General features: G+C 74.8%; 41 protein-coding genes and 2 pseudogenes (1 of these 43 only partly in view). 10 read left to right on the top strand and 33 right to left on the bottom strand.

Annotated elements, in window-relative coordinates:
- The 17 genes and pseudogenes from ACFV1L_RS19690 to ACFV1L_RS19610 all read right to left on the bottom strand — a co-directional run.
- Nucleotides 1-305 (bottom strand): annotated as a pseudogene (locus ACFV1L_RS19690) (hypothetical protein); the annotation flags it as partial.
- A gap of 125 nt (nt 306-430) precedes the next feature.
- A pseudogene (locus tag ACFV1L_RS19685) lies at nt 431-1033 on the bottom strand (ACP S-malonyltransferase); the annotation flags it as partial.
- Between the two features lie 165 nt (nt 1034-1198).
- Entirely contained in the window at nt 1199-1675 is a 477-nt protein-coding gene (locus ACFV1L_RS19680) for a 3-hydroxyacyl-ACP dehydratase FabZ family protein (protein ID WP_380367455.1), read from the bottom strand.
- Complete coding sequence (locus tag ACFV1L_RS19675; protein ID WP_380367453.1) at nt 1672-2073, bottom strand: hypothetical protein; 402 nt, start codon at nt 2071-2073, stop codon at nt 1672-1674. The genes ACFV1L_RS19680 and ACFV1L_RS19675 overlap by 4 nt, the downstream gene beginning before the upstream one ends.
- A 4-nt stretch (nt 2074-2077) precedes the next feature.
- A complete protein-coding gene (locus ACFV1L_RS19670; protein WP_380367451.1) occupies nt 2078-2788 on the bottom strand; it encodes an SDR family oxidoreductase in 711 nt (236 codons plus the stop codon).
- Nucleotides 2785-3480, bottom strand: coding sequence for an HAD family hydrolase (locus ACFV1L_RS19665; RefSeq protein WP_380367449.1), 696 nt, complete (start codon nt 3478-3480; stop codon nt 2785-2787). The genes ACFV1L_RS19670 and ACFV1L_RS19665 overlap by 4 nt, the downstream gene beginning before the upstream one ends.
- Nucleotides 3477-4451: an AfsA-related hotdog domain-containing protein gene (locus ACFV1L_RS19660; protein ID WP_380367447.1), complete on the bottom strand. Its 975-nt coding sequence runs from the start codon at nt 4449-4451 to the stop codon at nt 3477-3479. Before ACFV1L_RS19660 ends, ACFV1L_RS19665 begins: the two co-directional genes overlap by 4 nt.
- The gene (locus ACFV1L_RS19655) at nt 4448-5551 is read right to left on the bottom strand and encodes a beta-ketoacyl synthase N-terminal-like domain-containing protein (RefSeq protein ID WP_380367446.1); all 1104 of its coding nucleotides are present in this window, start codon (nt 5549-5551) and stop codon (nt 4448-4450) included. The genes ACFV1L_RS19660 and ACFV1L_RS19655 overlap by 4 nt, the downstream gene beginning before the upstream one ends.
- Nucleotides 5548-6780 (bottom strand): beta-ketoacyl-[acyl-carrier-protein] synthase family protein, encoded by a 1233-nt coding sequence (locus ACFV1L_RS19650; protein ID WP_380367463.1) that lies wholly within the window; start codon nt 6778-6780, stop codon nt 5548-5550. The genes ACFV1L_RS19655 and ACFV1L_RS19650 overlap by 4 nt, the downstream gene beginning before the upstream one ends.
- A 17-nt stretch (nt 6781-6797) precedes the next feature.
- On the bottom strand, nt 6798-7076 hold the full coding sequence (locus tag ACFV1L_RS19645) for an acyl carrier protein (protein WP_380367444.1): 279 nt from the start codon (nt 7074-7076) through the stop codon (nt 6798-6800).
- Nucleotides 7077-7217: 141 nt separating this feature from the next.
- Nucleotides 7218-8396: an FAD-dependent oxidoreductase gene (locus tag ACFV1L_RS19640; RefSeq protein ID WP_380367442.1), complete on the bottom strand. Its 1179-nt coding sequence runs from the start codon at nt 8394-8396 to the stop codon at nt 7218-7220.
- On the bottom strand, nt 8393-9427 hold the full coding sequence (locus tag ACFV1L_RS19635) for a ketoacyl-ACP synthase III family protein (RefSeq protein ID WP_380367440.1): 1035 nt from the start codon (nt 9425-9427) through the stop codon (nt 8393-8395). The genes ACFV1L_RS19640 and ACFV1L_RS19635 overlap by 4 nt, the downstream gene beginning before the upstream one ends.
- Nucleotides 9427-10863 carry an MFS transporter gene (locus ACFV1L_RS19630; RefSeq protein WP_380367438.1) on the bottom strand — a complete coding sequence of 479 codons (1437 nt, stop codon included), beginning with the start codon at nt 10861-10863 and terminating at the stop codon, nt 9427-9429. The genes ACFV1L_RS19635 and ACFV1L_RS19630 overlap by 1 nt, the downstream gene beginning before the upstream one ends.
- 14 nt (nt 10864-10877) lie before the next feature.
- Nucleotides 10878-12098, bottom strand: a complete 1221-nt coding sequence (locus tag ACFV1L_RS19625) for a serine hydrolase domain-containing protein (RefSeq protein WP_380367437.1) — start codon at nt 12096-12098, stop codon at nt 10878-10880.
- A 190-nt stretch (nt 12099-12288) separates the two neighbouring features.
- Entirely contained in the window at nt 12289-12753 is a 465-nt protein-coding gene (locus ACFV1L_RS19620; protein WP_380367435.1) for an acyl-CoA thioesterase, read from the bottom strand.
- A 198-nt stretch (nt 12754-12951) separates the two neighbouring features.
- Nucleotides 12952-13683 carry an HAD family hydrolase gene (locus tag ACFV1L_RS19615; protein ID WP_380367433.1) on the bottom strand — a complete coding sequence of 244 codons (732 nt, stop codon included), beginning with the start codon at nt 13681-13683 and terminating at the stop codon, nt 12952-12954.
- A 180-nt stretch (nt 13684-13863) separates the two neighbouring features.
- Nucleotides 13864-14553 carry a ScbR family autoregulator-binding transcription factor gene (locus ACFV1L_RS19610; RefSeq protein WP_380367431.1) on the bottom strand — a complete coding sequence of 230 codons (690 nt, stop codon included), beginning with the start codon at nt 14551-14553 and terminating at the stop codon, nt 13864-13866.
- 160 nt (nt 14554-14713) lie between these two features.
- On the opposite strand from ACFV1L_RS19610, the gene ACFV1L_RS19605 reads away from it, so the two are divergent.
- Nucleotides 14714-15742, top strand: a complete 1029-nt coding sequence (locus ACFV1L_RS19605) for a ScbA/BarX family gamma-butyrolactone biosynthesis protein (protein ID WP_380367429.1) — start codon at nt 14714-14716, stop codon at nt 15740-15742.
- A complete protein-coding gene (locus ACFV1L_RS19600) occupies nt 15739-16869 on the top strand; it encodes an acyl-CoA dehydrogenase family protein (RefSeq protein ID WP_380367427.1) in 1131 nt (376 codons plus the stop codon). Before ACFV1L_RS19605 ends, ACFV1L_RS19600 begins: the two co-directional genes overlap by 4 nt.
- A gap of 17 nt (nt 16870-16886) precedes the next feature.
- Here ACFV1L_RS19600 and ACFV1L_RS19595 read toward each other — a convergent pair whose 3' ends face one another.
- A complete protein-coding gene (locus ACFV1L_RS19595) occupies nt 16887-17834 on the bottom strand; it encodes a GlxA family transcriptional regulator (protein ID WP_380367425.1) in 948 nt (315 codons plus the stop codon).
- Between the two features lie 115 nt (nt 17835-17949).
- Here ACFV1L_RS19595 and ACFV1L_RS19590 point away from each other — a divergent pair, with 115 nt between their 5' ends.
- The 3 genes from ACFV1L_RS19590 (at nt 17950) to ACFV1L_RS19580 (ending at nt 20640) form a co-directional block, all read left to right on the top strand.
- Nucleotides 17950-18984 carry a saccharopine dehydrogenase NADP-binding domain-containing protein gene (locus ACFV1L_RS19590; RefSeq protein ID WP_380367423.1) on the top strand — a complete coding sequence of 345 codons (1035 nt, stop codon included), beginning with the start codon at nt 17950-17952 and terminating at the stop codon, nt 18982-18984.
- Between the two features lie 166 nt (nt 18985-19150).
- Nucleotides 19151-19699: a TetR family transcriptional regulator gene (locus tag ACFV1L_RS19585; RefSeq protein WP_380367421.1), complete on the top strand. Its 549-nt coding sequence runs from the start codon at nt 19151-19153 to the stop codon at nt 19697-19699.
- Nucleotides 19700-19803: 104 nt separating this feature from the next.
- Nucleotides 19804-20640 carry a patatin-like phospholipase family protein gene (locus tag ACFV1L_RS19580; protein WP_380367420.1) on the top strand — a complete coding sequence of 279 codons (837 nt, stop codon included), beginning with the start codon at nt 19804-19806 and terminating at the stop codon, nt 20638-20640.
- Between the two features lie 26 nt (nt 20641-20666).
- Here the strand turns inward: ACFV1L_RS19580 and ACFV1L_RS19575 are convergent, their stop codons facing one another.
- The 3 genes from ACFV1L_RS19575 to ACFV1L_RS19565 all read right to left on the bottom strand — a co-directional run bounded on the left by ACFV1L_RS19575 (nt 20667) and on the right by ACFV1L_RS19565 (nt 23787).
- Nucleotides 20667-22145: an alpha/beta hydrolase gene (locus ACFV1L_RS19575; protein ID WP_380367418.1), complete on the bottom strand. Its 1479-nt coding sequence runs from the start codon at nt 22143-22145 to the stop codon at nt 20667-20669.
- A 182-nt stretch (nt 22146-22327) separates the two neighbouring features.
- A complete protein-coding gene (locus ACFV1L_RS19570) occupies nt 22328-22747 on the bottom strand; it encodes a VOC family protein (protein ID WP_380367416.1) in 420 nt (139 codons plus the stop codon).
- 284 nt (nt 22748-23031) lie between these two features.
- Nucleotides 23032-23787 carry an SDR family NAD(P)-dependent oxidoreductase gene (locus ACFV1L_RS19565; RefSeq protein WP_380367414.1) on the bottom strand — a complete coding sequence of 252 codons (756 nt, stop codon included), beginning with the start codon at nt 23785-23787 and terminating at the stop codon, nt 23032-23034.
- Nucleotides 23788-24041: 254 nt separating this feature from the next.
- On the opposite strand from ACFV1L_RS19565, the gene ACFV1L_RS19560 reads away from it, so the two are divergent.
- Together ACFV1L_RS19560 and ACFV1L_RS19555 are read left to right on the top strand one after the other, a co-directional pair.
- The gene (locus ACFV1L_RS19560) at nt 24042-25196 is read left to right on the top strand and encodes a hypothetical protein (protein WP_380367413.1); all 1155 of its coding nucleotides are present in this window, start codon (nt 24042-24044) and stop codon (nt 25194-25196) included.
- 303 nt (nt 25197-25499) lie between these two features.
- Nucleotides 25500-25799: a hypothetical protein gene (locus tag ACFV1L_RS19555; protein WP_380367411.1), complete on the top strand. Its 300-nt coding sequence runs from the start codon at nt 25500-25502 to the stop codon at nt 25797-25799.
- Between the two features lie 54 nt (nt 25800-25853).
- On the opposite strand, the gene ACFV1L_RS19550 is transcribed toward ACFV1L_RS19555, so the two are convergent.
- Together ACFV1L_RS19550 and ACFV1L_RS19545 are read right to left on the bottom strand one after the other, a co-directional pair.
- Nucleotides 25854-27161 carry a TIM44-like domain-containing protein gene (locus ACFV1L_RS19550; protein WP_380367409.1) on the bottom strand — a complete coding sequence of 436 codons (1308 nt, stop codon included), beginning with the start codon at nt 27159-27161 and terminating at the stop codon, nt 25854-25856.
- A 166-nt stretch (nt 27162-27327) separates the two neighbouring features.
- Nucleotides 27328-27678: a DoxX family protein gene (locus tag ACFV1L_RS19545; protein WP_380367407.1), complete on the bottom strand. Its 351-nt coding sequence runs from the start codon at nt 27676-27678 to the stop codon at nt 27328-27330.
- A 97-nt stretch (nt 27679-27775) separates the two neighbouring features.
- Here ACFV1L_RS19545 and ACFV1L_RS19540 point away from each other — a divergent pair, with 97 nt between their 5' ends.
- The gene (locus ACFV1L_RS19540) at nt 27776-28138 is read left to right on the top strand and encodes a winged helix-turn-helix transcriptional regulator (RefSeq protein WP_380367405.1); all 363 of its coding nucleotides are present in this window, start codon (nt 27776-27778) and stop codon (nt 28136-28138) included.
- 124 nt (nt 28139-28262) lie between these two features.
- Nucleotides 28263-29156, top strand: coding sequence for a hypothetical protein (locus tag ACFV1L_RS19535; protein WP_380367403.1), 894 nt, complete (start codon nt 28263-28265; stop codon nt 29154-29156).
- A gap of 211 nt (nt 29157-29367) precedes the next feature.
- Here ACFV1L_RS19535 and ACFV1L_RS19530 read toward each other — a convergent pair whose 3' ends face one another.
- From ACFV1L_RS19530 to ACFV1L_RS19520, 3 genes are all read right to left on the bottom strand, one after another.
- A complete protein-coding gene (locus ACFV1L_RS19530; RefSeq protein WP_380367401.1) occupies nt 29368-30801 on the bottom strand; it encodes an MFS transporter in 1434 nt (477 codons plus the stop codon).
- Nucleotides 30798-31256: a MarR family winged helix-turn-helix transcriptional regulator gene (locus ACFV1L_RS19525; RefSeq protein ID WP_380367399.1), complete on the bottom strand. Its 459-nt coding sequence runs from the start codon at nt 31254-31256 to the stop codon at nt 30798-30800. The genes ACFV1L_RS19530 and ACFV1L_RS19525 overlap by 4 nt, the downstream gene beginning before the upstream one ends.
- A 64-nt stretch (nt 31257-31320) precedes the next feature.
- The gene (locus ACFV1L_RS19520) at nt 31321-32310 is read right to left on the bottom strand and encodes an alpha/beta hydrolase (RefSeq protein ID WP_380367397.1); all 990 of its coding nucleotides are present in this window, start codon (nt 32308-32310) and stop codon (nt 31321-31323) included.
- 128 nt (nt 32311-32438) lie between these two features.
- Here ACFV1L_RS19520 and ACFV1L_RS19515 point away from each other — a divergent pair, with 128 nt between their 5' ends.
- A complete protein-coding gene (locus ACFV1L_RS19515) occupies nt 32439-33047 on the top strand; it encodes a helix-turn-helix domain-containing protein (RefSeq protein ID WP_380367395.1) in 609 nt (202 codons plus the stop codon).
- Between the two features lie 55 nt (nt 33048-33102).
- Here the strand turns inward: ACFV1L_RS19515 and ACFV1L_RS19510 are convergent, their stop codons facing one another.
- The 7 genes from ACFV1L_RS19510 to ACFV1L_RS19480 all read right to left on the bottom strand — a co-directional run.
- A complete protein-coding gene (locus ACFV1L_RS19510; RefSeq protein ID WP_380367393.1) occupies nt 33103-34185 on the bottom strand; it encodes an aldose epimerase family protein in 1083 nt (360 codons plus the stop codon).
- Between the two features lie 122 nt (nt 34186-34307).
- On the bottom strand, nt 34308-35813 hold the full coding sequence (gene araA / locus ACFV1L_RS19505; protein WP_380367391.1) for an L-arabinose isomerase: 1506 nt from the start codon (nt 35811-35813) through the stop codon (nt 34308-34310).
- Between the two features lie 13 nt (nt 35814-35826).
- Nucleotides 35827-36498, bottom strand: a complete 672-nt coding sequence (locus ACFV1L_RS19500) for an L-ribulose-5-phosphate 4-epimerase (RefSeq protein WP_380367389.1) — start codon at nt 36496-36498, stop codon at nt 35827-35829.
- 5 nt (nt 36499-36503) lie between these two features.
- On the bottom strand, nt 36504-38207 hold the full coding sequence (locus ACFV1L_RS19495; RefSeq protein WP_380367461.1) for a ribulokinase: 1704 nt from the start codon (nt 38205-38207) through the stop codon (nt 36504-36506).
- A 291-nt stretch (nt 38208-38498) separates the two neighbouring features.
- Nucleotides 38499-39470 carry a galactofuranose ABC transporter, permease protein YjfF gene (gene yjfF / locus ACFV1L_RS19490; RefSeq protein WP_380367388.1) on the bottom strand — a complete coding sequence of 324 codons (972 nt, stop codon included), beginning with the start codon at nt 39468-39470 and terminating at the stop codon, nt 38499-38501.
- A complete protein-coding gene (locus ACFV1L_RS19485; RefSeq protein ID WP_380367386.1) occupies nt 39467-40549 on the bottom strand; it encodes an ABC transporter permease in 1083 nt (360 codons plus the stop codon). Before ACFV1L_RS19485 ends, yjfF begins: the two co-directional genes overlap by 4 nt.
- Nucleotides 40546-40715, bottom strand: partial view of a sugar ABC transporter ATP-binding protein gene (locus ACFV1L_RS19480; protein WP_380367384.1) — the final stretch only. The gene runs 1354 nt beyond the window's last position; 170 of the gene's 1524 nt are visible here — the last part of the coding sequence; the start codon falls outside the window, past its right edge; its stop codon occupies nt 40546-40548. The genes ACFV1L_RS19485 and ACFV1L_RS19480 overlap by 4 nt, the downstream gene beginning before the upstream one ends.

Genomic DNA, 40715 nt, shown 5'->3' with positions numbered 1-40715 from the left:
ATCCGCTCGCGCGCCGTCAGCTTGCCCTTGGCGTGCTGCGCCTCGGTGGCCTTCTCACTCGGGCCCCGGCGGACCTGCTCCCGCAGCTCGTGCAGCTCCTGGACGCCACTGCGCACGGTGGCCGTCACGCCGCCACCCGCTCGGGCGCGGCGAGCTCCTGGAGGTCCGCCGGGGTCCGCACGGCGAGGGTGCGGGCGTCCGGGTCGGTGCGCTGGAGCAGGCGGGTCAGCGGGCCGGCCGGGGCCAGCTCGATGTGCAGCGCGCCCGGGGCGAGGCGGGCGACGGCCTGCGCGCACAGGTCCCACCGGACCGGGGCGATGATCTGGGTGATCAGCCGGCTGCGCAGCTCGTCGGGGCCGGTGACCGGCGCACCGTCGGCGTTGCCCAGCAGCGTCGCGGCGGACGGGACGAACCGGGCCTGCCGGGCGGCGCGGGCGAACGCCTCCACGGCGGGCGCCATCGCCGAGGTGTGGAACGCGCCGGCCACGGCCAGCGGGGCGACCCGGGTGCCCGGGGCGGGCACCGCGGCCAGCGCCTCGACCCGCTCCAGCGGCCCGGCGGCCACGAACTGGTGGCTGCCGTTCCAGTTGGCCACGGTGAGGCCGGCGGCGGTGATGGCGGCGGCGATCTCACCGTCCGTCGCCCCCGCCCGCTTGGTCGGCATCACGGCCGCCATGCCGGTCGGGGCGACGGCGCACGCCGCGGACATCGCCGCGCCGCGGACCCGGGCCAGCCGGACGGCCTCCCCCGGGCTGAGGTACCCGGCGGCGGACGCGGCGGCCAGCTCGCCCACCGAGTGCCCGGCGAACAGCACCTCGCCGGCCGCCAGTGGGAGCCGCTCGCACAGCAGCCGGTACGACAGCAGGGAGGCCGCGACGATCAGCGGCTGCGCGTAGGCCGTGTCGGCCAGCAGCTCGGCGTCCCGGCCGGCCGCGGCCAGGTCGAAGCCGGCCGCCCGCGACCAGTCGGCGACCAGGGCCTGCGCCCCGGGGACGCCCTCCAGCCAGGGGTCGAGCATCCCGGGGTGTTGCACTCCCTGTCCGGGAGCGGTCACCACGTAGCGGTACACGATCGGTTCTCCTTCACGAGCGGACGGACGGGCGGAACGGACGGACGGGTGGTGCGGTCGAACGGGCGTGCGCAGTACGGCGGGTGGGGCCCCGGGCCGGACGGGCCGGTCGGCCGTCGGGCCCGGGGCTCAGGCGGCGCCGGCGCCCGCGGCGGCGTCGAGCGAGCCGGCCGGGCGGATCAGGGTGATGGCGCGGTCGACCTCCAGGACGACCCGGCCGTCGCCCGCCGCCCGGGAGCGGCCGGTGAAGGTGGCGGTCTCCTCGTCGCGGTCGACGAGTTCGACGCTGTGCACCAGCAGCTCGCCGGCGCCGACCGCGCCGAGCACCCGCACGCCCCGGGCGGAGCCGAAGATCAGCAGCTGGCCGGAGGCGTCCTCGGACTCCTGGAGCACCAGCAGTCCGCAGGCCTGCAGGAACGACTCCAGGGCCAGCGTGGCGGGGAACCGGCCGGGCCGGGCGCTGCCCAGGTGGCTGTCCAGCTCGTGGTAGGTCACGGCCTTCACGGCCTCCAGCTCGCCGGGCGTGTGCCGGACGATCCGGTCGACGTGCAGGGCGGGGTAGCCGTACGGCAGCAGGTCGCCCGGGTCGGGGTGGGACTGCGTCATGTCCGGTGCCTCCACGTCGCGTTGATGCGGGCGCAGCGCCGTCCCCCGGTGCTGCAGTCCGCGCGGGTGGTCAGGTGGGTGCCGTCGTCGGTGAGCGTGACGTCGAACCGGACGTCGTCGCCGGCGAGGGCGGGGCTGCTGAACCGGGCGGAGTCGATCCGGACCAGTTCGACGCCGCCGAGGGCGCCGTCGAGGTGCAGTTCGAGCATCTGCTGCAGGCTCTCGATCAGGAACACGCCGGGGTAGACGGTCAGCGAGGGGAAGTGCCCGGCGAGGTAGGGGTCGTCGGCGGTGACCCGCTTGCGGCCGGTGAAGCCGCCCTCGACGGCCTCGACGTGGTCCACGGCGACCAGCGGCAGCCGGCGGGAGTCGCGGCGGATCGGGAACGCGGCGGCCACGGCGTCACACGCCCATGCCGACGCCGCCGCCGATCGGAATGGACGAGCCGGTGATGAACCCGGCGTCCTCGGACACCAGGTAGGCGACCAGGGCGGCCACCTCCTCGGGGCGTCCGGTCCGGCGCAGCGGCGTCTGGGAGATGATCTCCTTGCGGCGGGCGTCGGACAGGTCGGCGATCATGTCGGTCTCGACCAGGCCGGGCAGCACCACGTTGGAGGTGATGCCGGCGCGGCCGAGCTCCCAGGCCAGCGAGCGGGCCAGGCCGATCAGTCCGCTCTTGGAGGCGGCGTAGTTGACCTGCCCGGGCGAGCCCCACAGCGCGACGATCGAGGAGACGAACACCAGCCGGCCCCACTTGTTGCCCATCATGTCGGGCACCGTCTCGCGGGCGACGTTGATGGAGCCGGTGAGGTTGGTGTCCAGGACGTCCTGGACGGCCTCGTGGGTCTGGGTGAGCAGCAGGCCGTCGTTCATGATGCCGGCGCAGTTGACGACGATGTCGATCTCGCCGAGGATCTCGCGGGCCTGGGCGGCGGCGGTGGCCACCGACTGCGCGTCGCGGACGTCGCAGTGGACGAAGGAGACGCCTTCCAGGTCGGGCGTGGTGGTGCGGGAGGTGCCGACCACGCGGTAGCCGCGCTTGTTCAGGTCGGCGGCTATCGCGGCGCCGATGCCTCGGCTGGCACCGGTGACGAACACTCCTCGGCTGGTCATCGTGCTGCTCCCTGGTAGTGGTGGGTGTCGGTTGCGGCGGAAACGGTGGCGGGGGTGCGCAGGAGGGCGTCGATCCGGGCGATGGCGGCGGGGGTGGCGGACCCGCCGCCGGGGATCGCGGTCCAGCCCGCGCGGCGGGCGCCGGCGAGGTTGTCGTCCAGGTCGTCGACCAGGACGTTGGCCTGCGGCGGGAGGCCGGAGCGGCGCTCGGCGAGGCGGAACATCCGCGGGTCGGGCTTGCGGGCGGCGACGTCGCAGGAGAGCAGCACCTCGTCGAACATCTGCTCCCAGGGGCCGAAGCCGGCGAAGTGCTCCTTCCAGTCGGCGGGGAGGTTGGAGATCATCCCGACGAAGACGCCCGCCGAGCGCCAGCGCAGCAGGGCGCCGATCCACTCGGTGTCGACCCGGCGGTCGCTCCACCACTCGGCGCCGAGGCCGGACAGGTCGGCGTCGATGCCGTACCGGGCGGACAGCTCCTCGCCGATCCGGCGGGTCCACTGCCGCTCGTCGAGGATCCCGGAGTCCAGCACGGCCATCCCGTCCGGGCAGCCGTGGGCGTCGGCGAGCGCCCGCAGGCACGGGCCGAGCTGTTCGGGCGTGAACGGCTTGCCCTCGCAGTAGTGCCGCAGGCCCTCGCGCAGCGGCGGGGTGAGGACGCCGCGGAAGTCGGTCCAGATCGCGTGGCCGGTCACCGCGCCTCCCCGGCCGGGGCGACCCGGAACGACATGCGGGTGACGGGCAGGCCGTGCTGGAGGCACTCCACGGCGACCCACTGCTCGCGGCGCACCGCCACCACCTCGGTGGGGGCGTCGAGTTCGGCGAACTGCGGGAAGGTCGCGCGGACCGCGGTGACCAGGTGGGCGGTGGGGGCGCCGGTGGCGTGCAGGGCGAGCTGGCGGCCGGCCTCGATCAGCACCATCGCCGGGAAGTGGTCGTAGTCGTGGTCGAACAGGCTGGCGTTGGCCAGGTCGGGGGCCAGGGTCGCCTCGACGGCGCCGCCGCCCGCGCCGGTGCGCAGGTCCGCCAGGACCACGTTGGCGGCGAGGGTCCGCGCCACCCGGTGCGGGGCGGCCAGGGTGTCCGGCCGGGGCGCGGCACCGCGCAGGTCGGCGGTGGTCGGCGGGGGCGAGCCCGCCCGCTGGTAGGCCCGCAGCTCCTGGTAGCGGTCCTTGGGAACGCCCTGGACCGCCATCGAGGCGCGGGCCGCCGGCTGTCCGGCGGGGGTGGCGCAGTGCTGGGTGTAGGCGATCTGCTTGGGCGAGCCGTCGGCCCGCAGCCGCAGCGCCTCGAACCCGGTGGTGATCGCCAGTTCGCCGCCGGCGGCGGCCAGCGCGGCCGGGTCGGTGATCTCCAGGTCGATCGAGTTGAAGAAGAACGCGATGCCGGTGGACAGGCCCTCGAACTCGTGCGCGGCGCTGAGCGCGGCCTGCCGGCAGGCCTCGACCAGCAGCAGCGCGTCGAGCAGCGGCGGGCCGGGGTGGTCCCGGTAGTAGGGGCTGACGGCGGCGGTGGCGGTGCTGCTGCGGTAGCCGCCGTCCGGCTCCGGACGGGGCGGGGAGACCAGCACCTCCTGCTCGTTGGCGCGGTGCACGAGCTCCCGGCGCACCCGGGCGCCGGCCGGGGCCGGGGCCCCGGCCAGGACCGGGGCCGCGGCCGGGGTCACGCGGCGTCCCCGAGGGTGAGGACCGCCGCCGCGACCGCGCCGGAGGTGTCGATGCCGGTGATCAGCACCGCGCTGCCGGGCTCGCCCAGGGCGAGCGCGGCGGCCAGCTGCATCGCGCCGAGGGCGCCGCCGCACTCGCCGACCGCGGTGCGGACGTCGACCCGTTCGACGCCGGCCAGGGCGTCGGCGCCGTCCAGGGCGGCCCGTTCGGCGGCGGCGAGGGCGGTGCCGACGTTGCCGGGCAGCACCAGGCGGATGTCGGCGCCGGCGGCGGCCGCCGCGGCGGTGGCGCTGTCCACGGCGCGGCGCAGCGCGGCGGCGCGTCCCTCGGTGCCGCGTTCGGGGGTGAACAGCACCTCGCAGGCGGTGACGGTGGCGAGCGCGGGCGGGCCGTCGGCGTCGGCGGGCTCCAGGGCGAGCAGGGCCGCCCCTTCGCCGATCGCCACCGACTCGTCGACCTCGCCCCTGAGGCGGGTGCCCCACGCGGTGTGCGGGGACAGTTCCTCGACGCCGCCGACCAGCATCCGGCGGGCGTGCCCGCAGCGGATCAGCCGGGCGGCGTAGCGCAGCGCGGACAGGGCGCTGACGGTGCCGTTGGCGACGGTGGAGTTCGGGCCGCGGAAGTGGTGCCAGATGGCGATCTGGCTGGCGCAGCAGTTCATCGTGGTGTTGGGGAAGACCGCGGGGTTGACCAGGTCGATGCCCTTGCCCTCGATGACGTCGATGTCGAGCTGGATGCTGCTGCGCAGGCTGCCGACGGTGGTGCCCATGGCGATGCCGGTGGTCTCCCAGGAGGCGTCGGTGGTGCCGGGCCGCTCGCCGAGTCCCTGCTTGAGCAGGGTGCTGGCGGCGAGGCCGAGGGCGGTGCTGCGGTCGAGGTTCTTGGTTCCCTTCCGGGGCACGTAGTCGGTGATCGCGAAGCCGGGGACGGCGGCGACGCGGCCCGGCAGGCCGGCGTACTGGTCGGCGTCCGCGGGGGCCGGGTCGGCGCCCAGCGGGGTGGCGGCGGGCTCGCGCAGCCGCGCGCGGAGTGCGTCGAGGCCGACGCCGGCGGCGGAGAGGACCGCCGCGTGGGTGATGCCGAGTTCCTGGGTGGTCATCGTCCTTCCTCCTGCGCTCCGGCCGGCTCGCGGTCGGTGTAGGCGCCGAAAATGGTGATGGCGTTGTTGCCGCCGAACGCGAAGCCGTGGTTCTGCGCGATCCGGACGTCGGCGGTCCGGGCGCCGGTGCCGACGAAGTCGATGCCTTCGCCGAACGCCGGGTCCGCGGTGCGGAGGTTGATCGTGGGCGGCAGGAACGATTCTTCGATGGCCTTGCAGCAGGCGATCGCGCCGAAGCCGCTGGCCGCGCCCATGGTGTGGCCGAGCATCGACTTCAGCGAGCTCATCGGCGGGTGGCGGTCGCCGAACACCAGCCGGGTGGCGGTGACTTCGGTGATGTCGTTGGTGGGCGTGCCGGTGCCGTGGGCGCTGATGTAGTCGACGTCGTCGGCGTCGATGCCGGCGTGGGCGTGCGCCCGCCGGATGCAGTCGGCGATGCTCTCCGCGTCCGGGTGGACGATGTGGTGGGCGTCGCAGCTGAGCCCGTAGCCGAGCAGTTCGGCGTAGATGTGGGCGCCGCGGGCCTTGGCGTGCTCCAGTTCCTCCAGCACCAGGACGGCGCCGCCCTCGGCGGTGACGATGCCGGTGCGGTCCCGGTCGAACGGCTGCGGAACCTCGTCGGCGACCGCGCCCAGGCTGTGGAAGCCGGCGTGGGTGAAGCGGTTGACGCTGTCCGCGCCGCCGGCCACCATCACGTCGGACTCGCCGGCGACGATCTTGTCGGCGGCGCTGCCGATCGCGTAGTTGGCCGCGGAGCAGGCGGTCGGGATGACCACCGTCTCGCCGTACAGGCCGAGTTCGACCGAGACCGCCGCCGCGATGTTCCCGGCGGGGATCTTGGCGACCAGGTCGGTGGAGATGCTCGCCGGGCCGCCCTCCAGCCACTGCCGGGTGAGGGTGTCCACGGAGGGCGCCTCGCCGTTGGTGGTGCCGATGATCGCGCCGGTGGTGGCGCGGGTGGCCTCGTCGAACTCGATGCCGGCGTCCTCGACGGCCAGCCGGGCGGCGGCGGCCGCGAAGTGCGCGGTGCGGCCCCACTCCTGCAGGTCGATGCCGCGGACGAGGCCGGCGGGGTCGAACCCCTGGACCTCGCCGGCCAGGTGCGACGGGAGGTCGCTGCTGTCGAAGGAGGTGATCGGGCTGATGCCGCTGCGGCCGGCCCGGATGCCCTCGGTGAACTCCTTGGCCCCCGTCCCGATGCTGCTCACGCAGCCCAGGCCGGTGACCACGACTCGGCGCGCCCGGCTCACTGGTCGGCGCCCTTGCCGTCGCGGATGTCGATGATCCGCTGCACCAGCAGGGACACCGTGCGCAGGTCGACGACCTGCTCGCGCGGCACCCGGATCGACAGCTGCTTGTTCACCCGGGCCAGCACCTGGATCAGGCCGAGCGAGTCGGCGCCGTAGACGTCGATCAGGTCGGCGTCCACGTCGACGTCGGCCGGCTCGATGTCGAGCTCCAGCTCGTCCACGATGATGTCGAGGGTGGTGGCGCGGACGACCTCGTCGGAAACGACAGTGATCACTTCTTCATCCATTTCTGTGGGAATTCTTCGAATTCACGCGGGAACGTGCGGCGGGGATTCTCTCCCCGGATTTCGGGGGCCGCCCCGGGATTTCCTGCGGACTGCTCCGGAGATTCCTCCCGGGGCGGGGCCCGGGGCGGGTCAGACGCGGGCCGGCCGGTGGCCGGGGACGTGCAGTTGGCACATCCTGGCGACCCGCTCCAGATGGGCCTGCGGGTCGGAGCCGAGGGCGGCGTAGCGGCGGTCACGGTCGGCGATGTCGGCCTCGGCGCGGAGTCCGCCGTCCTTCGCGTGCTCGACGGCGGTCGCCATGATCAGGCGGATCGCATTCTGCCGTTCCGTGTCGTAGTCCGGCAGGAAATCCTCTTCCGTGCCGTTCTTCCGTGCCTCGACAATACGCCGGGAGACGGCCGCCGCGTCAAGCATTCCGGCATTCATTCCCTGACCGCCGGCCGGGGCCATCAGATGGGCGGAATCGCCCGCGAGGAAGCACCGGCCGGCGCCGAAGCGGTCGGCGACGGCGAAACGCGTGTCGAAGTCGGCGGTGGCGAGGATCTCCCGGACGACGGGGCGCACGTGGCGCGGGCCGCGTTCGTCGAGGATGCGTTGGAAGGTCGCCGGGTCGGCGGGTGCGGCGGCGTCCGGGGAGTCGGGCGCCAGCCGGTGGGCGAGGCGGAAGGCGTGGCGGTCGTGCGGGCCGATGGCCAGCCCTCCGCCGGGTGTCCAGCAGTAGCCGGCCTCGTCGTCGGGCAGGCCGTCGACCAGGGCGTCGGCGATCCGGAACCGGACCCGGGGCCCGACGTCCGCCATCGTGATGCCGAGCAGGTCCCGGACGGTGCTCGACGCGCCGTCGGCGCCGATCAGGTAGCGGGCGGTGTGCTGGAGGTCGCGGCCGTCGGCGCGGACGCGGACCCTGACCTGCCCGTCGTCCTGTTCGAGGTCGACGACCTCGCCGTCCTCGAGTTCGCCGCCCGCCGCCCGGAACGCCGCCTCCAGGGCGGCCTCGGTGTCGTGCTGGGAGGCTCCCAGGGCGTAGCCGAACGGGGTGTCGGTCAGCCGGTCGATCTCGAACCGGGCGATGGGCGTGCCGGAGGAGTAGTAGCCGAGCGCGGTGACCCGTCCGGCGGTGGCGGCCACGGCGTCGAGGGCGCCGGTGTCCGCCAGGATCTCCAGGGCGTGCGGCCAGATCACCGAGGCCCGGGAGTGGCCGCTGAACGGCCGGTGCTTGCGGACGGCGCGCACCCGCAGGCCGGCCCGGGCCAGCAGGCAGCCGGCGGTCAGGCCGGTGGGGCCGGCGCCGACGATCAGGACGTCGATCACGCCGCCTCCAGGACCAGGCACGACCAGGTGTAGCCGCCGCCGGCGTTGACGACCACGGTCACGTCGCCGGGGTCCAGTTCGCCGCGGGCGTGGGTGTCGGCGATGTTCGCGCCGACGTCGGCGACGCCCAGGTGGGCGCTCTCGCCGCCCTGCCAGCGGAGCTTGTCCTCGCCGAAGAACGGGCCGAGCAGCGGCCGGTAGACCTGGTCGAAGATCTTCCGGCTCAGCCGGGGGACGGTGACGGTGCGGATCCGCTCCTCGGCGCCGGTGAGGCCGGCGTCCTCCAGCGCCCGGCCGACGCACGCCGTGAGGGAGGCGCCGGAGCGGCTGGTGAAGCCCTGGATGCCGTACTGCGTCAGGTAGGCCTTCTTGGCGGCCTTGAGGTCCACGGTGCCGTCGCCGCGCAGGGCGGGGCCGGTGGTGGGCGGCAGGCCGGAGCGGTTCATCTCCTCGAGTTCGGGGGCGGCGGTGGAGGCCACCGAGAGGATCCGGAAGGAGTTGCCGGCGGCCGGCCCGCGCTGCACCAGCAGCGCGGTGCCGGCGTCGCCGTGGACGCAGCCGTAGTTGAGGTTCCACCGGTCGACGCGGGGCGCGAGCATCGCGTCGGAGGCGGTGACGGCGGCGGTCCGGATGCCGGGGTCGGCGAGCATCGAGCGGGTGGCGAGTTCCAGCGCGGCCATCGGGGCGTTGCAGCCCTGCGACAGGTTGACCGGCAGCGCGCCGAGCGCGTCGGTGCGGTGCGCCACGTAGTGGGCGGCGCTCCAGATGTCCCAGCCCTGGTGCCACCAGCCGCAGTGCAGCAGCAGGTCGATCTGCCGGGGGTCGGCGCCGGTCTCCTTGAGGGTCAGCTCCAGCGCGTCGACGGCGAGGTCGGCGGCCGGGCGGTCCTCGTCGTGGACCGGGACCTGCGGGTCGCCCAGCGACTCGTCGGCGTCGTGGAGCAGCCCCTGCTCGACGGCGAGGGACAGCGGGACGCGGGTGGCGGGGTAGGCGGTGGCGCAGCCGTTGAGGTAGAGGCCGTCGATGCGCATCAGGCCTCCTGGTCCTCGCGCCGCACCTGCAGGTGGTTGCCGAACAGGGTGAACAGGGCGGCGATGGCGAGGAAGACGGCGGCCACCGCGACGAAGCCGGCGCGGGCGCCGCCGGCCGCGCCCACCCCCGCGAAGACCGCGCCGAGCAGGGCGACGCCCAGGGCCAGGGTGGTCTGCTGGGTGGTGGTGACGATGCCGCTGCCGACGCCGATCCGCTCCGGCGGGATCGAGGACAGCACGGTGCGGTAGACGGTCGGCACGAACAGGCCGTTGCCGACGCCGATCAGGAACATGCCGGCGATCAGGTGGTAGAAGTGCAGGTGGGGCCACCACAGCAGGGCGGGCACGATCAGGCAGACCAGTCCGAGGACCTGGGCGGCGCCGCCGGCCTGCAGGGTGCGGACGCCGATCCGGCCGATCAGCTTGGGGGCGCGCACCGCCGCGAGGAACTGGCCGAGCGCCATCGGCGCCATCGACAGGCCGGACTCGAAGGCGTCCATGCCGTTGCCGCCCTGCAGGGCCAGCGCGAAGACGAAGATGAAGCCGCCGAAGGCGAGGAAGCCGCTGCCCAGGACGAGCAGGCCCCGGCGCATCACGGCCTGCCGCAGCAGGGCCGGCGAGATCAGCGGCGCGGTGCCGCCGTCCTCCACGCCCTTCTCGTAGCGCCACAGCACCACGCCGGCGACGGCGGCCAGCACCAGCAGGGCCCAGCACCACAGCGGCCAGTGCGACTGGCGGCCCATGCTGAGCGGGATCAGCAGTGCCAGCACGAACGCGCCGAACAGGGCGGTGCCGCCGAGGTCCGCGCCCTGGCGCTGCTGGGCCCTGGTCTCGGGCACCCAGCGGCGGGTGCCGATCACGGCGAGGATGCCGAGCGGCACGTTGACCAGGAAGATCGGCCGCCAGCCCAGGCCGGCGATGTCGGCCCACACGAACAGGCCGCCGAGCAGCTGCCCGACCGCGGCCGACAGGCCGCCGACGGCGCCGTAGTGGCTGACCGCCCGGGTCTTGGCCGGTTCGACCAGCGCGGCCTGGATGGTGGACAGCACCTGCGGCAGCAGCAGTGCCGCGGCCGCGCCCTGCACGACGCGCGCGCCGATCAGGGTGCCGATGTTCGGTGCGAGGCCGCACGCCAGGGAGGCGAGGGTGAACGCCGTGATGCCGATCTGGATCAGCCGGCGGCGCCCGTAGCGGTCGCCGAAGCGGCCGCCGAGGACCAGCAGCACGGCGTAGGTGATGCCGTAGCAGCTGACCACGAACTGCGAGGTGGACGCGGAGACCTCGAAGGAGTCCTGGATGGACGGCAGGGCGACGTTCACGATGAACGCGTCGACGGTGGTCAGGGCCGCGGCGACCAGCAGCGTCGCCTGTCCGAATCCGCTGAAGCCCTCCGTCGCGGGCGCCGCGGGGGGCGCCTTGGCGGTCACGGTGGTCATGGGGCGGTTTCCTTTCACCGGTAGGACTGGTAGACGAACTGGCGCAGCCGGTTCGCGATCGGCAGGGTCCGCGACGGGAACAGCTGCGGGACGATCACCGCGGTCACGCCCGTCGAGGGGTCGACGAAGAAGTTGGTGCTGCTCGCCGAGAGCCAGCCGTACTCGCCCTCGCGGGTCAGCAGGTGGCTCTGGTGCGGCGTCTTGACGGTCATGAAGCCGAGGCCGAAGCCGACGGACGTCATCAGCTCGTTGATCGCGGGGACGGGCCAGTAGCCGTAGCCGGACCCGAGGGTGGTGTCGCCGGGCAGGTGGTTGGAGCGCATCGAGGCGACGGTCATCGGCGACAGCAGGTACTCGTCGGTGCCGGCGATGCGGCCGTCGGCGGCGAGCATGCCGAGGAAGGCGGTGTAGTCCTCGGCCGTGGTGTAGATGCCGCCGCCGCCGGAGAGGAACAGCGGCGTCTTGGTGTCGACCGGCAGGCCGAGCGGGGCGAGGCCGCCCTCCGGGCCGGGGGTGTAGATCTCGGCGTAGCGGTGGGCCTCGGACTCCGCGACGTGGAAGCCGGTGTCGCGCAGGCCGAGGGGCTCGAACAGCGCCTCGGCGAGGTAGGCGTCCAGGCTGCGGCCGGAGACCACCTCGATGACGCGGCCCAGCACGTCGGTGCTGACGCCGTAGTTCCAGGCGGTGCCGGGCTGGAAGCGCAGCGGGAAGGAGCCCCAGGCCTCGGTGGCGGCCTTCAGGTCGGTCTCCGGCGGCACGCCCAGCGCGTAGCCGGCGCCGGAGTACAGGGAGTCCACCGCGTGGGACTGGTGGGAGCCGTAGCCGAGGCCCGAGGTGTGGGTGAGCAGGTGCCAGATCCGCATCGGCTCGACCAGGCCCTCGGTGATCGGCGCCTCCGCGAGGCCCGCCCGGTAGACCCGCATCCGGTCGTAGCCCGGCAGGTAGTCGGCGACCGGGTCGTTCAGGGCGACCAGGCCCTTCTCGACCAGCGTCATGAACGCCACCGAGGTCATCGCCTTGCTCAGCGACCAGGCCCGGAACACGCTGTCGGTCTTCATCGGGCTGCCCTTGGCGACGTCCGCCATCCCGCCGGACGCCGCGTACTTCACCTCCCCGCGCTGGGCGACCACGCACGTCCAGCCGGGCAACCGGCCTTCCTCGACCTGCCGGTCGAAATACTCACCGAGGGCGGACAACCGATCCGCGTCGAGCTGCACCGAGAACACTCCTGCCATATGAGAGAGAAGAAGAAAATTTGACCGGCCACGGTCAATCAGGTGGCGACGGCTTCGCGCCGGACCGATGACCGCGCCGACCGGGCCGCCTCCGCAGGCCGGTCGCCCGCACCTGCCGGAGGCCCCGCGCCGACCGGTGCACCGGGCAGCCGCCGCGCGGACGGACCGCGCGACCGTGGGGACGGAGGGACTACAGACGGGCGCCGCCGGCCCGGTCCAGGTGCTCGCGCAGCCTCGGACCGATGCTCCGGCACTCCTGGGTCTCCAGGTCGAACACGACCATCCGGCTCACCGCCTTCACGCTGACCCGCTTGCGGTCGTCGAGGATCCGGAAGTTGAACTCGAAGCTCGACCGCCGGATGTTCGACGTCCACAGCTCGACGGCCACCGGCTCCACCGAGTACCGCAGCGGCCGCAGGTACCCGATCTCGTGGGAGGCCACGACCGCGGCCTCACCCTCGAAGACCCCGCCGGCGAGCAGCCACCGGACCCGGGCCTCCTCGATGATCCGCACGATCTCGCAGTTGTTGACGTGCCCGTAGGAGTCCACGTCGCCCCAGCGGAGCGCGATCTCGACGGACGACGGACCCTCGCCCCGCAGCGGGGAGCCGGAGCGTTCCGGGCGTTCCAGGGTTACGGATGAGGACCTGCTCATCGAATCCAACCTCGTCTCAGCGTGGACGTCTGCACTCGACCGCCCGAAGAAGATTCCTACGGGTAGGAATTCTCCTGAGAGCGGGGTTTACCGCGATGATCCGATCGTGCCACAGGCAACATACCTTTGGGAAGGTATTTTCTTTCCCGCTGATCCTGCTCCGCCCGAGCGGTACCGAATCGCGGGCATTTGCCCAGGTCAGAGCCATCCGCCGGAGGCGGAGACGAACATTCGACTGAGTACGGGGCCGTCGACCGGTGCCGTCGGCGCGGGCAGCACCCGGGCCCCGGGCAGGCGGGCGGCGAGTTGCGGGGCGCCGACCAGGACGGGGTGCCCGACCTCGGAGAGCATCGGGAGGTCGGACACGTGGTCGCCGTAGGCGTAGCAGCGGGCCGGATCGACGTGCGGCAGGGCGCCCAGCATCCCCCGCACCAGGCGGCGCTTCTCCTCGCCGATCACCGGCGCGCCCGCCAGTGCGCCGGTGAGCACCCCGCCGCGCACCTCGGGCCGGCTGCACAGCGCGGCCGTCGCCCCCACGTGCCGGGCGAGCGGCTTGACCACCGCCGCGAACGAACCGGAGACCAGCACGATCCGGTCGCCGGCCGCCCGGTGGGCGGCCAGCGCGTCGCGGACCGGCGCGATCCAGAAGCCGTCCTCCCGGGCCCGCTCCGCGAACCACTCGCGGCCCGCCTCCCCCACCGCCGCGGCCGGCTCGCCGACCCACGCCCGGTAGTACCGCCGGTTCGCGCGCTCCCGCGGCACCCCGGACGCGACCGCCTCCGCCAGGTCCGCGCGCACCGCGCGGGCCCGCCGCAGCCCGGCCGGCCCGTAGCGGCGGCCGAGGTAGAAGTCGAGGAAGTCGAACATGCTCTTGCGGTCGATCAGCGTCTCGTCGACGTCGCTGAACACCAGGCGCGCGGCCAATGACACCACCAGCTCCTCTGCCCCTGGCCCGCCCCGACCGGGCGGGCCGAACCGGGCCCGCCCGGAGCGCGCCGGGCAGGCCGAACCGCCGCCCGGCGGACCCGGGCGGACGGGCCCGCCGCACCCGCACCCGGCCCCCGGCGGCCGGGGCGGGCGGTCACCCCCTCCGCGGAGGGGGTTCGCGGGTCAGCCGCCGGCCGGGCCGCGCGGCTTGGCGCGCAGGGCCGGGAACAGCAGGTCCCGCACCTCCCTCCAGCGTTCGGCGAAGTCCGCGCGGTCGTAGAGGTTGTTGGAGATGTGCTGCGCGCCGAAGAAGGCGGCGACGGCGACCCGGGCGGCGACCTCCGGGTCCACGTCCTCGGCCAGCTGGCCCTGGGCGGCGGCCTCGCGCAGCAGCGAGGAGATCAGCGTCGTCCAGTCCACGTAGGGCAGCGGGAGCTCGACGTCGATGACGTCGCGCTCGTTCTGCAGGCGGGTGCCCGCCTGCATGATCGGGTCGTTCAGGAAGGCCGAGGTCGCCTCGTTGAACATCTCGATCACGGTGTCCAGCGGGGACAGGCCCTTGGCCCGGACCGCCTCCAGCGTGCGGGGCCAGGTCGCGTAGAGCGCCTCGACCACCGCCACCGCGAGGGCCTGCTTGTTGGGGAAGTGGAAGTAGACGGCGCCCTTGGTCATCCCCACCTGCTCGGCGACGTCCTTGATGCCGGTCTGCTGGTAGCCCCGCTCCGCGAAGAGCCGCGCCGCGCAGCGCAGGATCTCCGCACGGGTGCGCACCGCCCGGTCCTGCCGCAGGTCGGGCCCCTGCGGGACCGAGGACGCACCCGCCCTGGCCGTCGACCACAGCGGCGGGGTCGGGTCAGCCTGTCTCTGAGTCACAGCTCACTGTTCCTTCCTCACGTTCGAATCCCCCTAGCAATATACCTTCCCAGAGGTATATTTTCTCATCGTGCTCAAACGGCCGCCCGGCCAGGCCCTTCCGAGGGCTTCCGAGGCGTCGGCGGCCATCGCTCGGTACGTCCCGAATGGGGAGATCGGAATGACCACCAGCACCGTCGCACCGTCGCACCGCACGCCCGCCCGCGGGCTGTCCTTCTCGTCGCTCATGTCGCCCGACGCCGTCCACAAGAGCGCCGCCGGGGAGGTCTTCCTCACCGACGCGCTCCGCCTGGCCGAGGACCACGTTGCGGTCGCCGCCCGCTGGCACCGCGACCGCTTCCTCCCCGGCGCCGGCGCCCGCCCCGGCCCCGCCGCCGGAGCCGCCGACCCGCTGCTGGTGGTGGAGACCGCCCGCCAGAGCCTGATCCACCTGTCGCACGCCTTCTACGGCGCGCCCCGCGACCACCCCTTCGTGCTCAACACCCTCGAACTGGAACTGAGCAGCGGCGCCCCCGCCGCCCCGGCCCCGCGCCCGGTGCTGCTCGACATCACCTGCACCCGCAACGCCCGCACGCCCCGCCGCCAGGCCATGACCCTCGACGCGACCGTGCTCGCCGACGGCGCCGCCCTGGCCCGGGTCCGGATGCGCTGGGAGATCCTCGACCCGCGCCTCTACGCGCTGGCCCGCACCCGGGCCCGCCAGGACGCGCTGGCCGCCGCCCGCACCCCCGAAGCCCTCGCCCCCCGGCGGCTCGCCGCCCACGAGGCCGGCTGCGCCCAGCAGCGGGACGTGGTGCTCGCCCGCACCCCCGAGGACGCCCCCGGCGCCTTCCGCCTCGACGTCGACACCACCCACCCGGTGCTGTACGACCACCCCTGCGACCACACCCCCGGCATGGTCCTGCTGGAGGCGTTCCTGCAGGCCGCCACCGCCGCCGCCCCGCCCGGCGCCGCGGCCCGGTCCGGCCTGACCCGCCTCGCCGCGACGTTCAACGCCTTCGGCGAGCCGGACGCCCCCGTCCTGCTCACCGCCGAGCCGGGCGCCGCCGCCGGGCTGCGCACCACCCGGCTCACCGCCGCCCAGGGGCCCACCGCGCTCGCCACGGCCCAGCTCACCCACCTCCCCCGCGTCCCCGCCGCACGCCGCGGCGCCCCGCGCCCGACCGTCCCGTTCCAGGTGGGCCGGTGAACCCCGTCCTGACCGCCCCCGCCGCCCCGCGATCGACCGCGCCCGCTCCCGGACGCGCCGGCTTCGACGAGGCCGCGGTGCGGAACATCGCGCAGATCGCCCGCCGCGAGCACCTCGCCACCGACCGCCGGCGCCGCATCAGCGCCCGGGCCGCGACGGCGATCGCCCGGGCCGGCTTCGCCCGGCACTTCGTCCCCCGGCACCTCGGCGGAACCGCCGGCACCTTCTCCGCCCTGCTGGACGCCGCCACCGAACTCGGCCGGACCTGCCTGTCCACCGCCTGGTGCGCCACCCTGTACGCCGCCCACGGACGGCTCGCCTCCTACCTGCCCGAACCGGGACGCCGGGAGCTGTGGGCCGACGGCCCCGACACCCTGATCGCCACCTCGATCGCCCCGCAGGGAACGGCCGTCGAGGAGGACGGCGGGTGGCTCCTCCAGGGCCGGTGGAACACCGCCAGCGGCGTCACCCACGCGCAGTGGATCCTGCTCGGCGCCCTCGTCCCCGGCCCCGCGGGGCCCGAACACCGCATCTTCGCCGTCCCCCGCGCCCACTGGACGATCCTCGACAGCTGGCACACCCTCGGCATGCGCGGCACCGGCAGCCACAGCGTCCAACTGGCCCCCACGCACGTCCCCCGCCACCTCGGCTTCGCCTTCGGCCGGCTCGAACAGCCGCTGGACGACAGCACCGCCCCGTGCCACCGCGTCCCGTCGCTGATGGTCGGCGCGCCGATGTTCGCCATGCCGATCGTCGGCGCGGCCCTGGGAGCGCTCGACGCCTGGCGCGCCACCGCTCCCCCGCACCCGGACACCGAGCGCCTCCTGGCCGAGAGCTCGGCCCGGATCGACGCCGCCCGGCTGCTCCTCGAACGCGCGGCGCACGACGCGGACCGCACCGGGCCCACTCCGCTGCTCACCGCGCGCAGCCGGCGCGACGCGGCCACCGCCGCCGCCTGGTCCGTCGCCGCCGCCGACCGGCTGTTCCACGCCTCCGGCGCCCGCGCCCACCACCCGCACGACCCGCTCCAGCGGCACTGGCGCGACATCACCACCGCCGCCACGCACCGCGCGCTCGACCCCCGGGCCGCCGCGGCCGCGTACGCCGAGGCCCTCGCCGCCTCCTGACCGCCGCCGGTCCGGGCTCAGGCCCGGAAGGTACGGCGGTAGGCGTCCGGCGGGACGCCGAGCACGCGGTGGAAGTGCCGGCGCAGCGTGGCCGCCGTGCCCAGCCCGGAGGCCTCGGCGACGGCGTCGATGCTGTGGTCGGTGGTCTCCAGCAGCTCCTGGGCGCGGCGGATCCGCTGGGTCAGCAGCCACTGCAGCGGGGTGGTGCCGGTCACCGCGCGGAACAGGCGGCCGAGGTGACGCGAGCTCAGGTTCGCCCGGCGGGCCAGGTCCTCGACGGTGAGCGGCCGGTCCAGCCGCCGCAGCGCCCACGGGAGCAGCTCGGCCAGCGGGTGCCCGTCCTGTTCGGGCACCGGGGTGAGGACGAACTGGGCCTGCCCGCCGGCCCGGTGGGGCGGGACGACCAGCCGCCGGGCGACCAGGTTGGCGACCGCCGCGCCGTGGTCGCGGCGGACCAGGTGCAGGCACAGGTCCATCGCCGCGGTCTTGCCGGCGGAGGTGAGCACGCTGCCGTTGTCGACGTAGAGGACGTCCGGGTCGACCTCGACCAGCGGGTGGCGGGCGGCCAGCTCCTCGGTGTGCGCCCAGTGCGTGGTCGCGGGCAGCCCGTCCAGCAGTCCGGCGGCGGCGAGCACGAAGGCTCCCGTGCACAGCGAGACCACCCGCGCGCCCGCCCGGTGGGCCGCGCGGACCGCGTCGACCAGCTCGGCCGGCGGGTCCCGGTCGACGTCGGCCAGGGCGGGGACGATCACGGTCCCGGCGTCGGCCAGCCGGTCGAGCCCGCAGTCCGGCTCCAGCCGGAACCGGCCGACCCGGACGGCGCGCGGGCCGCACACCCGGAGGTCGTACCAGGGACCCGCGACGGCGGCCGGGGCCGAGCCGAACACCTCGTACGCCAGGGCGAGTTCGAGGTGCAGCATCCCGTCCGTGGCGGCGATCGCGACGGAGCGCGGCGCGGAAGTCATGTCGGAAATTGTACGGGTCGTGTCGTTCCGGACACTGGGCGCGGACCTCCGGAGCGGACAGGATCGTCCCCGGTCGAACACCTCGGCCACGTCGTCGAGCACGCGGGGAGCAGGCATGGATCCGGGCCGGATCGTGGCGGTCTACGGGGCCTACGGGCACACCGGCCGGTTCGTGGTGGCGGAGCTGCACGGGCGCGGGTACGTCCCGCTGCTCGTCGGCCGCGACCGGGACCGGCTGGCGGCGCTGGCCCAGGCCGGACCCGGCCACCGGGCGCGGCCGGCGGCGGTCGACGACCCGGCCGCGCTCGACCGGGCGCTGCGCGGCGCGGCCGCCGTGGTCAACTGCGCCGGGCCGTTCGCCGACACGGCCGCGCCGCTGGTGGAGGCGGCGCTCCGGGCGGGCATCCCGTACGTCGACGTGGCGGCGGAGATCGAGGCCAACCTCGACACCTTCGCACGCTTCGGGCCGCGCGCCCGGGCCGCGGGCGTCGCGGTGGTCCCGGCGATGGCGTTCTTCGGCGCGCTCGGCGACCTGCTGGTCACCGCGGCGATGGCCGAGTGGACGTCGGCGGACGAGGCGCACGTCGCCTACGGGCTGAGCAGCTGGCACCCGACGGCCGGCACCCTCGCCGCGGGCGCCGTGTCGGGGCGGCGGCGGGGCGGCCGCCGGGTCCGGTTCACCGGCGGCCGGCTGGAGTACCACGGCGACGCGCTGCCGACCGTGGTGTGGCCGCTCCCGGCCCCGCTGGGCCCGCAGCCGGTCCTGGGGGAGTTCACCATGGCGGACGTGGTCACCGTCCCCAGCCACCTGGACGTCCCGGAGGTGCGGAGCTACCTGACCGTGCGGGCCGCCGCGGACCTGGCGGCCCCCGATCCGGCCCCGCCGACCGCCGTGGACGGGCGCGGCCGCTCGGCGCAGACCTTCGTGGTGGACGTCCTGGTCCGCTCCGGCGGCACGGAGCGTCGCGCGGCCGCGGCAGGGCGGGACATCTACGCGGTCAGCGCACCGCTCGCGGTGGAGGCCGTCGACCGCATCCTCGCCGGCCGGACCAGGACGACCGGCGTGGCCTCGGCGGGAGCGGTCTTCGACGCCCCGGACTTCCTGCGCGCGCTGTCCGGGCACCTCGCAGTGGACATCCCGCTCGGCTGACCGCGGCGACGGGGCCGCTGTTCGACGCCGAACAGCGGCCCCACCGCCGCCGCGCGCCCCTCGGTGCCCCGGAAGCGCCTGCCGCTGCTCTTGCGCCCATAACATACCTATTGGAAGGTATGTTATCTGTCACCCGACGGCAGAGGAGTGCGAGGTTGCTTCAGCGGTGAAACAGACACGGGCACAACGGACCCACGAACGCGTCCTCGACGCCGCCGCGCACGAATTCGCCCTCCACGGCTACCAGTCGGCCAAGCTGCACGACGTCATCACCCGCACCGGCATGACCAAGGGCGCCCTGTACGCGCACTTCCCGTCCAAGCACCACCTGGCCACCGCGCTGGTCGACGACACCGCCGCGCACTGGCAGCAGCCGCCCGCGCCGCAGGCCCTCACCCACCTGCTGCACGACCTCGTCACCCGGCTGCACACCGACCCCCGGTTCCGGGCTGCGCTGCGCCTCACCGTGGACCCGGACTGGACGCCCGAGCAGCCGCCGGTGCTCTACCACCGCCTCCACCACCACCTCACCGCCGCGATCAGCGCCGGCCATCCGGCCACCCCGCGCCCGCCGCACACCCACGCCCACGTGATCCTCGCCGTCCTGCACGGCACCACCCGGCTCTCCCCCGCGCCCGCCCCGCACCACATCCGCCAGACCACCCGGATCCTGCACGCCACCCTCCACACCACCCGCCCGCCCGCACCGGACTGACGCCGCGCCGGCCGGCAGCCGCCCCCGCGAACCAATGCCGCCCCCCGTTCGTCCAAGGATCGTGATCACCGACGTGATCGCCACGGTGACGAACGGGGGAAGCGGTGCCTGCACCGAACTGCGCGCTGGTACTCGGCCCGGGCGGGCCCGCCGGAGCCGCCTGGACGGCCGGTCTCGCCCACGGCCTGCGCGGCCTGGGCGTCGACCTGGCGGCGGCGGACCTGGTGGTCGGCACGTCGGCCGGCGCGATCGTGGGCGCCGCGCTGGCCACCGGCCGGGACCTCGCGCTCCTCGCCGACCCGGCCTCCTCCGGCGGCGCCCCGCCGCCCCGGCCGGACCGGCGCCTCCTGGGCGAGGTCTTCGCGGTCCTCGGCGCCGGGCTGCCGCCGGAGGAGGCCCGCGTCCGGGTCGGCCGGATCGCCCTCGGCGCGGCCGACCCGGACGCCGAACAGGCCCTGGTCACGACCCGGCGGCGACTGATCGGCACGGACGACTGGCCGGCCGGCCGCCGCCTGCTCGTCCCCGCCGTGACGGCGGAGACCGGCGAGAGCGTGGTCTTCGACCGCGACAGCGGCGTCCCCCTGGCGACCGCCGTCGCGGCGTCCAGCGCGTTCCCGGGCGCGGCGCCGCCCGTCGCGGTCGGCGGACTCCACTACGTCGACGGCGCGCTGCGCTCCGGCGCCAACCTGGACCTCGCGGCCGGCGCACGCACCGTGGTGCTCCTCGACCCGATGGCCCGTCAGGACCCCGGCCCGCAGGCCGCGTCCGTCACCGGCGCGCAGACGGTGGTGACGCTGTTCCCCGACGAGGCCGCAGCAGCGGTCTTCGGCCCGGACCCGACGGACCCGTCCGCCTGGGCGCCCGCCTTCCGGGCGGGCCGGCAGCAGGCCGCCGCCGCCCGGGGGCAGCTGGCGGGGGTCTGGAGCGCCGGCACCGCCTGAGCCCGCGGGGCGCCCGACGGCGATCGTCAGGAAGCGGCCCGGTCGTCGCAGGTCAGGTCCGTCGCGGGCAGCCGGCCGGTGGTCAGGTAGCGCGTCACGCTGCCGTCCGCGCAGGACGGGCCGGCCACCACCACGCCGTGGCCCTCGCCGCCGGCCACCGTCACCATCCGTGCGCCGTGCAGGGCCCGGCGCATGCCCTGGGCCATGGCGAGGGTCGCCTGCGGGTCCCACTGGTTCTGCACGATCAGCGCCTTGACGTCGTTGTTCACCACGGTGGCCGGCTCGCGGGCCGCCGACTTCCAGAACGCGCACGGCTGGACGGTGGCCCCCAGGTCGCCGGCCAGCGGGTACCTGGCCCGGTCGCGGACCGCGTCCCGCCGGTACTGCTCGGGGTCGCGCGGCCAGCTGCGGGAGTCGCCGCAGAAGACGGCCCACGTGACGGCGGCCGCGTTGTCCGTCACCTCGCCGGCCGGCAGGGCGGGCGCGGCCGGCCCGCCCGCGGCCGCGGCCTTCAGCGCGACGATCCAGGGCGTGACGGCCTCCAGGTGGACGAACGCGGCGTACCCGGACCGGATGGCGTCGCCGTCGAGCGCCCCGCCCCCGGTCGGGACGGGCGTGCGGTCGGCGTGGGCGACCAGGTCCCAGTACGTCCTGCGGACCTCCGCCGCGGTCGTGCCGAGGCCGTACGCCGCGTCGCGGGCGGCGGCCCACTCCGTCCAGCGGGTGAAGGCGAGTTCGGCCGCCGGCGACCAGCCCCGGAAGCTGCCCCGCCAGGCCAGCGCCGGGTCCAGCGCGCTGTCGAGCACGAACCGGTCGGCGCGCTGCGGGAACAGCTGCGTGTAGACGGCCCCCAGGTACGTGCCGTACGAGTACCCGAAGTAGGAGATCCGCCGCTCCCCCAGCACCGCCCGCAGGACGTCCATGTCCCGCGCCGTGTTGCGGGTGGTGAGGTGCGGCAGCACGTCCCCCGCCTTCGCCCAGCACTTGTCGGCCACCGACCGGGCCCGGGCCACGTCCGCCCCGAACGTGCTGTCCCGGTACGGGTGGTGGACGGTCCGCTCGTCGGCCGTCAGGTCGCAGCCGACCGGCGAGCTCTGCCCGACACCGCGCGGGTCGAACCCGATCAGGTCGAACCGGTCCCGCACCTCCGCCGGCAGCAGCGGCTCCAGCTCCACCGGCATCGTCAGCCCCTGGACACCCGGGCCACCGGGGTTCATCAGCAGCACACCGTGCCGCTTCGCCGCACCGGCCGCCTTCACCCGCGACACGGCGAGCTCGATCGTCCGCCCTGCGGGGTCGCCGTAGTCCAGCGGCACCCGGACCTTCGCGCACTCGAACTCCGCCCGGCCGCCCGCCTCGCAGCGCTCCCACCGGAGTTCCTGCTGCGCGTACCGCTGCAGCGGATCCCCCGCCGCGAACGCCGTCACCGGCGTGAGCGCGGCCAGCGCGGCCGCCACCGCCCCGACCGCCGGCGTGGACGTCGTCCGCCGGTCCCGCAGATCCATGCCTTGTCCCCTGTTCCGAATCGGTGCCTCGAACTGCCTCCAGTCTCCGATCCGCCGTCCCCGCGCCCCGTACGGCGCGGGGATGGACCGAGGCTCCGACTCCTGGCGTAGCGCGGCGTTCTGACGTAGGGCCGGACTCCCACCAGGGCGCCCGCGCCGGCACCGCGCGCCCGTGCGCCTCGTCAGTCCCGTTCGGTCGGGTCGACGGCGGCCAGCTCGACCTCGAAGCCGTCGGTGTTCTCCAGGTAGGCGGCGTACGTGTGCTCGCCGCCGGCGTGCGGGTGACGGTCGGGGAACAGCAGGCTCCAGCCGTGCCGCGCCGCTTCGGACACCAGCGCGTCCACCGTGCGCCGGTCCTCGACGTGGAACGCCAGGTGGTTCAGCCCGGGCCGGCACCGGTCGTGCCGGTCGGCGGCCAGGTCACGGGACTGCTCGACGACCAGGTACGTCGCGCCGAGCCGCCAACTGCGGCCGTGCTCCCAGCTCTGGAACGGTGTGTGGCCCAGGGCCTCCAGCAGCCAGCCGAAGGAGGCGGCGGACCGCTCCAGATCGGGCACCCAGATCTCGACGCGGTGCAGCGTCCCGCTGACCGGCCGGGTCATGCCGGCACCGCCGACGCGGTCGGCCGGCAGGCACCCGGGCGGGCCGGGGGCCCGGCAGGAAGGTGGTGGAACGCCGGCACTTCATCCTCGTCGTCGATGGGATTCCGCAACCGCCGTGGGGACTTCGGCCCGCCCGGCCCGGCGAACGCTCCGGCGGTCCGCGCCGCGCTCGCGGTCCCCGGCATTCTGGATCTCCCGCCGCCGGCCCCCGCCCGCGACCACCGCGGAGGCCGCCCGCGGCGCTCCGGCCCCTGATGCCGCGTCACCCCGCCCGCCGCGGACGGTCACCGCCCGTCGGCGGTCCGGGCGGCAGCCAGGTCCTGTGCCCGGTAGCGGCCGGACGGCGGACGGTCCCGGAGCAGGCGGTGCAGGACCGCGGCGACCTCCTCGGGCAGCGGCTCGCCGGAGATGTCCCCGCCGGGGGTGGCCTCCTGGAGCATCCGCGTGCGCATGCTGCCCGGGTCGACCGCCCAGACCCTCAACTCCGGTTCCTCCCGGGCGAGTACGGCGGTGGCGAGGTCGAGCGCGGCCTTGCTCGCACCGTAGCCGCCCCAGCCCCGGTAGGGCACCACGGCGGCGACCGAGCTGATGTTGAGGACGGCGCCCGCGCGGCCGCGCAGCTGCGGCAGGACGAGCTGGGTGAGGGCGATCGGCGCGAACGCGTTCACCTCGAAGAGCTCCCGCAGGTCCGGTACCGGGTGGTCGGCCAGCCGGGGCAGCGGCTCCGCCCCGAGGCCGGCCCCGAGCGTGCCCGCGTTGTTGACCAGCAGGCTCGCGCCGCCGAAGCGCTCCGCCGCCCCGGCCAGCCGGGCCCGGTGCGGCCCGTCCACGATGCTGCCGGGCAGCGCGGCGACCTCGGTGACGGCGGCCAACTCCGCTGCGGCCGCCGCGAGTTCCTCCGCACCCCGGGCGGTGACCACCAGCCGCCAGCCGTCGGCGGCCAGCACTCGCGCGAGGGCCAGACCCAGGCCCCGGGAGGCCCCCGTGACGACGGCCACGGGGGCGGTGTGCGGGGCGGCGGCGCCCTGTTCTGCGTTCATGCCGCAACGATCTCCTGCCCGGCCGGCCGCCGGATCGGCCCCCGGGACCGGCCCGGCTGGGACCTTGGATCTAGGCCGCTCCCCGGGCTCCCCGGCGCCTTCGCGACACCAGGCCCCACCGTCACGAGTCCGACCTCCGACGACCGCCGACGACCACCGGCCACCGCAGCCGCAGGCCGCCGACCCGGCGACACGTTCCGCTTGCTCACAGACGGTAGCGCGGTGGACGCCATGCGTGACCATATCGTGCGTTTATGAGACATCTACGACCCACCCTGCGCACCGCGTGCGCCGTTGCTCTGAGTTCCGGACTGGCCCTCGCCGCTCCCGCCGCCGGCACGGCCCGGACCCTGCCGTCGGTGGTGCAGGCCGCCGACGGGACGCTGCTCTTCGCCTTCACCGGCGCGCCCGAGTCCGTCACGGTGCCCGAGGACGTCTGCCGAGCGACCGTCACCGCGTTCGGCGCGGCGGGCGGCGACGCGGTGTACGGCTCGTCCGGCGGCCTCGGCGGCGAGGTCCACGCGACGCTGGACGTGCACAGCGGCCAGGTCCTGACCGTGAACGTGGCCGGCGCGGGAAGCGGCGGAAGCCTCAGCGACGGCAGCCGGCCGCACGGCGGCTACGGCGGCGGCGGCCAGGGCGGCGCCTACAACAACGACCCGTCACCCGGCAACGGCGCCGTCGCGGCGGGCGGCGGCGGGGCGACGACCGTCGCCCTCGACGGCGCCGCGGTGATCGTCGCGGGCGGCGGTGGCGGCGGCGCGGGCAGCTTCGCCGACAACGGCACCGGCCGCGGCGGCGACGGCGGCCGGACCGGCGAGAGCGGCCAGACCCCCGGCACCCCGGGCTCCGGCCAGGGCGGCGCGTCGGGCGGCGACGGCGGGGCCGGCGGGGCCGGCGGCACCCCGGCGTTCGCCGGCGACCAGCCGGGCGTGGCCGGCGGGTCGGCGAACGGCATGACCGGCGGGAACGGCGCGCTCAACGTCGGCGACCCCCACATGGGCACCGGCGGAGGAGGCGGCGGCGGCGCCCACGGCGGCGGCGCGGGCGGCTCCTCCACCGGCGGCACCCTGGACGGCGGTGGCGGCGGGGGCGGCTCCAGCCTCGGCCCGGCCGGCGCCCAGTTCACCACCGGCATCCGCAGCGGCAACGGCGAGGTCCAGCTCGCCTGGGCGCCCTGCGGGCCCAGCCCCACCCCGACTCCCACCCCGACCCCGACCGCCCCCGAACCGACCCCCACCGGCGAGCCGCCCACCGCGCCCGAGCCGAGCGGCCACCCGACCCACCCCGCGCTCCCCGAAACCGGTGCCGCCGGGGCCGGCCCGCTGACCGCCCTCGCCGCACTGACCGCCGCCGGCGGCGGCGCCCTGCTCCACTTCCGCCTGCGCCGTACCCGCCGCAGGCACTGAGCCCCGGCCGACCGGAGCGGCCGCACGGCGGTCGGAGGGCCACGGCCGACGCCAGGTCCCGCGCCCCCGTCCGCGCGGAGCCGGGCGTCGGCCGGCGGAGCAGCAGCCCGCCGGGCCCTCCGCGCCCGGCGCGCAGCCTCGGACGTGGACGGCGCACCCGGCCCTCGCGCGCCGGCAACAGCACCCGCGTCATCACTGTGAGTGATTGACGGTGCGCGGCGTGGACCTCGATGCTCGTAGCGGCACGGACCACCACCAGCACGCGTGCCCGCAGCTCCGTGCCGGTCGAAGGGAGCAATCACGATGCGTTTCCGTCAGCACGCCGCCGCGGCCGCCACCGCCCTGACCGTCCTCGGGGGCGCCCTCGCCACCGCCCCCGCCGCGCACGCCGCGGGCGGCACCGCCCCGGCGTGCATCGCCCGCGTGGTGGACGAGATGCCCGACGGCCAGCACGTGTGGCTGCAGAACAACTGCGGCAGGACCATGCACGTCAAGGTCATCGTGGACGGCTGGTACGACAGCAGCTGTCTGCGCCTGGCCGACCGGGCGACCCGCGAACTCGTCCTGAAGGTCGGCACCTACCACAAGACGGTGGTCTGCTGAGGCCCGCGCGGGCCGCACCGCCGGGCCGTACCGGCCCGGCGTCCGCCGTCCTGCTTACTGCACGTCGGCGGCGATCACCGTCCACGCCTCGGTCGACGAGTCGTCCAGCCGGAGATCGAACGCGAAGGCGATCGGCCGGCGCGCGCGTGCGTCGCCTCGCAGCACCTGCTCGGTGCGCCGGTCGACCTCGTAGTAGACGCCCTCCGCGTCGACCGAGACCCGGAAGACGATCGGGTCGCGGGAGACCAGCGAGCGCACCGTGACCGACTTGATGACGGCGTCCCGCATGACGGTCCGGTCGACGGTGCGCACGGACGTGAAGTCCAGGCTGCCGTCGTTCATCACCCATTCCTCCAGGAACCGCTCGACGGCGACCTCGAGAACCGCCCGGTCGAACCGGCCGTCGAGCACGCTCAGATCGCCGGCGGCGGTGTCGGCGTCCGTGCTCCAGGAGATGTTGGTGAGCGACAGGATGTCGCTCACCCCCCTGACCGCGGTCTTCCCGGCCACCTCGAGCACCGCCTCGCGGGCGACCTCCTTCTGGTCCCAGCCGTCCGTCTCGATCGCGCCGGTCAGGTGGTGCGCACCCTCGGCCGCCTGCTCGATCGACGACACGATCCACTCCCCGGCCGCGTTCTTGCGCAGCGTCCAGTACTCGACCGGGCGCGTCGAGCCGTCCTTGCGCACGGCGTCCGGGCCGTAGGCGCGGCGCACGTAGTCGTTGAGCGTCGCGGTGACGCGGAAGGTGACGGTGTCGTTCACCTCGCCCGCGCGGTTGGCGACGTCGACCAGCTCGACGTCCGGGCCGGAGACGATCTCCACGACGTTGACCTCGCCGCGCGACTCGTAGTCGCGCAGCTCGTCGGCCCACTTGCCGTACAGCACCGGGGACAGGATCTGCTGCAGCGTCGCGTGGTCGTGCTGCGTCCACGCCTGCTGGGCGGTGCGGTACAGCCAGACGATCCGGGCTTCGAGCGCGGCGCGGTCGAACGTCGCGTCCGTGTCGGCGAGGGCATCGACCCGGGCCCCGACCTGGACCGCCCGCTCGCGCGCCTGCTCGTCCGCGCGGTGCGCCGCACGGTCCGACACCGTGTTCAGACCCGCCGCCTGCTGCGCCTTCCGGCGCCGGCGCCGGAGCCACAGGACCAGCAGGACGATCGCCACGATCAGCAGCACCGGGAGCAGCCCGCCGCCACCGCCACCGCCGCCGATGAGGAAGCCGTAGCCGAAGCCGCCGCCGGTCGTCCCGTGGAAGCCGCCACCGCCGCCACCGCCACCGCCGCCGTTGAACCCGTGGCTACCACCCCCGCCACGGGCGTACGCGACTGCCGGGCTGCTCAGCGCGACGACTCCACCGACCACCGTTGTCCACCGACGGGCGCGCACTCGGCTCCCCCTTCAAAGAATCAGAGCTGCTCCATATGAGCGTACAAGCCGGGCCGCCCGGGAGGACCCGAGGTCGGCGGGACGGCGGTCCGTCCGGGGCGGAAGCCCCGTCGCCGACCGCCGCCGCGCCGCGCCCGGCGGATCAGAGAGTGGCGGCGCGCAGCACGACCAGGACGACGGACGCCACCGTCAGGACCCCCGCCGGGAGCGCACCCTTGAGATCGCCGACCCGCAGGTGGGCGAGGACCGCACCGACGAAGTACAGCGTCAGGCCGATCGCGGCGGCGATTCCGAGGGCGCCCCACCGGAGTCCGACGACCGCACCGGCCGCGCCCGCGACCTGGGCGCCGATCAGGAAGGCCATCATGCCCTGCGGCACTCCGAGCGTGGACATCTGCTCGGTGATGTGCCGCGTCCGCAGGGACTTGGCACCGGCGGACGCCAGGAGCACGGCCGACATGAGGACGGTGGCGACGACGAGGGAGACGAACACGGCTGGAACCTCGATCCATGCGGGAGGAGAGCAAGGGACGTGCGCACCTCGTCGACGATAGGCAGCCGACAGGAACCTCCAGGTAACCTTCGCCCCCATGAGCCAGCGCCCCGACATCGTCTTCCTCGCCGACTGCCCCGCCCTCCTGGCGATGGAGATCATCGCCAGCAAGTGGTCCATGGTCACGCTCTTCGCCCTGACCGACGGCCCGATGCGCCACGGCGATCTCGTCGAACTCAGCGGCGGCATCTCGCGCAAGGTCCTCACCCAGACCCTGCGCCGCCTCCAGGCCAACGGCCTCGTCGAACGCCACGCGTACGCCGAAGCGCCGCCCCGCGTGGAATACGCCCTCACCGACCTCGGCCGAACCCTGGAAGAACCCATCCGCATGCTCACCGCCTGGGCCCGCGAGCACGGCGAGGCCGTCGTCACCTTCCGGGAAGCCGCCACCGGGCAGTAGGCCGGCCTGCTCGGCGGTGGACCTGGATCGGGCCCTGCCCGGGTGGAGACGGGATGCCGAACATCGGAGCCGAGCACCGGCACGGCGAATGTCGCCGTTCTTTCCCGAGGAGGGGTTCGCAGGCATGACGTGGCGGGGACCGGTCGAGGCCGACGCCGTGGAGACCGCGGTCGAGGAGTACTACGGGAAGCGGATCGGTTCGCTGCGGATGCTGCTCGCCGGGGTCCCCGCAGGACTGGCGCGCGAGCTGGAGCCGCAGCTCGGACGGCTGGAGTCGGAGCGACGAAGCCGACGGGCGGGGGCACGGCTGCCGGACGAGGTCGTGCTCGACCTCTACCTGGGCACCTTCGACCCGGAGCGCCCGGAGCGCCCGGAGGGCGACCTGCCGCCGTCGGACGACTCCGCGGCCGAGAACGAGCGGCGGGCCCGGCTGCTGCTGCGCCGGGAGCTGGAGGCCCTCGGGTACGGCCTCGCCCCGGACCCCCGCGCGCTTCCCGCCGCCGGCCGGGCGTCGCGCCGGCCGGCGGTGCCGAACCTCCCGACCGGCAGCCGGCTCTGCGTCGACCTGCACCGGGCCGAGCAGTACGTACTGGACCAGTACGGCCACGCCGTCCGTGCAGCGCTGACGGCGGCTCGGATCGAACCGATCGAGGAGGCGCAGCAGTACCTGTACTTCCCCTTCGCGTCACGCGTTCCGGCCCCGCGAGGGCACGACGACCACGGCGTGGAACTGCACTGGGCGGACGGAAGGAAGGGGTGGGTGCACGGCCCTCTCGACCTCTGGTCAGGAGCGAACTGGGAACGGCACGAGCCGCTGCCGGTACCGCCGTTCGCCCATCCCGAGGACATCGTCGCCGTGGTACGGCAACTGCTCGGCGGTGACCGCGACATCGCACCCCGCACCCGGGAGTGGGAGCACGCCGAGGCGCTGCCGATGCTCTGGGAGCAGTCGGAGGCACTGGAGCGGGCCTACCGGGAACGCGACACCCGTGCAACCGTGGCCGGGTGCGGCCCGTGACGGCGAGGACGCGAGCGCCGTCGGCGCGTGCGCCGCACCGTCCTGCTCGGAGCTGTCGACCTCGACCAGGACGGTGCGTCCGGCGATTCCGCGCCACGGGCCAGGGGGCGGCCTCCGGCCCGGACGGCCCGACGGGCCGGCTTGTCGTTGGCGGCCGGCTTCCCGGGTCGGAGGCGGTGCGGTAGGAGCTGACCGGTGGTGGCGGGGGGAGTCACGGGTTGGTCGCGGACGGGCGGCGGCGGGCGAGAGCGAGGCTGGTCAGCGTCGTGATCGCCATGGCGCCGAGGCCGACGAAGGCCGCGGTGGTGTAGGCGTGGTCGTCGGGGAAGGGGTGGCCGGGGCCGGTGCCCGCGGCGAGGATCAGGCCGCCGACGGCGCTGCCGAGGGAGTAGCCGACGCTGCGGACGACGTAGTTGAAGCTCATCGCGCTCGACGTCTCGCTCCTGGGGGTGACGGCCAGGATGACGCCGGGCATCGCGGCGGAGAAGCCGCCGACGCCGAAGCCCAGCACGCCCATCGCGGTGAACAGTTCGGCCAGGTCCGACCGGGCCGCCGCGAACAGGGCGAAGCCGCCGCCGACCACGACGGCGCTGCCGGCCAGCAGCAGGGGGCCGTCGATCCGGGTCCGGATCCGGGGCGCGAGCCTGCCGGCGACGAATCCCAGTACCGAGAACGGGACGAGCACCAGCCCGGCGACGAAGGTCGACAGGCCGAAGCCGTAGCCGGCGCCGTGCGGCGTCTGCGCGTACCGGGTGACGAGCGTGAGCAGCAGGTACATGCCGATCCCGCCGACGAACATGGCGAGGTTCGCCCCGGCGACCGCCGGGTGCCGTACCGCCCGCACGTCGACCAGGGGCGCGGCGCTGCGGAGTTCGACGACGACCCAGGCGCAGAGCAGCGCCGCCGCGACGGCGGCGAGGGCCGCCGCCACGGCGAGGTGCCGGCTCCACAGGTTCCGTTCGCCGGCGAGGAGCAGCACCAGGAGCAGCGCTCCGGCGAGGAGGACCGCACCGGTCACGTCCACCCGGGCGGAGCGGCCCCGGGGGGCTTCGGGCACGGAGCGCCACGCGGTCAGGAGGGCGGCGGCGGTGACGGCCAGGCCGAGGCCGTAGGTGGCCCGTACGCCGCCGAGTTCGGCGAGCAGGGCGGCCAGCGGGTAGCCGACGCCCGCCCCGATGATCGAGACCACCGAGATCAGGGCGATCACGGCGGTGCCGCGCTCCTCGGGGAGGTGGTCCCGGGCGACGCCCATCAGCAGTGCCGTCAGCCCGAGTCCGACGCCCTGGGCCGCCCGGCCGGCCAGCAGGTACGCGAACGGCAGCGGCAGCACGGTGAGGGCGCTGCCGGCGACGACGACCGCCAGCGTGACGAGGATCGTGGTCCGGCGGTGCGGGCCGGCTCCGAGCCGGCCGAGGACGGGCGTGGCGACGGCGCCGCTGAGCAGGGCGACGGTCAGCGTCCACTGCGCGCTGCCGAGCGGGACGTGGAAGGAGGTGGCGACGCTGGTGATGAGCGGCGTGCCGAGGCTGCCGACGGCCGCCACGACGAGGGCGACGAACACCAGGGCGGGGACCAGCGGCCGGGCCTCGGCACGCGCCGCCGGGGCCGCCGTCGCGGCGAGCCCGTCGACCGGCCGGCCGGTCATCGCCTCGTCCCTTCGCGGTCCTCGGTGTCGAGTTCCGCCAGGTGCTCCAGCGCCGGAAGGGCCGCCATCAGCGCGTCGACCTCGTCGCCGGTGAGCCCGTCGATCAGCCGCTCGAACGCGGCGACGCCCGCCCGGTGCCGGGTCCGGACGTAGGAGGCGCCGGCCTCGGTGAGGCGGACCAGGGTGACCCGGCGGTCGGAGGCGTCGCCCTGCCGCTCGACCAGGCCGGACTCCTCCATCACCCGGACCAGGGCGGTCATCGCGGGCTGGGTGACGCCCTGGACGGCGGCCAGATCGGTGATGCGGCGCGGTCCGGTCCGGGCCAGGGTGGCGAGGGTGGCGGCGGACGTCAGGCTCATGTCCCGGGGCAGGCGCCTCGTGGCCCTGGTGGCCAGGGCGTAGAGGGCTGCCCCGATGGCGGCGGAGGCGCCGGAATCGGTGTCGTGACGGCTCATGGGCAGAAGCATAGCTTCTTTATATTCATGTCTTATGGAAACCCCGGGGTTCCCTCCTGGTCGGTCAGCCCCGAAGCGAGTCGAGCCAGGAGATCAGCAGGCGGTTGACGTCCTCGGGGCGTTCCTGCTGGATCCAGTGCCCGCAGCCCTCCAGGATGTGGCTGGCGGACAGGTTGGGGAGGGTGGCCGGGTAGGCGTCGATCGCGTCGGCCAGCCAGGTGGTGGAGGCGTCGAGGGCGCCGCCGATGAACAGGGACGGCTGCTCGATCGGGGCGCCGCGGTGGCGGGCGAGGTCCTCCCAGTCGCGGTCCACGTTGCGGTAGCGGTTCAGGGCGCCGGTCATGCCGGCGCGTTCGAACTCGGCGGCGTACACGTCGAGGTCGTCCTCGGTGAGCCAGCCGGGCAGCGCGCCGGTCGGGAAGCGGTCGCGCAGCCGGCCGCCGGGGCGGGTCACGAAGTGCGGGTCGGGTTCGCCGGGGGCGGGCATGGTGTCGGCGGACATGGCCGCGTAGAAGCCCGCCAGCCAGCCCCGGACGTCGGGCTCGATCTCCGCCTCGGCGCGGCCGGGCTCCTGGAAGTAGGAGACGTAGAACTCCTGGTCGCCGCCCAGCTGCGCGAAGGCGTCGGTGGGGCGGGGGCCGCCGGGCGGCGTGTAGGGGACGCTCAGCAGGGCGACGGCGCGGAAGACCTCGGGGTGGAGCAGGGCGGAGGCCGCCGCGATGCCGGAGCCCCAGTCGTGCCCGACGACCACCGCCCGTTCCTCGCCCAGGGCGCGGACCAGGGCGAGGTTGTCCTCCACCAGGTCGAGCATCCGGTAGGCGTCCGTCGCGGCGGGCTTCGCGGAGCGGCCGTAGCCGCGCACGTCGAGGGCCGCGGCCCGGTACCCGGCCGCTGCGAGGGCCGGGAGCTGGCGGCGCCAGGAGTACCAGGACTCGGGGAAGCCGTGGACGAGCAGGACCAGCGGCCCGGTGCCCTGCTCGACCAGGTGCAGGCGCCCGGCGGGGCCTTCGACGGTGCGGTGGACGGGTTCGGCGGACGGCGCGGACTGGTGCACGGTGATTTCTCCTCGGTCCACAGGTGGCGTTGTGCACCGATCTTGCGGCGCGGCGCCCGCCCGGCGCGAGAACCGTTGCCGTCGTGGCAAACTGCCAGGACAGGGCGCGGAGAGCGACGGGAGCGACGATGGCGGACAGCGGCACGGCCGACCCGCTGGCGGCGATGGGGCCCCGGCTGCGGGCCGCGCGCGAGCGGCACGGCGCCACGCTCACCGGCGTCTGCCGCGCGACCGGCATCGCGCCGAGCACGCTGTCGCGGATCGAGACCGGCCGGCGCAGGCCGACCCTGGAGGTGCTGGTCCGCCTCGCGAAGGCGTACGGCGTCTCCCTGGACGAGTTGGCCGGTACCGCGCCCGCCGAGGCCGCCGTGCCGCGCCCCGCGGCGCCGCAGCGCCCCGACGGCGACAAGGCCGTGCTGCCGCTGACCCGGTACGTCGGGGGCCTGCACGCGCACAAGCACGTCCTGCCCGCCGTGGACGCGCCGCCGGCCCGGCCGCGGCAGGTCTCCCACGACGGGTACGAGTGGCTGTGCGTCCTGTACGGGCGGCTGTGGCTGGCGCTCGGCGAGCAGGACCTCGTGCTGCGCGCCGGGGACGTGGCCGAGTTCGACACCCGCACCGTCCACGGGGTCGCCAATGCGGGCCCCGGCGGACCGGTCGAGTACCTGATCATGTTCGGGCCGCAGGGCGAGCGCCTGCGCCCGCGCACCCCGTCACCGGACCGGCCGCCCCGTTAGCCCGGAGCGCGTGGCCCGCGACAGGCACCCGTGACTCCGTGTCCCGGGCGGACCGTCAGCGGCACACGGTGAACCGGTAGACCGTGGTGGAGCGGTACTCCTCCCCCGGGCGCAGGACGGTGCAGGGGTACTCGGGGCGGTTCGGGGAGTCGGGGAAGTGCTGGGTCTCCAGGGCGATGCCCGCGTGCGCGCGGTAGGGGCGGCCGGAGCGGCCGGTCACGGCGCCGTCGAAGTAGTTGCCGGTGTAGACCTGCAGCCCGGGTTCGGTGGTCCGGCATTCGAGGCGTCGGCCGCCGGCCGGGTCGATGAGGACGGCGGCGGTCCGCAGGCCGGTACCGTCCAGGACCCAGTTGTGGTCGAAGCCGCCGCCGGCCAGCCGGAGCTGCGGGTGACGGTCCGTCAGCCGGTCGGCGACCGTCCGGGTTCGGCGGAGGTCGAAGGGGGTGCCGGCGACGGGTTCGACCGGGCCGTGCGGGATCAGGTCCTCGTCGACGGGGAGGTAGCCGGCGGCCTCGACCCGCAGCAGGTGGTCGAGGACGGTGCCGCTGCCCTCGCCCGCGAGGTTGAAGTAGGCGTGGTTGGTGAGGTTGACGACGGTGGGCGCGTCGGTGACGGCCCGGTAGTCGACGGTCAACTCGCCGGCGGCGTCGAGCAGGTAGGTGACCTCGGCGTCGAGCGCGCCGGGGAAGCCCTGGTCGCCGTCCGGGCTGTGCAGGCGCAGCCGGACGCCGACCCGCCGGTCCTGCCGGACGGGCGTGCCCTCCCACAGGCGGGTGGCGTAGCCGTCGGGTCCGCCGTGCAGGGTGTGGCCGGTGTCCTGGGTGGCGAGGCGGTGCACGGCGCCGTCCAGCGGCAGGGCGCCGCGGGCGATTCGGTTGGCGTAGCGGCCGACGGTGGCGCCGAAGTAGGCGGCGTCGCCGAGCAGGTCCGTGACCCGGTCCGTGCCGAGCACGACGTTGGCGCGGTGGCCGTCGCGGTCGGGGGCGTGCAGGGCCGCCAGTCGGGCGCCGAGACTGAGCACCTCCGCGGTGACGCCGCCCGGGGCACCGAAGGTCCAGCGGGTGATCCACCGGCCGTCGGGGAGGGACGCGACCTCGGCCTGGGTGACCCTCAGGCGGGCGGGTGCTTCGGGCGGCACGGGCGGGCTCCGTTCGGCGGCGGGCAGCGGGGGGCGGGCGGGCAGGTGCGGAAGCGGGGTGACGACGCCCGCGGGCGGACGGGCGTCGTCGGTCCTCGGTGACGGTCCGTCGGGAACCGCGGTCAGAGGCCCTGGGCGAGGCGGTGGTACGCCTGGTTCCAGCGCAGTTCGCGGGTGAACCGGCGGATGGTGGTGTCCTGGTCGATCAGGACGAGTTCGACCTTGAGCATCTCGGCGAGGTCGTCGAGGTGGTCGCTGTCGAGGGCGCCGGTCAGCACGGTGTGGTGGGGTCCGCCGGCGGTCAGCCAGGCTTCGGTGGAGGTCCGCAGGTCGGGGCGGGGGCGCCAGACGGCGCGGGCGACGGGGAGGTGGGGCAGCGGTTCGGTGGGCGGGACGACGTCGATCTCGTTGGCGACCAGGCGGAACCGGTCGCCGAGGTCGGCCATGCCGACGACGACGGCGGGCCCGGGTGCGGCGTCGAAGACCAGGCGGACGGGGTCCTCGCGGCCGCCGATGGACAGCGGGTGGATCTCGCAGGACGGGGTGGCGGCGGCGATGCTCGGGCAGACCTCCAGCATGTGCGCGCCGAGGATCAACTCCCGTCCCGGCTCCAGGTGGTAGGTGTAGTCCTCCATGAAGGAGGTGCCGCCGGGCAGGCCGGTGGCGGCGGTCTTGAGGGTGCGCAGCAGGACGGCGGTCTTCCAGTCGCCCTCGCCGCCGAAGCCGTAGCCGTCGGCCATCAGGCGCTGGACGGCGAGGCCGGGGAGTTGGCGCAGCGCGCCGAGGTCCTCGAAGTTGGTGGTGAAGGCGCCGAAGCCGCCGTCGGTGAGGAAGGCGCGCAGGCCGAGTTCGATCCGGGCGGCGTAGCGCAGCGACTCGTGGCGCTCGCCGCCGGCGCGCAGTTCGGGGGCGAGGCGGTAGGTGTCCCCGTACTCCTCGACCAGGGTGGTGACCGCCGCGTCGGCGGCGGCGTCGACGGCCGCGACCAGGTCGTTGACGCCGTAGGTGTTGACGGAGACGCCGAGGCGGAGCTGCGCCTCGACCTTGTCGCCCTCGGTGACGGCGACGTCGCGCATGTTGTCGCCGAAGCGGGCGAGCCGCAGGGTGGCGAGTTCGGCGCGGGCGGCGGCGGCGCGGGCCCAGGTGCCGATGCGGCGGGCGACGGCGGGGTCGCCGACGTGGCCGGCGACGGTCTTGCGGGTGACGCCGAGGCGGGACTGCAGGTAGCCGAACTCGCGGTCGCCGTGGGCGGCCTGGTTCAGGTTCATGAAGTCCATGTCGATGGTGGACCAGGGCAGGTCGCGGTTGGCCTGGGTGTGCAGGTGCAGCAGCGGCTTGCGCAGGGCGTCGAGGCCGGCGATCCACATCTTGGCCGGGGAGAAGGTGTGCATCCAGGCGATCAGGCCGACGCAGCCGTCGTCGGCGTTCGCCTCCAGGCAGATCCGGCGGATCGCGTCGGCGGAGGTGAGGACGGGCTTCCAGACCGGCCGCACCGGCAGGCCCGCGCGGGACAGCCGGTCGACGACCTGCCGGGACTGGTCGGCGACCTGCTGGAGCGTCTCGGGTCCGTAGAGGCCCTGGCTTCCGGTGAGGAACCAGATCTCGCGCCCGGTGAATACCTCGGTCACGGGTGTTACTCCTTCACTGGGCAGCGCGCTGCTGGCCGTAGACGTTCTGGTAGCGGTGGTTCAGGCTGTCGATGTCGGCCTGCGCGATCGGCAGGGGTTCGCCCAGCTGGCGGGCGACGTGCACGGTGCGGGCGACGTCCTCGCACATGACGGCGGCCTTGACGGCGGCCCGGGCGTCCCGGCCGATGGTGAACACGCCGTGGCTCTTCATCAGCACGGCGGGCGAGCGGTGACCGGCGAGGGTCTCGACGATGCCGCGGCCGATCGAGTCGTCGCCGATCAGGGCGAACGGGCCGACGGGGATCTCGGCGCCGAACTCGTCGGCCATCGCGGTCAGCACGCAGGGCACCGGCTCGCCGCGGGCGGCCCAGGCGCTGGCGTAGGTGGAGTGGGTGTGCACCACGCCGCCGACGTCCGCGCGGTGGCGGTAGACGTAGGCGTGCGCGGCGGTGTCGGAGGACGGCGCGAAGTCGCCCTCGACGACGCGGCCGTCCAGGTCGCAGAGGATCATGTTCTGCGGGGTCAGCTCGTCGTAGTCGACGCCGCTGGGCTTGATGACCAGCAGGTCCTCGCCGGGGACGCGGGCGGAGACGTTGCCCGCGGTCCACACGACCAGGCCGTAGCGGACCAGCTCCCGGTGCAGGTCGCAGACCTGACGGCGGATCAGGTCGACGGTGTCGCTCATCGGTGTCAGTCCTCGCTGTCGTGGGTGAGGGCGGCGTTGCGCAGGCGGCGCAGGCGGTGCAGCTGCTTGTCGGCCCCGGTGCCGAAGTGCTCGTGCAGCAGCCGGTACTCGGCGTACAGGGCGTCGTAGGCGTCGGCCCGGGCCGGGTCGGGGAGGTGGGCGTGGCGTTCGACCCGGCCCATCGCGGCGGCGGCGGCCCGGACGTCGGGGTGGGCGCCGGCGGCGACGGCCGCGTGGATCGCCGAGCCGAGGGCGGGGCCCTGCTCGGAGACGGCGAGCGAGACGGGGCGGCGCAGCACGTCGGCGTAGATCTGCATCAGCAGGGCGTTCTTCTTCAGGCCGCCGGTGACGACGAACTCGGTGACGGGGACGCCGCCGGCCTCCAGGGCCTCGACGATGGTGCGGGTGCCGAAGGCGGTGGCTTCCAGCAGGGCGCGGTACACGTCCTCGGGGCGGGTGGCCAGGGTGAGTCCGGCGATGACGCCGGACAGGTGGTGGTCGACCAGGGTCGAGCGGTTGCCGTTCATCCAGTCGAGGGCGACCAGGCCGTGCGCGCCCACCCGCTGGGCGGCGGCCTTGCGGGTGAGCAGTTGGTGGGCGTCCTCGCCGCGCGCCCCGGCCTCGGCGAGGTAGTCGGCGGGCAGGCCCTGGCGCAGCCACCAGGCGAAGACGTCGCCCACCGCGGACTGCCCGGCCTCGTAGCCGAAGGCGCCCGCCACGATGCCGCCGTCGACGACGCCGCAGATGCCCGGGATGTCGGCCGGTGCCGGGCCGTTGACGACGTGGCAGGTGGAGGTGCCCATGATGGCGAGCAGCCGGCCGTTGTCGACGGCCTGCGCGGCGGGTGCGGCGACGTGCGCGTCGACGTTGCCCGCCGCGACGGCGATGCCCTCGGGCAGGCCCGTCCAGCGCGCGGCCTCGGCGGTCAGCGAGCCGACCCGGGAGCCGAGCGGGGCCAGGCCGTCGGGGTGTTCCAGGCGGGTGCGGGCGAAGTCCGCGAACTCCGGGTGCAGGGCGGCGAGGTAGTCCTCGTCCGGGTAGCCGCCGTCCTGGTGGATGCCCTTGTATCCGGCGGTGCAGGCGTTGCGGGACTCGGCGCCGGTCAGCTGCCAGACGATCCAGTCGGCGGCCTCGATCCAGCGCTCGCAGGCGGCGTAGGTCTGCGGGTCCTCCTCCAGCACCTGCAGGGCCTTGGCGTACTGCCACTCGGCGGAGATCTTCCCGCCGTAGCGGCCGATCCACTTCTCGCCGCGGGCGTGCGCGAGCGCGTTGATCCGGTCGGCCTGCCCCTGCGCGGCGTGGTGCTTCCACAGCTTGGGCCAGGCGTGCGGACGCCCGGCCCACTGCGGGAGTTCGGCGAGCGGGGTGCCGTCGGCGAGGGTGGGCAGCACCGTGCAGGCGGTGAAGTCGGTGGCGATGCCGATCACCCGGTGCGGGTCGACGCCGGCGGCGGCGAGCGCGGCGGGAACGGCGGTGCGCAGCACCTCGCGCCAGTCCTCGGGGTGCTGCAGCGCCCAGTCCGGGGGCAGGCGGCGGCCGGTGCCGGGCAGGCGGTCCTCGATCACGGCGTGCGGGTAGGCGTGCACGGCGGTGCCGAGCTCCTCGCCGTCGGCGGTGCGGACCACGACCGCGCGCCCCGACAGGGTGCCGAAGTCCACGCCGACGACGTAGCTCTCCGGCTCGCTCGCCTGGTCGTGGTGGGAAGTCACGCTCACTGTCTCTTCCTTGACGTCGGGTGGGCCGTGGACGGTGGGGTGTCGGCGGCCGCCGGCGGTTCCGCGCCGTTGCGGGCCGGCGGCCGACCGGTGCTCCCGGTCCGCTGCCGTCGGCGGGAGCGGACCGGGAACCGCGCGGGCCGTCCGACGAAGCGGGGTGCCGGACGGCCCGGCGGGGCCGGGGGAATCGGGCCGGGAAATCGGGCCGGGGAATTGATAGCGCTCACATTCCGGTGGGTGCGGCGGCCCGGTGACGCAGGCGCCGGACCGCCGCGCGGGGGCCGGTCAGCGCCGGCGGGCGGTGATCAGTCGCTGCAGGACGATGAAGACGAACAGCAGCGCGCCGATGACGATCCGGGTCCACCAGGAGCTCAGGGTGCCCTGGAAGCTGATCACGGTCTGGATCAGGCCGAGCACCAGCACGCCCAGCAGGGTGCCGAGCAGGTAGCCGGAGCCGCCGGTCAGCAGGGTGCCGCCGATGACGACCGCGGCGATCGCGTCGAGTTCCAGCCCCACCGCGTGCAGGCCGTAGCCGGACAGCATGTAGAAGGTGAGCAGGACGCCGCCGAGGGCGGAGCAGAAGCCGCTGATCGCGTAGACGGTGGTCTTGGTGCGCTGCACCGGCAGGCCCATCAGCAGCGCGGACTGCTCGCTGCCGCCGAGCGCGTACACGTTGCGGCCGAGCCGGGTGTAGTGGAGGACCACGAACCCGACGGCGACCACCAGCACCGCGATCAGCGCGCTCGGCGAGACGAACAGGTCGCCCAGCGGGATGCGGGTCTGCGCCATCGCGGTGTACTGCGGGTCGGTGATGGAGATCGACTCGACGCTGATCGTGTAACAGAGGCCGCGGGCCAGGAACATGCCGGCCAGGGTGACGATGAACGGCTGGATCTCGAAGACGTGGATCACCCAGCCCATCACCCAGCCGCCCGCGGTGCCCATCAGCAGGACCAGCGGGATCACCAGCAGCGGCGGCCAGCCGTGCCGCTCGACCAGCCAGGCGGAGACCATGGTGGACAGGGCGACCACGGCGCCGACCGACAGGTCGATGCCGCCGGTCAGGATCACGAAGGTCATGCCGACCGCGACGACCAGCAGGAAGGCGTTGTCGATCAGCAGGTTGAGCACGACCTGGCCGGAGAAGAAGCCGTCGTACTGCACCGAGCCGACGCTGAACATCGACACCAGCAGGACGGCGGTGACCAGCAGCGGGATCTGCCCGCGCAGGCGGGTCAGCAGGGCGTTGGCGTTCATGCGCCGACCTCCCGGTTGGTGGGGGCGGCGGCCTGCGGCCGCGCGGTGCGCCGGGCCCGGCCGCCGCGGGCGGCGAGCTTGGCGCGGAAGGCGGGCGACTGGATCAGGCAGACCGCGATCACCACGAACGCCTTGAACACCAGGGTGGTCTCCGGCGGGATGCCGATGGTGTAGACGGTGGTGGACAGGGTCTGGATGATGAGCGCGCCCAGGACGGTGCCGCCGATCGAGAACCGTCCCCCGTTCAGCGAGGTCCCGCCGAGCACCACGGCGAGGATGGCGTCGAGTTCGATCCACAGTCCGGCGTTGTTGCCGTCGGCGGCCGAGACGTTGGAGGACACCATCAGGCCGGCCAGCGCCGCGCACAGCGCGCTGAACACGTAGACCAGGGCCACCAGCCGCGCGGCCCGGATGCCGACCAGGCGGCTGGCCACCGGGTTGCCGCCGACGGACTCCAGCAGCAGGCCGAGCGCGGTCGAACGGGTCAGCAGGACGGTGGCCAGCACCACCAGCGCGCCGAGCAGCACCGCGAACGGCACGGTCAGCCAGTAGCCGCCGCCGATCAGCTTGTACGGCTCGCTGGTGACGGTGATGATCTGGCCGTCGGTGATCAGCTGGGCGACGCCGCGCCCGGCGACCATCAGGATCAGGGTGGCGATGATCGGCTGGACGCCGACCTTGGCCACCAGCAGGCCGTTCGCCGCTCCGAGCAGCACGGCGGTGCCGAGCGCGAGGGCGACGGCGGTCAGCACGGTTCCGGGACTGCCCGGGTCCGCGGACTCGCTGATGTGCAGGCAGGCCAGCGCCCCGGCGATGGCGACGGTGGAACCCACCGAGAGGTCGATGCCGCCGGTGGCGATCACCAGGGTCATGCCCAGGGAGACCAGGATCAGCGGGGCGCCGAAGTGCAGGATGTCGATCAGGGAGCCGTACAGGTGGCCGCCCTGGAGGTGCACCGAGAAGAAGTCGGGGGTGAAGGCGAGGTTGGCGGCCAGCAGCACGGCCAGCACCACGGCCGGCCAGAACAGCCGGTAGCGGACCACCGCCTTCACCGGCCCCACCGACGTTGCCGTACTCATGCGTCCGCTCCGCTCGCGATGGTCGCCATGACGCGCTCCGGGGTGAGCTCGCCGTCGTTGTCCAGCAGCGCGACCATCCGGTGGTCGCGCAGCACGCCGACCCGGTGGCTGAGCCGCAGCACCTCCTCCAGTTCGGCGGAGATGAACAGCACCGCCATGCCGTCGT

It is taken from the genome of Kitasatospora sp. NPDC059646, assembly GCF_042734615.1.
Classification (GTDB): Bacteria; Actinomycetota; Actinomycetes; order Streptomycetales; family Streptomycetaceae; genus Kitasatospora.
This window is presented reverse-complemented; position numbering and strand designations above follow the sequence as displayed.

Bases quoted from the DNA above. Each gene is read 5' to 3' on its own strand.
- ACFV1L_RS19680 (WP_380367455.1), bottom strand. From the start codon at position 1,675: ATGACGCAGTCCCACCCCGACCCGGGCGACCTGCTGCCGTACGGCTAC.
- ACFV1L_RS19670 (WP_380367451.1), bottom strand. From the start codon at position 2,788: ATGACCAGCCGAGGAGTGTTCGTCACCGGTGCCAGCCGAGGCATCGGC.
- ACFV1L_RS19655 (WP_380367446.1), bottom strand. From the start codon at position 5,551: ATGACCACCCAGGAACTCGGCATCACCCACGCGGCGGTCCTCTCCGCC.
- ACFV1L_RS19635 (WP_380367440.1), bottom strand. From the start codon at position 9,427: ATGCGCATCGACGGCCTCTACCTCAACGGCTGCGCCACCGCCTACCCC.
- ACFV1L_RS19630 (WP_380367438.1), bottom strand. From the start codon at position 10,863: ATGACCACCGTGACCGCCAAGGCGCCCCCCGCGGCGCCCGCGACGGAG.
- ACFV1L_RS19625 (WP_380367437.1), bottom strand. From the start codon at position 12,098: ATGGCAGGAGTGTTCTCGGTGCAGCTCGACGCGGATCGGTTGTCCGCC.
- ACFV1L_RS19620 (WP_380367435.1), bottom strand. From the start codon at position 12,753: ATGAGCAGGTCCTCATCCGTAACCCTGGAACGCCCGGAACGCTCCGGC.
- ACFV1L_RS19605 (WP_380367429.1), top strand. From the start codon at position 14,714: ATGACCACCAGCACCGTCGCACCGTCGCACCGCACGCCCGCCCGCGGG.
- ACFV1L_RS19595 (WP_380367425.1), bottom strand. From the start codon at position 17,834: ATGACTTCCGCGCCGCGCTCCGTCGCGATCGCCGCCACGGACGGGATG.
- ACFV1L_RS19590 (WP_380367423.1), top strand. From the start codon at position 17,950: ATGGATCCGGGCCGGATCGTGGCGGTCTACGGGGCCTACGGGCACACC.
- ACFV1L_RS19575 (WP_380367418.1), bottom strand. From the start codon at position 22,145: ATGGATCTGCGGGACCGGCGGACGACGTCCACGCCGGCGGTCGGGGCG.
- ACFV1L_RS19570 (WP_380367416.1), bottom strand. From the start codon at position 22,747: ATGACCCGGCCGGTCAGCGGGACGCTGCACCGCGTCGAGATCTGGGTG.
- ACFV1L_RS19565 (WP_380367414.1), bottom strand. From the start codon at position 23,787: ATGAACGCAGAACAGGGCGCCGCCGCCCCGCACACCGCCCCCGTGGCC.
- ACFV1L_RS19560 (WP_380367413.1), top strand. From the start codon at position 24,042: ATGAGACATCTACGACCCACCCTGCGCACCGCGTGCGCCGTTGCTCTG.
- ACFV1L_RS19555 (WP_380367411.1), top strand. From the start codon at position 25,500: ATGCGTTTCCGTCAGCACGCCGCCGCGGCCGCCACCGCCCTGACCGTC.
- ACFV1L_RS19540 (WP_380367405.1), top strand. From the start codon at position 27,776: ATGAGCCAGCGCCCCGACATCGTCTTCCTCGCCGACTGCCCCGCCCTC.
- ACFV1L_RS19535 (WP_380367403.1), top strand. From the start codon at position 28,263: ATGACGTGGCGGGGACCGGTCGAGGCCGACGCCGTGGAGACCGCGGTC.
- ACFV1L_RS19530 (WP_380367401.1), bottom strand. From the start codon at position 30,801: ATGACCGGCCGGCCGGTCGACGGGCTCGCCGCGACGGCGGCCCCGGCG.
- ACFV1L_RS19525 (WP_380367399.1), bottom strand. From the start codon at position 31,256: ATGAGCCGTCACGACACCGATTCCGGCGCCTCCGCCGCCATCGGGGCA.
- ACFV1L_RS19515 (WP_380367395.1), top strand. From the start codon at position 32,439: ATGGCGGACAGCGGCACGGCCGACCCGCTGGCGGCGATGGGGCCCCGG.
- ACFV1L_RS19500 (WP_380367389.1), bottom strand. From the start codon at position 36,498: ATGAGCGACACCGTCGACCTGATCCGCCGTCAGGTCTGCGACCTGCAC.
- yjfF (WP_380367388.1), bottom strand. From the start codon at position 39,470: ATGAACGCCAACGCCCTGCTGACCCGCCTGCGCGGGCAGATCCCGCTG.
- ACFV1L_RS19485 (WP_380367386.1), bottom strand. From the start codon at position 40,549: ATGAGTACGGCAACGTCGGTGGGGCCGGTGAAGGCGGTGGTCCGCTAC.